Source organism: Comamonas sp. 4034 (genome assembly GCF_050434545.1).
Taxonomy (GTDB): Bacteria; Pseudomonadota; Gammaproteobacteria; order Burkholderiales; family Burkholderiaceae_C; genus Comamonas; species Comamonas odontotermitis.
Genome location: NZ_JBNDIT010000008.1, coordinates 113,638 through 168,394, shown reverse-complemented (window position 1 = coordinate 168,394; position 54,757 = coordinate 113,638). Strand labels below are relative to the sequence as shown.

Sequence of the window (54,757 nt, the reverse complement as noted above, 5' to 3'; positions counted from 1 at the left end):
ACATCAAGCCAAAACAGATCTTCTGTGTACGGGTTGGCGGCACCGTTCAGTGGCACGACGTTGGACGGAGGGCTATGCGATGAGCCTAAGACGAAAGATAGCCCTGTGGCTGTGCCCTGAGTTGGGTGAGGCAGAGGCTCGGTTGCTTGCATGCAGGGCCGGATGGTCAAAACAGCATCAGGCTGCCACAGAGCATGAGGGCATCGCCTTCGTGAACTTCGAGCAGGACTATCAAGGTCTCCAGCGTAGTGAAGCTCGTGAAATGCTCATGCTGACTGGCGAAGATCGGTACTACAACCTGGATTGATTACCGCAGGGCAGGCTTTCCGCACACGCGACCTACACACTTGGAGCCTATCCCCTGCGACCCGATAAAAGAAAACGGGCTTATAGCCCGTTCTATCCATCAAGCTGTTCAGCTTTTACATGGTCATCGTGGACTCAACATCTGCCACTTTGCGGCGGGCCAGCGCAAGGTTTGCACGCTTGTTATCCAGCACGTAATACAGGAAAAGTCCTTGGATCTTTTCGGATGGGCGAATGATGTGGTACTGCTTGCCCAGAGTGATCAGGATGTCATCGATGTTCTCGTTCAGGCCCAGGGCCTTCATGGTCTTCATCTTGGCCCGCACCACTTCGGTGTTGCCAGCGGCGGCCAGTTCCATGTCCACACCAGAGCCAGCGCTCGCAAGTGTCATGCCGCTGTTGTAGTCCACAACTGCAGCGCATTGCGCGCCATCGAGGGACATTAGGTCGTTCAAGGTATCAGTGAAATTTGCCATGTCAGTAACTATTAATTGATGATTTAGTAATAAATGACGTTACTTCGTCAGAACTGATCATACTGATCAGAATCAATCATATGTGATGATTGACACTTTTTGACAATTGTGGATGCGCTAACTAATGGCGCTCCAGATGTATGGAGAGCCTATGGCAAAGCCAAAGAAGGCCGAGCCGATGGCTATTGGGCGGCCAAGCAAGTACAAGCCAGAGTATGCAGGCCAAGCGAAGAAGCTCTGCATGCTCGGTATGACAGACAAGGAAATGGCCTCGTTTTTTGGCGTGGCTGAGAGCACCTTCAACCTATGGAAGACCGCCCATCCCGAGTTTTCGGAGTCCCTAAAGGGGGGCAAGGATCTGGTCGATGCTGAGGTGGCAGCGAAGCTGTTTCACCGGGCAATCGGGTATGAGCACCCTGAGGATGACATTCGGGCGGTAAACGGCGAGATTGTCATCACTCCAATGGTCAAGCACTACCCACCAGACACGACGGCTGCGATCTTCTGGTTAAAGAACCGACAGCCTCAGAAATGGCGCGACAAGCCGGACGAGGGCGGAGAGGGCGAGAACGCCCAACCCGTTCCAGTAAAGATCGATGTGATAGTAAAGGACGCAAGAAAGCATGCCGAGCCTGAACATTCCGCAGGCTCGGTTCCTGGAGCTGCCTCATAAATACCGCGCATACGTCGCTGGGTTCGGCTCGGGCAAGACCTGGGCCGGATGCGCTTCAACGTGCCGCAATGCCTGGGAGTGGCCCAAGGTCAATCAGGGCTACTTTGCGCCGACCTATCCGCAGATCCGGGACATCTTCTTTCCGACGATTGACGAAGTCGCGTTTGACTGGGGCCTGAAGGCTGACATCAAGGAGGCGAACAAGGAAGTTCACCTGTTCAGCGGCTCGCAGTACCGGACGACGATCATCTGCCGGTCAATGGAGAAGCCGTCCAACATTGTGGGCTTCAAGATCGGCCATGCGCTGGTCGATGAGCTGGATGTGATGCAGGCGGTCAAGGCTGAGCAGGCCTGGAATAAGATCATTGCCCGGATGCGCTACAAGGTGGACGGGCTGAAAAACGGGATCGATGTGACGACGACGCCTGAGGGCTTCAAGTTCGTCTATCAGCGGTTCCACAAGCAGCCGCAAGAGCGCGCAGCACTAGGCAAGCTCTATGGAATGGTCCAGGCCAGCACGTTCGACAACGCGGCCAACTTGCCAGACGACTACATCCAGTCGCTCTATGAGAGCTACCCCAAGCAGCTGATTGATGCCTATCTGCGCGGTCAGTTCACGAACCTGACGGCGGGCAGTGTCTACCCAGACTTTGACCGCCGCCTGAACCACTCCGATGCATCGCTGCAAGCCGGTGAGCCTCTCCTGATCGGGATGGACTTCAACCGCCTGGCGATGGCCGCAGTGGTCTATGTGCTGCGCGATGGCTGGCCGGTGGCGGTGGATGAGATTACGGACGGGCGCGATACGCCCTACATGGCGAAGCTGTTCAACGAGCGGTACAAGGCCAAGGGCCACGCTGTTCAGGTGTTTCCTGATGCCTCCGGACAAAACGCGAGCAGCAAGAACGCGACCGAGTCGGACTTGAGCATTCTGAAGGCGCATGACCTTACGGTGCGGGTGAACTCAACCAACCCCGCAGTGGTGGACCGAGTGAACGCGGTGAATGCCCTGATCCTGAATGGAGAGGGCGAACGGCGCTACCTGGTCAACACCGCCCGATGTCCCAAGCTGACCGATGCGTTGGAGCAGCAGGCCTACGACAAGAACGGCGTGCCGGACAAATCGAGCGGCGTGGATCACGTTATCGACGCTGCGGGATATGTGATTGCCAACAAGTGGCCGATTGTGAAACGAGCCGCCAAGGTAGAAGCATTCCGCTGGTAACTCAGCATCAACTAAAACGAACCCGCCCGGGAAACCTTGGCGGCTTTTTTATGGCTATTCAAGTCAACCAATTGGACGCGCCGATTGCTCGAATGGTCGAGGATTGGGCTGTCATTGACGCTCTGCTGGGGGGAACTCCGGCAATGCGCAAGGCAAAGAAGTATCTCCCGCAACAACCCAGAGAGGATGATGCGGATTACCAGTACCGACTGAGTACATCGACCCTGTTCCCAGCATTTGAGCGCACTCTGGCAGTAATGGCTGGCAAGCCGTTTTCCAAGGAAATCACAGTCGGCAAGAATGTTCCGGTCCAAGTTCAGGACTATCTGCCCAACATCGATGACAACGGCGCTTCGCTGCACTCTTTTGCATCGAAGGTGTTTCGAGAGCTCGTGAGCCATGGCTTTGGAGGTGTCTTGGTTGACTTCACCAAGACCGACGGAGAGAACCGAACTCAGGCTGACGAAAAGGCCATGGGCGCTCGCCCGTACTGGGTGCAATACAAGCACAACCAGATCCTGGGTGTTCGTTACAAGAAGGGGCAAAACGGCCTAGAACTGGTGATGGTTCGCTTGCTGGAAATCTCGGATGAAGAAGACGGAGATTACGGCAGCCAGCAGGTCAAGCGAGTCCGGGTACTTCGCCCTGGCTCTTGGGAGGTGCATAAGGAGACTTCCAGTGGCTGGGAGATCGAGAGTACTGGCACAACGACCCTGAGCTACATCCCATTCGCCTTGCTTGTGGCTGGACAGATCGGCCCAACCGAGGGCAGGCCACCGCTCAAGGATTTGGCTTACCTGAACGTCAAGCACTGGCAGCAGCAATCGGATCAGGATGATTCAGTGCGCTTCGCCCGCAAACGTCTGCTGGTGTTCACCGGCGTAGACGAGGGCGAACTGCAAACCCCATCAGCTGGAGCAGCGTATGCGCTGAGATTCGGGGATAAGGATGCCAAGGCCGAGGTGATACAAGGTTCTGCAGAGTCTGTGACTGTAGGCCGCACCGAGTTGGAGGCGCTGGAGGATCAGATGATCCAGACCGGTGCTGAGTTGTTGGTGGCCAAGCCTGGACAGCGCACGGCAACGGAGGCCAGTAACGATGCAGAGGCCAACAAGTCCAGTCTGCAGAGCCTCACTGAGGACTTTGAGGATGTGCTGGATCGCTGCTTGCAGTTCACTGCAGATTGGATTGGCGCTGGTGAAGGTGGTTCCGTATCCCTTTTCAAGGACTTTGGGGCCGCGACGCTCAGCGACGCATCAGCACAGCTGATTGTTGCAATGGTCCAGGCCGGGCTGATCTCGAAGGAAACAGGGCTCAAAGAGCTGCAGCGCCGAGGTGTGCTTGCACCTGATCTTGATGTGAAACTGGAATTGTCTAGTGTCGAGGCGGAGGGGCCTGCGCTGGGCGCAATAGGTGACGCCTAATGTCCAGCGTGAACGACTTTCTTCAGGATGAGGCCATAAGGCATGCCACCGAGTTGCAGAAGTACGGCAACAGAGTCTTGGCCAAGATCATGGCAGTGCTGAATAGGTCAGATGCAAGGCTTGCTGCAGAGCTGGCTGCTCTCCTTTCGGAAATGTCCCCTTCAGGATTCAGCATGGATCGTCTGGAGGCGCTGCTTTCGAGCATCCGGGCGATGAACACTCAGGCTTACAACATAGCCGAGCGTGATTTGACCGAGGAGCTGAAGCAGTTCGTGGCCTACGAGGTCGCATATCAGCAGCAGATGCTGACCAGCTTCCTGCCGGTCGGCGTGAGTGTCGCGTCGGTCAATGTCGCACAGGTCTATGCAGCGGCGATGGCGCGCCCTTTCCAGGGATCGCTATTGCGGCAGGTGTGGAGTGATTTAGATGCGGCCAAGATGAAGCGGGTCCGTCAGGTGATTGCCCAAGGATTTGTAGAGGGCAAGACGACTGATCAGATCATCCGTGAGATGAGAGGGACGAAGGCCAAGGGCTACGCTGATGGATTCATCCAAAAGGATCGCCGCGATGTGGCTGCAGTAGTGCGAACAGCACTCAGCCACACTGCAGGATCGGTGCATGATGCGGTGTATGAGAGGAATTCGGACGTAATCAAGGCGCTCAAATGGTCGGCGACCCTCGATTTGCGAACCTCGGAAATGTGTCGAATTCGCGATTCCAAGCTCTACACGCCCGACACGCACAAGCCAATCAACCACAAGATTCCTTGGGGTGGCGGGCCTGGGCGGCTGCATTGGTGCTGTCGGAGTGCTTCGGTTCCAGTGCTGAAGTCCAACAAGGAATTGGGCATTGATTTGCCTGATTTGGAGCTGTCTAACAGGACGCGCGCCTCAATGGATGGGCAAGTCCCGGCTGACACGCCGTTCTCTGAGTGGATCAAGCGGCAGTCTGCTGCGCGCCAGGATGAGGTGCTCGGACCGACGAGAGGCAAGCTGTTGCGCGATGGAGGACTCAGTCTTGATGACATGTACACCGACAAAGGCACATATCTGACCTTGGAGCAGTTACGGCAAAGAGACGCAAAGGCTTTTGAGAGAGCGGGCGTGTAATATTCGCCTGTGACCCAAAAGCCTACGCTATCCCTTGTCCCTCCGACTCCACCAGATGCCAAAACGGCATTGGTTGAGCGTGTCAAAGCTATGGAACGGCCAGAAGGTTTGCTCCAGTGCTCAAGGTGTGGAGGTCGGCAGACGATGACCATCCGCAGCGGTGATGCGATCAAGGCTGGACGAATAGTCCCAGGAACTGTTATCGAGAAATGCATCTGCCCGCACTGCTGGAAGCAAGGCATCACGATAGACATGATTCCGCCTGTTCCGCGAATCGCAAAAGAACCCAAGCCCAGGCGAACAAAGCCGAAGCCTGTCAAGTAAACCAAGCCAGCCTAACGAGCTGGCTTTAATTTTTCTAGCCGTCTAGGAGCAATCCTCGGCGGCTTTTTCATGCCCAAAACCGGATGGAGGCGGGCGCACATGGGTCGGATGACCCTCAACCAATAAGGCCGGATGGCCTAGTCACCCTATGAAACTGAAAACTGATGACCAAGGCCATGTAGTCGTGCAGGACGGTAAGCCCGTCTACGTAAAAGACGATGGCTCGGAGCTGGCCTTTGATGTGGTCGGCACTACGCAAACGATCACTCGCTTGAATGCTGAGGCCAAATCACACCGCGAACGGGCCGAGACTGCTGAGAAGTCTTTGAAGGGCTTTGAAGGCATCTCTGACCCAGCCGAAGCGCTCAAGGCCCTGCAACTTGTCGCCAATCTCGATGCAAAAAAGCTGGTGGATGCCGGTGAAATCGAGAAGGTGAAGACCGAGATCGGCAAGGCGTTCCAGACCCAACTGGACGAGGCCAAAGGCCAATCATCGAAGCTGGAGCAGCAGCTCTACGCCGAGATGATCGGCGGCAGCTTTGCACGTTCTAAGTTCGCCCTGGACAAGCTGGCGATTCCTCCTGACCTGGTGCAGGCCTACTTCGGAAAGGCATTCGGCATTGAGGAGGGGAAGGTGGTTGCCAAGGACGCCAACGGCAACAAGCTATACAGCGCAGCGAATCCGGGCGAGCTAGCCGGTTTTGATGAAGCGCTGGAAATGCTGGTCAATCAGTACCCGGGCAAGGATCACATCCTCAAGGGGTCTGGGGCTTCTGGCTCCGGCGCTCAAGGTTCGCAGGGTGGCGGTGGACAACAAAAAGGCAACTTCGGTGGCTCCAAGGCCGACCGTGTTGCCGCAATCAAGCAATTGACATCTGGCGCATAACGCGCAGAAAGGTATCCCATGGCACTGTCCGATATGAAGGTCTTCAACGAGTACCTGAAGGCCGCAACCATTGAAACCCTGGCCCAAGACGTTGCCAAATTCAACGCCGCATCCGCTGGCTCCATCCAGCTGACCACCCAGGGCATTGACGGCGACTTCCTGCAGGAATCGTTCTGGGCTGGCATCCACAGCGCACAGCGTCGCGTGGATCGCTACGCTGCCAACGGCGCGCAGTCGGCTACGCCGCTGTCTCAGAAGCAGTACGACACGGTGAAGATCGCAGGCGGCTTTGGCCCCATCCTGTGGGAGCCGGGCCAGCTGTCCTGGGTGCAAAAGTCGCCCGAGGAAGCCCTGGAGGTGATCTCGCGCAACCTGTCCGAGGCCATCATGGCCGACCAGCTGAATACGGCCATCGCAGCACTGGTAGCTGCCATCGCCAATCAGGCCGGTGCAACCAATGATGTGTCGGCGACTGCAGGCGTAACCTATAGCGCGATCAACACAGCACATGCGAAGTTCGGCGATGCGTCGGCTCGAATCATTGCCCAGGTCATGACCGGTGCGATGTATCACAGGCTGATCGGCCAAAACCTGGCCAACGCCGAGAAGCTGTTCACCTTCAGTGGTGTGACCATCGTGGACATCCTGGGCAAGGCGGTCATCGTGACCGATGCGCCTGCGCTGTTCACGGCTGGCACGCCAGACAAGGTGAAAGTGCTGTCGCTGGTGAGTGGTGCTGGGGTTGTATCGGATGGCTCCGATCTGATCACCAACATCCAGACCAACAACGGCAAGAACCGCATCGAGACCACGATGCAGGCTGACTACACGTTCGGCCTGAGCTTGAAGGGCTACACCTGGGATACGGCCAACGGCGGCAAGTCGCCAACCGATGTTGAGTTGGCTACTGGATCCAACTGGGATTTGGTTGCGAACAGCATCAAGGCTTCTGCTGGCGTCATCACCATCGGCGACGCAGCCAAGTAAATGAATGGGGCTACGGCCCCTTTCTCTTTGGAGAAACCATGACTGAGAAGATTGCATACGAGCCGCATCCCGTGTCGCCTGAACGCAAAGCAGAGCTGCGCGCCCAGGGCTTCAAGATCATTGATGAGCGATTCAAGCCCGCCGACGAAGGCAAATTGCCGGAAGCTGAGCAGCACGCGGCCCTGATCGCAGAGCTGCAAGAACGCGGCATCGAGTTTGATGAAGCCTGGCCGACTGACGAGCTTCGTGCTCTGTCCATCACGCCTGCGCAGCCACAGGAGCCAGCTGGCAAGCGCGGTCGCAAGCCTGCGCAGCCACAGGAGTAAACCATGTTGGTAGTCGCTCCAGAAGAAGGCTATGACTCGCTGGTGACGCTCGCAGAGGCTCAGGGCTACATGGAGCGCATGGGCTACGACTGGCCTGCTGAGGTGGCGAAACAAGAAATCGCTTTGCGCCGTGGCACTCAATATGTCGTGACGATGTACAGCATCCGGCCCGAGTTCCTCGATCCTGTCGCTGATGCGGTGAAGCATGCTACCTGCGAGGCGGCGCTTCGTGCTTCAGATGGCTCACTGTTCTCCGATGTGGACGCCCAGGCAGTCACCGAAGAATCAGTGGGGCCGATCACCACCAAGTACGCACAACCAGCAAACGGCGGACAGAAACGCTTCGGCGTGATTGATGCCTTGATGCGTGGAATGACGACTAGCGGGGCGGGGCAGGTCAAGTTGGTGAGGGCGTGATGAGAAGCAATGTTCTGTCACTTGTCCAGCCTACGCAAGATAAGGCTGATGCACTCGCGGTTCTGGATGGACTTCGTGCTGCAGTTGAATCTGGCGAGATCAAGGCATTTGCCTGCGTTGGTATTGAGCCGGATCACTGCACGCGAATGTGGTCGTCATCTGTTCAGACCACAACTCGCTTGGAGCTGATTGGTGCTATGTATCACATGCTTCACTGTTACGAATCGGAGTAGGACATGACCAAGTTCGACTACTCCCGTCCAGCGGCCACTGCCAAGCGGCTTCTGGATCGTTTTGGGCAAGACGGGGCGCTTTCACGCTATACGCCTGGTGGCTATGACCCAGAAACGGGCCCGACTGATCCTACAGAGCTACAGTCACCATGCACTGTCGCCCTGCTGGAGTTCGACAACCGCCAGATTTACGGGGAGCTGATCCGGATCGGCGACCGCCGCGCCTTGATCGCTCCTGATGTCAGCTTCGAGCCGCAGGCCGGTGACTCATTGACTGTTGGCGGCGATGTTCTGCAGGTAGTGAAAAACCGGCCCGTGTCTCCTGCTGGTGTTGTGGTGCTCCATGACTGCATAGTGAGGGATTCATGAGCTTTGCTGATGATCTAGCCAAGTACTGCAAGGCGGCTGGCGACAAGGTGGAGCAATTGGTTCGCGATACTGCAATCGGGCTACAGGCTGAGATGATGGACAAATCGCCGGTTGACACTGGGCGCTTTCGATTCAACTGGCAATGCGGCATCGGCTCGATTAATCCAGATACCAGTGCTGCGCCCAATAGTGATGCTTTAGGACGAGCCAGAGTTGTCTTGGAGACTTGGCGCCCGGGGCAGACGATCTTCCTGAGCAATTCGCTCCCTTACGCGAAGCGCTTGGAAAACGGTTGGTCCCAACAAGCGCCCAGCGGCATGGTCCGTTTGACCGTTCAAGACTTCGCTCAGGCCGTCAAGCGCGCTGTGGAGGCTGCGAAATGAAGCTAACTGAGATCAAGGCACTGCTGGAGCAAAAGCTACTTGCTATGCCTGGTGTGCTGCCAACAGCTTTCGAGAATGTGCCATTCAAGCCGCCTGACGGACCTTATCAGGCCTGCTATCACTTGATCAACTCGCCTGTTGACCTGGGAATTGAAGGGACGTTGGTTGAAAAGCGTGGAATCTTGCAGGTGACAGTCCGATACCCAGAGGGTAAAGGGCGACAACAGGCAGACGCCATGTGCGAACAGCTGGCCGACCACTTCAAGCCGCCACAGATCATCCCGGGCGCAGGCTTCCGCATTGAGCTGAACAAGACTGCTTCTATCGGCTCCGGTGCACCAGATGAGGGGCGCTGGGCTATTCCTGTCTCCATCTACTGGCGGGCCTTCCCCGTCTGAACCAGCCTCATTGAAACGCTAGCCACCTCCGGGTGGCTTTTCTGCTTGGAGCACTCATGAATCAGTACATGTATGTAACGGGACTTGGAGGGCGGCGTCTTGGCGTTCTTGTCGGTTTGCCGTATCCGTGTCGGCATGAATCGGTGGAGATGGTGGTGACCTTCGAGGATCATTTCTACCGTTGTCCTGATTGCGGTACGTTACTGACAGAAGTTGAAGCGAAAGCAATTAAGGAGTGCTTGCTCAAATGAACGCCGCAACACAAGAACTCCATCGAACCTTGATCCGCCTTGCTAAGGGCGCTATCTCGGCGTGGGAGAAATGGCTAGAAGCCGCCTCCCACTAACTATTTCTCTAACCCTGCCTCGCGGCATTGCCTCTCCCAACGGACTCGCAAGCCAGGTGCCTCGCAGAAATCAGCCCCGAAAGGGGATTTTTCTTTTCTGAAAGGCTCAAAATGGCCCGTACTCCCACTGGCACCATTCATTCGGTCGCCACTGTTCTCTCCGTCGCCAAGACGATCACAGGCATCTCCAATGCTGCCGAGGCTGTTGTCAGCTCTGTTGCCCACGGTTTTGCCAATGGCGACATCGTTCTCCTTCTCTCTTCGTGGGGGCGACTGAACTATCGCGCCTATCGCGTGAAGTCTGTTGCTGCAGACACCTTCGTCCTGGAGGGTGCAAACACAACCAACACCGACTGGTATACGCCTGGTCAAGGTGGCGGTACGGTGCGCAAGGCAACTACATGGGTTGACCTGGACCGCACCATGAACCACAACACCAGCGGCGGCGATGCCAAGACGGTGAACGTCAAGTTCATTGAGTCGGATGTGGAATTCGTTCTGAACGACGGCTTCAATGCCGTTCAGCGCACGTTCGAAATGGACGCCGACATGATCGGCTCTCCTGCTTACGACGCGCTCAAGCTGCTGTCTGAGACGAATGCTGACACCATCGTCCGCCGCCGCGCAAAGACTGGCGCACTGTCGCTGATCCCTGCAAAGGTCGCCTTCAACGAAGAAGAAACCCTCACTGAAGGCCAGGCCGTAGTTGTGAAGGGCACCTTCAACGCACAGAACCTGTCTACGCGCTACGCCGCCTAACTCCATTTGGGCATAAGCCCACAAATAGCACCGACGCATCCCGGTTCGTTCCTTTCGCGGGGACGGCTGGGGTGCGCACGGGCATTACATTTCCGCGAAAGAAAATACTATGGCAAAGCAAAAATCTGTACCCGTTACCAGCCTGAAGATGATGGCTGGCAAATCGCCCACTTTCCCTCTGTCTGTGACTGTCAAGAACCTGGATGGCGACGAGTTTGACATCAACCTGACCGCCAAGGCTCAGCGCAAGAGCGAATGGGCCGCAATCCGAGACGCTCAGCGCAAGACTTCCGAGGATGCAGACAAGCCAGCACAGAAGGCCGACTTCTCCTTTGAAGATATGGTCAAAGACGGCATGCGCCAGGCTGCGGAGATCGTAGCGGGTGCAATCACCGGCTGGAACCTGGAGGATGATTTCAACGTGGACAGCCTGATTGTTCTGGAAGACCAGTGCGGCGGCTCGCTGGCCAAGATCCTGAGCAAATACGACGCAGCACTCTTCACAGGCCAACTGGGAAACTAAAGGCTATCGCTCGTTCCCTCTTTGAGCCTCCTGTCACAGCGGCAGAGGCCCAAGCTGAGGGATGGGCGCTGGAAGATTACGAAACCGAAATCATCGAGGTATGGCCGGACAACGAGTCCGCGCTAGAGCTCGCTAGGTTGATCGGCACCAGGTGGGTCTATCCGTCGATGGGTGGGGCGCCGCTCGGGCTCCGCTGGGAGGCGATGTATCCGCTGATGGACAAGCTGGAGCTTGATTCAGCGGCCTGGAACGAGCTCCACGAAGCGATGATGGTCGTTGAGGCTGAGGCGCTGGCCACCATTAGGGAGTTCGCGCCGAAAGTGACCAAGTAACAGGCTGCAACTCTTGCAGCCTGAATCAAGCAGTTTCTGCAAAAGGTTCAATAGACGCAAGCTCATCGCCTAGAGCGATTCTGGTCGTGTCTGCGTCATATTGGCTTTGAAGATTTAGCCAAAACTCAACGCTTGTCCCAAATACGCGGGATAGGCGAAGGGCGGTATCTGCAGTTATCGCTCGGCCATGCTTGATGATGGCCCCAATACGAGTTTGCGGCACATGGATGGCTAGGGCTAGGCGATATTGCGTAAGTCCCATGGGCTCCAGAAACTCCGTGGCAAGGATTTCGCCAGGGGTTGGGAGGGTAAGCTGCTTGGTCATAATCCACACTCCTGTGCTTCTTCAAAAGACGCCTGGGCGTCAGTGGTAATCGACGATTTCAACGTCTGCAGGGCCTTCTGGCGTCCAAATGAAGCAGATGCGCCACTGGTCGTTGATGCGGATGCTGTGTTGTCCTACACGATCCCCTTGCAAAGTTTCTAGTCGATTGCCTGGTGGGACTCGCATGTCCATCAACACCGCAGCAGCGTGCAGCATACGCAGCTTGCGTAGGGCAACACTCTCCAGGTTGGCCCAGCGGCTCACACGCTGAAGGCTAAACAAGTCTTGGGTGTCGGCGCACTTAAATGATTGAATAGCCATGAAAGAATAATAACGCAATGCGTTACTAACGTCAAGCGGAATTATTGTAAGCAAAGCAAACCCCTATTTGGGGCATGGGCTCACGCGATGCGTGGGCCTTTTGCATTTCTGGAGCCCATATGGCAGACATTGAACCGATTGGCCTAGCCCTACAAACCGATGGGATCGACAAGGGCATCAAGAAGCTTGACGAGCTGTCCAAGCAAGGCCCCAAGGTTGAGCAATCGATGGCAGGCATTGCCACTGAGAGCAAGCGTGTAGCGAAGTCCCTTGCTGACCTTGGTATTGGCGCTGGCGACGGCCTAAAGAAGACCGGCGAGGCTGCGCAGAAGGCGGCTACTGGTCTGAAAGCATCTGGCACAGCCGCGCGTGAAGCTGTGACTGATACGGCCAGCCTGGCTCGCGCTATCTCTGGCCTCACAGTCGAGGAAGAGAAGCACATCCGCAAGCTGATCGAGGAGGCCAACTCCCTGCGTATGACGCGCGGAGAGATGGAGGCTTACCGCGCAGCACAGAGAGGGATGAGCACTGGCGCGCAGGAGATCGCCAAGGCGATGGGGGACCGGATCTCCGGTCTTAAGGCAGAGCAAGATGCCCTTGCTAAATCTGCCTCTGCCACTGCAAACCTTGCATCAGTAACTGGTGTGCTTGCCCGTGGCTTGGCGATCATTGGTGTTTCCGCCACTGTTGGCGAGTTCATCAAGATGGCAGATGCCAGCACGAACGTTGCATCCAAGCTGAAGCTGGTCACCAACTCTAGCGCTGAACTGCAAACCGTGCAGGCTGAGCTTTTCAAGTCGGCCCAAAGCTCGCGGGTCAACTACGTGGAACTGGTCGGCACTTACGCCCAGATGGCCCGAGCCACAAAGGAGCTGAATGTCTCTCAGAAGGACATGCTGGCCATCACTCAGACCATCAGTCAGGCGGTGACGGTTAGCGGTGGTTCCGCTCAGGCCGCCCAGGCAGCACTGGTTCAACTCTCCCAAGGCTTTGCTTCTGGCACTCTGCGTGGCGAAGAGTTGAACTCCGTAATGGAGCAGACGCCTCGCCTGGCTATGGCAATCGCTCAGGGTATGGGCGTTTCGGTTGGTGAGCTTCGCAAACTGGGCTCGGAAGGCAAGCTGTCTGCTGAGGCAGTGGTAGAGGCACTGAAGAAGTCGGCCTCTTCGGTTGAGCGTGACTTCAGCCAAATGACCGTGACGGTTGAGCAGGCCTCTACAAACGTCGCAAACAGCCTCACCCGCCTGGTTGGATCGTTTGACCAAGCGACTGGGGCGACTGGCGCGCTTGCTTCAGGCATGCAGTACCTGTCGCGCACCATGGATGAGGCTTCCGGCGAGATGGACCGGTTGGCGAAGGCCAAAAACCTGTCTGACTTCTTTCTGTTGGTGTCAGATACGACAACCACCATGAATGGGAAGCTTGGTGATGCCAAGGCAGAGCTGGCCCGCTTGGAAGCGCAGCTTGCCAAGAACCCCAACAACCTCTTCTTGCAGGCGGCAATTGGTCGCACCCAGGATCTGATCACCAAACTTACTGAGGCTAAGGCGCATATGGTTGCGTTGGAGACTGGGAAGGATGTTGACCCGACCGGGCGAACTGGTACGCGCACCCGAGGTGATAGCTTTGCTGCCTACGCCGATGCGCAGCGCAAGTCTGAGCAAGCGCTGATGGACGTAAGGGCGAAGGCAGCTGGAGTAAATAAGGACTACTTCACCACTCTGAAGACGTTGCAAGAGGCGAAAGCGCTGGGAACTATCAGTGAAAAGTCATACCTTGAGCAGGTCACAGCGCTTGCCAAGGCTACGTGGGACTCTTCGACTGCAGGCAAGGAAGAAGCCAAATCCAAGCGCGAGGCTGCTTCTGCAAGCAAGTCGGCAGAGACAGCCTTGGAGAAGGAAATCCATGCCTACAACAACTTGGTTGCCGGGATTCAAGGAAAGATCGACGCCAACAATGAAGAGCTGCGCTACGCGGGCCGATTGAATGAAGCCCAAAAGGCTGAGGTCAAACTAAACGCCGAATTGGCGTCTGGAAAGCTCAAGATCACAGCCTCCCATGAAGCCGATCTACGAGCGCGCATTGCAATTTGGAAAGCGCAAGAGCAAGCCAAAGAGCAGACCAAACGTGACGTTGAGCTCTACAAGGAACAGGTAGCCGCTCAGGATGAAGTCAGTAAGGCTTATGCAAGGCAGTATGACGAAGTAACGCGGCTCAGGCTTGCGATCTATGAACTTCGTACAACCACTGAGAATGACACAAAGCGCCTCCGATTGGAGGCGTCTCTCATTGGTGCATCCAATGCTCAACGGCAGATCGCAATTCAGCTGTACGACCTGCAGATTGAAAAGGCCAAAGAGCTAGAGCGGGTTGGCAATGCTACCTACATGGGAACTCCAGCCGAGGCCCGCAAAGCACGCGCAGAAGCGGAGGCTGAAGTAGAAAGAATCTACGCCCAGAAGGCTGCAAACGTCGCTGGCAAGGCCTACATTGACGAGTGGAAAAGCACCATCGACCAGGTTGAAAACATCTTTGTTTCCGGCTTCGCCGACATGATGAACAACGGCAAGTCTGGGTGGGAATCGTTCTGCAAGTCGCTCAAGACCTCGTTCTACACGCTGGTTGCGAAGGAAATCTATGCGATGTTCGCCAAGCCCTTTGTGGTGCAGTTGGTTGGGTCCTTCTTGGGTCTAACTGGTGGCGGTGCCGGAAGTGCCGCAATGCAGGTTGCCGGTGGTGGAAACGGGGTAATGAGCATGCTCTCCATGGGCAAGGACATCTTCTCTGCCATTACTGGCGGCTTCAACGCCTTATCTGGTCAGGTCGCGGGCTACGTGCAAAGCGGCATGAACTGGATTAGTGGCTCGGGGGGGATGATCTCTCAGGGGCCTATTCAAGTGGGCGGCTTTGCATCGGGAGTCGGAGCAGCAGCAGCGTATGGCGCAGGGGCTTTGGGTGGCATATATGGCGGTCGATTGATTGGTGGTGGCTACTCCCTAAATGGCGGCTCTGGAAATGGAACCATCAATGCGGGAACCGCCATCGGTGCAATTTTGGGTGGCCCGGTTGGAGCGCTATTGGGTGGCTTGGCTGGCGGCGCGATCAATCGTCTGTTCGGTCGCAAGCTCAAGGAATCCGGCGTGGAAGGCGAGTTCGGTGGAGACACTGGCTTCGAGGGGCGCCTCTTCAAGTACTACAAGGGAGGTCTTTTCAGGTCTAGCAAGACGACATACGAAGATTTGCCCGAAGAAATGCGCAAGGGTCTGGGCGATCAGTTTCTGGCGATGAATGAGTCCATTCGCACGATGGCTGATGCAGTTGGCCTGGGTGGGTCGGCTTTGGATGGATTTACCGCCAAGATCAAAGTCAACCTCAAGGGCCTGAGCGAAGAAGAGGCCACCAAGAAACTGCAGGAGGAGTTCCAGAAGATCGCCGAGCAGATGGGCGGATTGGTGTTGACCACCGAAGAGTACACACATGCGGGGGAAACCCAGCTTGAAGCGCTTGCCCGACTGTCTACATCGATCACCTTAACAAACGAGTGGTTCAAGGCAGTGGGTGACACGCTGTACACCGTGGGTCTTGAGGGTGCGGACATGGCGTCCAACCTGATAGATGTTTTTGGAGGCGCGGACAAGTTCCTAGCCGCCACAAGCAACTACTACGACAAGTTCTTCACGGATCAAGAGAAGGTGGCGAATCAAACGCGCCTGCTCGATGAGCAGTTGAAGAAGCTTGGCGTGGAGACTATGCCAGCGAGCCGCGAGGCGTTCCGGGATTACATCAACTCCATTGATGTAACCACGGAGGCGGGCCAGAAGCTCTATGCGTCCCTGCTGCAGATGGCCGATGTGTTCGATCTGATCTACAGCTCTGCCGAGAACATTGCTGGCCTCAAGGAAGACCTGAACGTGCAACTCATGCGCGCAAAGGGCGACGAAGAGGGTGCTACCCGCCTTGAACGAGACAAGCAGCTTCGTGAACTGGAGAAGTACAAGGACCCTGAACTTGTGCGTCTGCAGGTCGAAGTGTGGGCGGCTGAGGACAAGTCCAAGAAGGATGCAGAGGCGAAGCAAGCTGCTGACGATATGGCCGAGAAACTGGCTGCTGCTCAAAAGGCGGCGCAAGACTTGGCCTTGAAGAACCTGGAAGCAGCCATCTCCCGTGAAAAGGAGTACTGGAACCAGTTCTCTGCAGACGCCAAGGATGCTCAGTCCAAGGCATCCAGCTATTGGACGCTTGTCACGGATGCCGCCAAGAACCTGCGTGGCTCTACGGACGACATTTCGTCATGGAATGCCGCCCAGGGCATGGTGTTCATCGAGCAAGCTGTTGCCAATGCCCGCAAGGGTCTGGGACTGTCTGACTACGACGCGACCAAGTCTGCCATTGAAGCTGCTACCGGTGGCCTCGTTATGGACAACTACGCCACTCAGGCGGGGCTTGACTATGACAAGAAGGTGTTGGCGGGGCAGTTGTCCGAACTCGGTGATTTCGCTGGTCTTGCCAAGTCGGACGCCCAAAAGCAGATCGACCTGGCGACCGACCAGATCAAGCGCCTCGATGACACGCTCAAGTTCTGGCAGGACTACGGCAAAGAGCAGGTGAATGCAACGCTTTCGGTAACGGAAGCGGTGAATGCCCTGTACAAGCTGCTAGACCCTAAGGAGCAAGAGCGCATCCGCAAGGAAGAGGCTGAAAAGGCAGGTCTGACCGGAGGCTCGAAGCCGCCTACTTACACAGGTGGTGGAACGCTGGGAGGAACGGTCACTGGTTCTTCCTCGGGCACAAGCATCTACGGCTACGACAAGGATGGTCGTGCACTCTACTCGGATGGCTCCATTGGGGCCCGTCCTGGTGAGTACGACAAGAGCGGGGTGAGCAAGAACGCCTCCTTGTCTGAAGAGCAGTGGGAGCGCCTGAAATCTGGTCAGTCTGTCTATGACGGCTATTGGCTGGGTGGCAAGCAGTATGGTCTGGAGTCTTACTACTGGGATGAGCAAAAGCAGGCCTGGCTGAAGAAGGGCTCGTTTGCCGTGGGTACGAACTACGTGCCTTACGACATGACAGCCAACATTCACCAGGGTGAGCGGATCATCCCAGCAGCCGACAACCGGGCGCTGATGGCTGCATTGAATACCCAGGGGGGCGGCAATGCGGAGCTGGTGCAGGAGGTCAGGGCCTTGCGCGCCGAGCTTCAAGCCATCAACGCCAACACGGCAGCTGGCGCGGAGTATGGCCGTCGCACCAGTAGTGACATCAGCCAGGTGACGGAAGGCGGCAACGCCATGCGCGTAGCCACCATGAACTAAAGGGTTCCCTATGTACGTGTTAGTCCCCAAGCAGATTGGGGACAGCTCGATGCTGGCCGGGTCTATCCCCGCTGTCGATACGGCAGCTGGGGAGGTGGCCTGGACGGCAGGCGCAGCTGTCGCCGTCGGCAATGAAAGGGTGTACGGCCAACGCGTCTTTCGATGCGCGGTCATGCCGCCCAATCTCAACATCCCGCCAGACCAAGACCCAAACAGTTGGCAGGATGTCCGGCCCTCAAACCGGTGGGCGCCATTTGACTCCTATGTCCAGACGACCCAGGTCAACCGCAAGGGATCACTGACCTATGTCCTGAAGGTTCCGTTTATCACTGGTTTGGCCCTCCACGGGATCACCGGAAAACGCTTGCAGATCAGCGTAACCGAGGGGGAGGGTGGGCCAAACCTCATCACTCCTGTGGACACCGGATTGAACTTGCCGCGTGTCGGCTGGTGGAACTACTTCTTTGGAGAGCGGACGGCGATCAAGTCCTTTCGCATCGAGAGTATCCCCAGCAAGTCGTCAACGGTCATCACGGTGACGGTGACGGCGGACCCAACCCAACCGGTGGGGATCGGCTGGATGTCGATAGGAACTTGGACGGCTTTCGGCATGACAAGTGTCGGAATGCCATCAGGCACCCAGTATGGGGCCAATGCCGAGATCCAGAACTACAGCTACCGCAAGGACTTCGAGGACGGCACTTTCCGTGTTGTGCCCCGGGGCTCAGCGGTGAACCTGTCCCTGCCCGTGATCATCGACGCAGAGGACGCCAATCGGCTGTTCTCGCTCATTGAGCGGCTCAAGGACACGCCTGTCTCGGTCTATGCCAGCTCCATTGGTAAGTACCGCTATCTCGCAACGGTGGGCTTCATCAGCATCGGCTGGCAGCCGCACACCACGTTGAGCACATCAATAACAGTGAATGTAAAGGGGGTTGTCTAATGCCAATCGTTCCAGTACCAGCCATCCGGGACCTTGGCACCGTCCCGAACAACAACATGGACGAGGCCACGTACAACGTGACTGCCGAGAACTTCACGGGAAACATGCCTCCGTGGGGTGCAGATGTAAAGGCCGTGGCCGATTCCGCTAAGACCAATGCCGAGTATTCCAACCAGCGTGCGTCCGACTCGAACACCGCCGCCGAGACAGCAGCTGCTCGTCTTGTCGATGTCCAAACAGCAGCGAATGGTGCTTTTGCAGCCGCGAACTACAAAGGAGAGTGGTCTACGCTCTCTGGAGCTTTGAACGTGCCTGCCACGGTCACCCACCTGGGCCGTCTGTGGTATCTCAAGCTGAACCTGGCCAACGTCGCAAGCCAGACGCCGACTCTGGGTTCTGCCTACTGGGGCGAGGTGAGCCGCAACGATTTCACGGTCTTGCCATGCCCTGCGGGCAGTACGAATGCGGCGGACCGTGGCTTGTATCGGATGACTTCCAGCACCTCAGTGCTGCTGCTTCCTGCTGCTCCATGGCACGGTATGGTTGTGGCGGCAGCTAATGTCTCTGGCACGTTGACGCCTGTGATCCAGCGCAACGGCAAGACAATCTGCGGAGATGCTGAAAACTTCATTATGAATGTTGTTGGCTTCCAGATCGTTTTGCAGTACGACTCCGTATCTGGTGACTGGATGCGAGTTTCTGGTCTGACAGCATTCACTGCTGCACAGCCCGCTATCGGAACCGCCAATATCTGGACTGCTTCTCAGAGCTTCAATGCCGGAGCATCTTTTGGAGATGGCAGGGTCATAAAGCGTAAGACTTTTAGCCTAACGTCACCCGCCGGAGCAAATGGCCGTGTCTCAACTGCCCATGGATTGGATGCTACAAAAATCATCTCCATTTCTGGAGTTGTAAGGAGCGCAGGCATCTACCAGGTTGTTGTCCCGGTCAATAGTTCTGTGGCCGCAAATCAGACAATCCTGGCTCTTGTTGATCCGTCCAATTTACATATTGACACCACGAGCAATAGCTCCGATGTTTACAGCAAGAGTGTGTTTATTAGCATTGAATACGAGGGATAAATATGGCAAATGCAGCACAACTAACTCAATCCCCACTCGCTATCTTAACTCCAGGGGGGGTGTGCGATTTATCTAAGAGTTCGTATTTTGCCGATACTGTTTATGGTGCACTTACCTTTTCATTTGTAAATCGTCCAGCTGATTGCATGCTATTCGAATTAGAGGTTTATTTGTCATCCGGATCGATTGCTTGGCCTGCAAATGTGAAATGGGTTGGAGGAATGGCGCCACAGAGTCTTCAAATCGGCAAGATTCATCTATTTCAGTTTCGAATTGCTCAATCCGGCGGCGCGCCAGGCTTCTGGCTGGGCTCCTACCTGCCGAACTACTGATATGGCGTACAGACCACCACTCATAAAAGGCCCGGTGTACATCACCATCGCGGCCAGCGTCAGGAGCCCGGACATTCGGGCTCTTGCTATTTCTGCGGGTTGGATTGGATACGAGCAGCTCTACTGCACCGTGAATGCGGGTGTGGATGTAGCAACTCTGACTGTGGCGAACATCCCAGACTACCTGCTCACCATCATCAATCGCGGTCGGATTGGAGGCGTCATCAATAGTGGAACAGGTATCTACACCCGTACACGTATTGCCATTGACAACAGCGCTGGGACCATCTTCGGCGGAGGTGGTAAAGGAGGGGATGGTGGCGATGGTTCTGTGTGGCTGACATACGACCCCAATACCTACTACGCCAATGGGACAGGCGGGATCGGGGGGCCTGGTCAGGGGTTCTCCACATCAGGCCCCGTCACTGTAGTTAGTAACAACGCGAAATACCCTGGCACGACCGGAAGTACAGAACGATCCGGATCAGGAACGGGCGTCGCATACGGTGGCGCCAGCGGGCTCCCCGGGCTCTTTGGCCAAGCGGGCGCCAATGGCGACCCTGGATCATTCACAGGCACGGGTGGCTATAACGGCAGCTGGACACCTGGGAAGGCTGGCGGAGTAGCGGGCGCCTATGTAGACGGCAGCAGCTATGTGACATGGATCGCCAACGGCACGCGTCTAGGCAGCGCCATCAACTAAGGATCAACATGTACTACAACACAGAAACGGGCGACTTCGGTCTGCATGAGGGCGACGTACGTTCGTACTTTTTGCAAGCTGGCACTCAGGTGACCTGGGCAGAGCCATTTGCACCACGCGAGCCATTCGTTGCCGTTATTCCAGCAGAGAAGCCAGCGCACAACCCTGCTACCCACAAAGCCGTCGAAACAGCGCCCAAGGACACGCCGGACGGCTGGCTCCAACAATGGAAGGTGGTCAAGCTGACTCAGGCCGAGTTGGATCAGATCGAGGCCGACCGCTTGGCTGCAGAGCAGGCAGCAAAGGATGCTGCCCGGATCACAGTCACCAAGCGGCAGGCCCTATTAGCGTTGTTTGACTTAAAGGGCATCAAAGGCGATCAGATCGACGCAATGATCGGTGCCATTCCTGACGAGGACGCGCGCTACCGGGCCAAGGTGGACTGGGACGGATCAGCAGCCATTGAATCGGATAGCCCAACCATGCTGATGTTGGCTGCTGGTCTGGGGCTGAGCGAGGCTGATCTAGAGCTGCTCTTTGGTTACGCCCAGGCGCTTTGACCTGCAACACACAAGACAGACCCGCTTCGGCGGGTTTTTTCATTTCTGAGAGGGGCGCGCATGAGCAATGGTGCAGAAAACGGCGCGATTGTCGCGGGCAAGGCCGCAGCCTATGGCGGGGCAACAGGGGCATTTGTGAGCGGGCTCACGGTGTCCGAGTGGGGTGTGATCGGCGGCTTGCTGATCGGTGTTCTGGGTTGGGCCTGTAGCCAGTATTGGTCCTGGCGCAAAGACCGGCGAGAGGCGCGCGAGATGGAAGCGCGCATGCAGCACAAGTTTGGTACGGGATGGGATGAACTATGACAGATGCATTGATTCCAAAAGAGCCGAGCATTCCGGCTTCGCTGGCGCGCAAGGGGGCGATCCCTGCAGCTCTGCTGGCCGCGCTGACCAGCCCCCTGGCGTACACCACCTTGGAGCGCTGGGAGGGCAACATCAAACAGGTGTACGCGGACAACCTGGCGCATGGCATCCCTACCTACTGCGCTGGCCGTACTGACTGGAACGCCAAGGTAGGCGACAAGCTCACTGATGACCAGTGCCGGGCAGTGAACAAGGCAACGCTGCTGGAGTATGGCTTTGCCGTGCTGGGGTGTGCCAACTGGGACTACCTGACGGCCAAGCGCCTGATCGGGCTGACCATGTTCGCCATCAACGTGGGCAAGGAGGGCGCTTGCGGCTCCCAGGCCGTCCAAAACATCAATTCTGGCCGGGTAGAGCAGGGCTGCAACCTGATCGCCCACACACCTTCTGGTGCGCCCAACTGGTCAAACGCTGGTGGAAAGTATGTGCAGGGCCTGCAGAACCGCCGCCAAGCTGAGCGCGCCTTGTGTCTGGAGGGGCTATGAAACCAGTAGTCAAGCAAAACGAGGAGCTATTGCGCTTCCACTGTCCTGGCTGTAATGCCTCTCATGCGGTGCAGCATGGCAGCGACTTCGGCCCAAATTGGGGCTGGAATGGCTCCCTTGAGAAGCCGACGTTCACCCCATCGGTGCTAGTCACGTATCCAGGGGCAGACGCGGGCAAGGATGGTGCTCCTCCCGCAGTGTGTCATTCGTTTGTGACGGATGGCCGTATCCAGTTCCTGGGCGACTGTACGCACGCTTTGGCGGGGCAGACCGTCGATTTACCGGAGTGGCCAGCATGACCGCACAAATCAAAGCCCTCATTGTCCTGGTCATCTTCGCGTTGGGGCTGGTTGCTGGCTGGATGGTCAACGGCTGGCGTGGCGCATCCAAAGTGGCCGAGTGCAAAACCGAGCAGGCCCAGGGCGTAGCCAGCCGCGCCGAAGCCGCCAGAGCCGATGAATCCAACACTGCCCAACTGGAGAGTAAGCATGCAAAAGACACGATCTACAACGCTGACAAGCTGGCCAGCCTCAAGACGGGCATTGCTGTTGATGTGCGCTCTGAGCTTGAGCGCGCTCACAGGCTGCAGCTCAGCGCCGACAGCAGAGCCGCCACTTATCGCGCGCAAGCCGAAGCCGACGCCACTGCCCGCCGCAATCTTGCAGATAAAGCCTCAGCCCTCGACCGCCAGCTTGTGGAAGGCGTCGGAGTGGTCGCGGAACTCGGAGGCGCTCTTAAACAGCGAGACGCCGAAGTAGCCGCGCTGTGCGACCAGGTGAACACCGAGCGCCGCCTGAATGGTGATGCGGGTGATCAGGCCTGTAGGGTTGAGGGAGAACAATGATTTACAGCATTCATGTACCAGTCTTTTAGACTGCACCTCTTAACAAAAGAGGTCCCCCATGAAAAAAATTCTGTCCCTTGCTGCGGTCGCGTTGATGCTTAGCGGCTGCGCGGTTTACGGTGATGGCTACTACGACAACGGCCCTGGAAAAAAACCTCACCCCCATGGCTGCCCTCCAGGCCAAGCTAAAAAGGGTAACTGCTGATACTGCGCATAGATAGTCTCCCCAAAAGTCAATAAACGCAAATTCAACATTGGGCCGCTCTAAAGGCCTATCTATTTATATTTGCTGATGATGTATGCTGCAAAACTTGGCAATTTGTTCTGGCTCATGTTGAATAGAGAGTTACTATGGAATATTTAAAATCCGTAAATAAACCTTGTGCGATCCGTGCTTCCGGGTGGATTTTGGCGCTTACAGCACTTTTTTCTGCCAGCCATTCGAGCGCGGCGGAAGTTACAGTTGGGGCTGATTCCAACTATTTCTCAGGCTGGAGTTTTAGCGCCTTTCCTCCACCTCCTTCAGGTACAACGTATTGGTATTACATGAACGGGACAGGTGCTCCCGGTCCTGACGTTTTGCCGGGAGGCGGAGGACAGACCATCGGTGACTTTAATGGCAATCCGTTGACCTGGACAGTTGACCCTCCCTCACGTTTGATCACCGCAGGAGTCTGGGCAGGGACCAATGCTTTTGGCAATAGTAGCTATCTACCATTAAATATCGGAGTGCCAGCAATCCGGCCAGGCCAAGGGTTTCTCAGTCGTGGAACCGCATCCTTTTCGTCCGCTTCTCCATTTAGGCAGGGGGCGGTTCTGTTCTTTCAGGATGTCGACGGCAACGAAGACTTCAAATTCCACTTCCAAGATTGCACTGGGAATATCGTAGATGGGGGTGATTTTGATTTCTTGAAAATCTCGACATCTGGCACGCCTAGTTATTTCATCGAAGGTACGGCTCCAGCACAGTATTGGCGCGTCACTTCTGCAATAGGCAACGATCCCAATACCGTCAACGGTATCGTCATAAAATCACCAGATGTCTGTCAAATTGTCGTCGATGGCGACAAGCCTTCCATTGGTGGCAGCGTCAATATGTTCTTGGGTTCTCCACCTAACGAGGTGCCTACGGCAGTTCCTACTGTCAGTGGAACATCACCAGCTGTTGGCAGTGCTGTCACTGGCACCTATACCTATGCTGACGTGGACAACAATGCGCAAGACGTTTCGGCAACTGGCTCAATCTACAAATTCGTGACCAGCCCAAGCAGTACATTGACGGACTCCACTACAGGCAAAGTAGTGGACAGTGGACCTACAGGTGGGAACGGTGCAACTTACACTCCCGTAGCTGATGATGCAGGCCAATATCTGTATTTCTGCGTAACCCCCATCGCGGCTGCTGGTGCTAACCCGGGGCTAGAAACATGCACCCCAGTAGGACAAGTTGCCAAAGGCTCGACGGTAGGCGAGCAGCCTGGGGTCCAACCTGTACCAGCTCTCTCTGTGATCTCTATGATTGGCTTGGCAGGCATGCTCGGGTTCCTCGGGTGGCGTAGGGGGCGTACTGGCGTCTGATGGACTAAAGCCGGGAGCAGCAGCACCTACCGCTTGAAGCTCGCGCGTGGGTAGCTTTCTGGGTAGGCTCGAGTTGACGGATAGCTTACGTGACACGCCGAGTACTGATATCCCAGACCTACAATTCAGGTCTAAAAAATCAACATCGGCGGCTGCTGCCGGCCAGCGCCGGCCGATCCCGCCGAGCCCATCGTTGTCCGACAGCCACATGCCAACTTATCCGTTCAAAGGGGGACCGCTGCACGGATCGCGCCGTCGGCAGGGTCATCCCGGCAAAGGGTGGGGGTCTGTGCAGGATTTGAGCGGCAGGCAACTCCCGCTCCAGAGCCGCTCCGGAGCGGGAGTTGCCTAGCGCTAGCGCCGCGCCAGAGCGTCGGAGGCATGGCTTAGACGCAAGAAGGGCGCGTCAAAACGGCACATCAGGCCCTAGATCGCGGCAGACCTCCCGCATTTCCGCAGGCGTTGGAGCGCAGCGCCAGACCATAGAGCCCAGGACTGGCATAGCCTCAGGATGCGAAGGCTTGATGCTGTCCGCGCGCTCACGCTCCGGCGTCTTGATCCATTGATCTTGTGGCTTGATGTGCCATTGCCAGTATCTTGATCCAATCATGGCGATCTCCAAAACACTGTATATTTATACAGTAATATGGAGTTGCCATGGAATCATTTGCACACTTTGAAGTTGGGGATTTGCCCGGCAGGTTTGATCCGGGCAGGGCTTCTCCTGGAACTGACGGGTACATTGCAGCCAAGAAAAAGGCAGGCTATCCATCCTGTGTTCTGAGGCTGCAGCATGCTGGCGTGTTTCTTCCTGTCTATCTGTTGCAATTCAGACCAAGACTGCATGGAAATTTGGTCACGGCTCAAGCCCATGACGGATCTGACTGCACTTGCTTGGTGGATCGCGAAGACCCCAACAGGATGCTTTGCCAGGCTTTGGAAAAGGCAGAGGTGTGGAAGGAACGTGACAATGTGCTCTTGCTTCGTGGCATCGAGTGGGATGAAGCAGAGTTACAGCAATGGCCTCAAATTTGGCTCTGCGGACCCTCGCCCGCTGAGATTGGGAGCAGCCTAAAAACCCTGAACCCTTGGCTTGAGAAGCAATACATGAAGGTCAAGCGGCCACCTTATCCAGAATTTCCACGGAGGAAATAGCCTAGGTCTACGCGTTTTGCGCCCAGGGCGGGGGCGCTTTTTTGTTTCAGATTCGCGCTGCTATGTCCTCCGCAGACTCTCGGTAGTAGGTTTCCATGAGTATTTTCAGGTTCTTGTGCCTACTTATGCGCGCCAATGTCATCACATCTACTCGCCGAGATAGCCAGGTTAGGGCGCTGGCTCTGCTGTCATGAAAGGTCAGATCATCGATAAGGAGTTCGCGTGTCAGCCTTGAAAACATCGCGCTTGCGTGATCTGGGGTGATGGTGAATGGCTGATACTTTGCAAAGAGTTCAGCCCCTTTGCGGGCAAGAGGCACTTTGACTGGAGGAGATGCTTTGCCACTGTTCTTGTCCCGCTCAAGAATTGCAACACGACCAACTACTCTCGCAGCGAGTATCTCGTTTAGGCGCATTCCTGTATGCAAGGCGATATGGAAGGCGTGCACTACTTCCAGCATCCTGCCTTCACGCGGGGAGCGCAATATACGCTTGATCAGCCTCCATTCCCATAGCTGGTGACGGGCTGGATTGTGCTCAGGCATCCGAACCCCAACACAAGGGTTGGATGAAATCACCTTCCACTCAATTGTTGCTGTTCTGAACAGGCTTCGGAGGACGCTGAACTGTCGAATTACTGTAGAGCCGCTGACAGACTTTTGCCGCTCATCGCGCCATTCGCCGAGTCTGTTCGAGGTGATTTGGACTAGAGGGGTGCGGGGTCCGAAGAATTCCAGCATTTCGGCTATGCGCCTCTGCTCCCAGTCCAAGGAGCCCTCAGCCTTTTCTGGTGCCACGGTGGCAAGATACTTTTCGGCAGCCTGCCCAAAGGTCATCCCTGCTGCGCCACTGGCCGCATCAAGCTGAGCCTCTGTTTCCAGAGCCCATTTCTGGGCATCGCGTTTGGTTTCGAATACCTTGCTTGTCCGCTCACCATGCTTTTGGACTTCGGCTCGCCAGCCATTGCGAAATTTTCTGATGTATGCCATGTGCGGGACTTTGTGCGGGATTGATGCGGGGAGCTATATATTTTTAGATTGTCGCTCATTGTGTCTACCGTATAGAAAACGACACTATTTCCGGCAGATTCCTTAGCTTTAGGCCACACCATGGCAGCAATACCTCGTCGAGCCCGTCGCTGCTGGCCGCCGTGGGTGCCAGCCGGGCCGTGGCGCAAACGGGCTATCGCAATCGGTTTCGCCATCCAGCAGCCCCCGTGGTGCAGCGGTATGCAGAGCAGCGCATCCGGTTTCACTCCACAGTCGAATGCGGCGCTGCATTGTGGCATTCCACCTTGCCAGCAGCATTGCAATGCCAGCGCCAGATTCGGCTGCGGTATTGGCAGCATGGATTGCACCAGTTTGGTGCAAATTCAGCGCATATCGACAGCGAGTCCCTGTCGGAGCGCGATGCTGCTCCTGCAAAATCCATAGGGGATGGCAATGGGGCCTTGATACCCGATGAAGGTTAGTACCTAGCTGGCGGTGGCGCGAAACTTGCTAAGCTGATTCTGTGAGAAAGGACATGTTGATGCAGAAATTTGATGAGATGTACCAAGGGCTGCCATACGCCACGGGGGCCGAGCGGGTGCATTACCAGACCTACGCCAAATGGCTCAAGGAGCAGCCTTTCGACAAGATGCAGGCATTGCGTGAAGAGGCCGAACTGGTGTTCCGCCGTGTGGGTATCACTTTTGCGGTCTATGGCGAAAAGGACGAAGATGGCTCGGGCACCGAGCGGCTGATTCCGTTCGACCTGATCCCGCGCATCATTCCCTCGCACGAATGGCGGCAGATGCAAAAGGGCCTGGTGCAACGGGTAACAGCCCTCAACCGGTTCATTCATGATGTCTACCACGACCAGGAAATCCTGAAAGCCGGCATCGTGCCGCGCGATCTGGTGCTGGACAACAGCCAGTACCGGCCCGAAATGCAGGGCGTGAATGTGCCGCTCGACATCTACGCGCACATGGCAGGCATCGACATCGTGCGCGCGGCCGAAGCCGATGGAAGCGGCACCTACTATGTGCTGGAAGACAATCTGCGCGTGCCGTCCGGGGTGTCGTACATGCTGGAAAACCGCCGCATGATGATGCGGCTTTTTCCCGGGCTTTTCAGCAGCCATGCCGTAGCGCCTGTGGCCCATTACCCCGATTTGCTGCTCGATACCCTGCGTGCCAGTGCTCCCGCCCACGCCGTCAACAATCCGACGGTGGTGGTATTGACGCCAGGCATGTACAACAGTGCTTATTTCGAACATGCCTTCCTCGCGCAGCAAATGGGGGTGGAACTGGTGGAAGGGCAGGATCTGGTCGTGCGCGACGACATGCTCTACATGCGCACCACACAGGGGCTGCAGCGCGTCGATGTGATCTACCGCCGTGTGGACGACGACTTTCTGGACCCGCAGGTCTTCCGCCCCAATTCCACGCTGGGCTGCGCGGGCCTGATGCAGGTGTACCGCAAGGGCAATGTCGCCATCTGCAATGCGGTGGGAACCGGTGTGGCCGACGACAAATCGGTCTACCCCTATGTGCCCGACATGATCCGTTTCTACCTGGGGGAAGAGGCCATCCTGAAAAACGTGCCGACCTGGATGTGCCGCAAGCCGGATGACCTGGCCTACGTACTGGACCATCTGGATGAGCTTGTGGTGAAAGAGGTGCACGGCGCTGGCGGTTACGGCATGCTGATCGGACCGGCAGCCACGCGCGCAGAGATCGAGGAGTTTCGCGCGGTGCTCAAGGCCAAGCCCAGTGGCTATATCGCGCAACCCACGCTCAGCCTCTCGAGCAGCCCCACCTATGTGGAAAGCGGAATTGCGCCGCGCCATATCGATCTGCGCCCGTTCGTCCTCAGCGGCAAACAGGTGCAGATGGTGCCGGGTGGCCTGACGCGCGTTGCCCTCAAGGAGGGCTCGCTGGTCGTCAACTCGTCGCAAGGCGGAGGCACCAAAGACACCTGGGTGCTGCGCGGCCCGGAGGATGACTACAGCGAGTGGGAGGGCGGCCAGCAGTGAGGCTTGCACGCACCACCTGACCTTCGACCAAGATCATGCATAGCGAAAGATTTTATTGATGCTGAGCCGTACCGCCGATCACCTCTACTGGATGTCCCGTTACACCGAACGGGCGGAGAACACCGCCCGCATGCTGAATGTCAGCTACGAAACCTCCATGCTTCCGCAGTCTGCGTCCGCTGCCACCAAGGCCTGGCAGAGCGTGCTGTCGATCAGCGAGCTGCTGCCCGCTTACTACCAGCGCCACGATGAAGTCACCCTGGAAGGCGTCTTGCACTTCATGGTGAGGGACGAGACCAATTCCTCATCAATCTACAGCTGCCTGCAGGCGGCGCGCGAGAATGCCCGCGCCGTGCGCGGGGCGTTGACGACAGAAGCCTGGGAGACGCAGAACCTGACCTGGCTGGACATGAACCGGCTGTTCAAGGCCAAGAAGTTCGAGACCGACCCGGCCAAGTTCTTCGAATGGGTCAAATACCGCTCGCACCTGTCGCGTGGCGTGGCGCTGGGCACCATGCTGCAGGACGACGCGTTTCGCTTCCTGCGGCTGGGTACCTTCATCGAGCGGGCAGACAACACCGCACGCTTGCTGGATGTACGCTTTCACGCCATCAAGAACGACTACCATGGCACGGTGCCAGGCAAGGGCCAGGCGCAGTTCGACTTCTACCATTGGAGTGCCATTCTGCGCAGCGTCTCGGCGTTCGAGGTGTACCGCAAGGTCTACCGCAATGTGATCACGCCTGAGCGTGTGGCCGAGATGCTGATCCTGCGCCGAGACATGCCACGCTCCCTGCATGCCAGCATGTACGAGGTCGTGCAGATTCTGGAAGCCGTGGCCAATGACCACTCGGCTGAAACCCAGCGCCAGGCAGGCTTGCTGCTGGCCGAGCTGCAGTATGGGCGCATTGACGAATTGCTGGCCACCGGCCTGCATGCCTACCTGGTGCACTTTCTGGAACGCGTGCATGCGCTGGGTGGTCGCATCGGCAACGATTTTCTCGCTACCGCAGACCTGTAAGTAGACAGCCTGTAGCGGAAAAGAAAAAAGCAAAGGGAAAGGGCGCATGGCGCCCTTTCCCTTTTCTTTGGATGGTGTGAGCTTGACGCTCGGCGGGCTTACTCCAGCTCGCCCATCACTGATTGCAGGTAGTTCTGCGTGCCGACCTTGTCGATCAACTCCAGCTGGGTTTCCAGGAAGTCGATGTGCTCTTCGGTGTCGTCCAGAATCTTCTGCAGCAGATCGCGCGAGACATAGTCGCGCACGCTTTCGCAATGGGCAATGCCGTCCTTGATGGTGGCTTGCGCGCCTTGTTCCAGGCGCAGATCGCAGGCGAGCGCTTCAGGTACGTCTTCGCCGATCTGCAGCTTGCCCAGATCCTGCAGGTTGGGCAGTCCGTCGAGCATGAAGATGCGGTCCATCAGCCAGTCGGCGTGTTTCATCTCGCCGATGGATTCCTCATATTCCTTCTTGGCCAGCTTGTCGAGGCCCCAGTGCTTGTACATGCGGTAGTGCAGAAAGTACTGGTTGATGGCGGTGAGTTCGTTTTTCAGCTGGGCTTGCAAAAAGCCAATGGCCTTGGGGTCGCCTTTCATGGTGGGCTCCTTCTCGGTGTGTCAGTGGTCGATGGGTGTATTGTCGGGGCGAATCGGCGATGCGCCAAACCGGTGGGTTGCTAATCCCCGCTGCGGCGTTCTGGCTGCGTTTAAGGTTGAGTTGTGTTCGCATTTGACAGTGCCTGCCTGCGCCTGCATGATTCGGCCTTGTCGGAACGCAAGGCCGTTGTCACATGGCTGTGCTAACTTGCAGAGGTGGTGCGCAATCTGCTGTGCGGCCTTGCAAATTCGGCAATCGTCCCTATTGAAGAAGTACGACAGGTCGGGATCTTGAAAATAGCTTTTGCAAATTAAAACGATCAATTTAATTGACTGGATTAATGACTCAAGTTTTCCTACACTAACTCCTGTCAAGCAATTTTTACCACTAGAAGGAAACAGCAATGTCCCTGATCAATACGCAAGTCCAACCCTTCAAGACCACTGCTTTCGTGCAGCGCGCTGGCGCCGCCAAGGGTGAGTTCATCGACGTGACCGAAGCCGATTTGAAGGGCAAGTGGTCTGTCGTGATCTTCATGCCAGCCGCTTTCACCTTCAACTGCCCCACCGAAATCGAAGACGCAGCCAACAACTACGCCGAGTTCCAGAAGGCTGGCGCAGAGGTCTACATCGTCACCACCGACACGCATTTCTCGCACAAGGTGTGGCATGAAACCTCCGACGCCGTGGGCAAGGCACAGTTCCCACTGGTTGGCGATCCAACCCACCAACTGACCAATGCCTTTGGCGTGCACATCCCTGAAGAAGGCCTGGCGCTGCGCGGCACTTTCGTGATCAACCCTGATGGCGTGATCAAGACCATGGAAATCCATTCCAACGAAATCGCCCGTGACGTGTCGGAAACCCTGCGCAAGCTCAAGGCTGCCCAGTACACCGCTGCTCACCCAGGTGAAGTGTGCCCCGCCAAGTGGAAAGAAGGCGAGAAGACCCTGGCTCCTTCGCTGGACCTGGTCGGCAAGATCTGATCGATCTCACACTGCTACAAAATAGGTAGCTTCAGACGCCCGGGTGCCTGGCGCCCGGGCATTATTTTTTTCAAAAACTAGAAAATTCAGTCGTTACAAAGTCAAAAGGAAGATCCATGCTCGACAACACCATGAAAGCACAATTGAAAGCGTACTTGGAGCGTCTGACCAAGCCCGTCGAGCTGGTGGCGGCCTTGGGCGATGACGAAAAGTCGCAGGAAGTGCGCGAACTGCTCGCGGACATCAAGGAGCTCAATGACAAGATCACCGTGGTCGAGAAGAAGGACGGCGACGAACGCAGGCCTTCGTTTCTGATCACCAACCCAGGTGTGGATACCGGCGTGCGTTTTGCCGGCGTGCCACTGGGCCATGAATTCACCTCGCTGGTGCTGGCATTGCTGCAAGTGGGTGGCCACCCATCGAAGGAAGCTGCCGATCTGCTGGAGCAGGTCAGGAACATCGATACGCCACTGCACTTCGAGACCTACTACTCGCTGTCATGTCACAACTGCCCGGATGTGGTGCAGGCGCTGAATCTGATGGCGGTGCTCAACCCCAAGATCACGCACACTGCGATTGACGGCGGCATCTTCCAGAAGGAAGTGGAAGCGCGCGAAGTGATGGCGGTGCCCACTGTTTTTGTCAACGGCGAGCGCTTTGGCCAGGGCCGCATGGAGCTGGCCGAGATCGTGGCCAAGGTCGACACGGGCGCTGCGGCACGGGAAGCTGCCAAGATTTCTGCCAAGGAAGCCTTTGATGTGCTGGTGGTGGGCGGAGGCCCTGCTGGCGCGGCTGCGGCCATCTATGCCGCCCGCAAGGGCATCCGCACCGGCATCGCGGCTGACCGTATTGGTGGCCAGATGCTCGATACCGTGGATATCGAGAACTTCATCTCGGTCAGCAAGACCGAAGGCCCCAAACTGTCTGCGGCGATGGAAAACCATATCCGCGACTACGAGGTGGACATCATGGCCTTGCAGACTGCCAAGCGCCTCACCCCTGCTGCGCAGGAAGGCGGCTTGATCGAGATTGAGACGGAATCGGGTGCCAAGCTCAAGGCCAAGACCGTGATTCTCTCGACCGGCGCCCGCTGGCGCAACATGAACGTGCCTGGTGAAGACAAGTACCGCACCAAGGGTGTGACGTACTGCCCGCACTGCGATGGTCCGCTGTTCAGGGGCAAGGATGTGGCCGTGATCGGCGGCGGCAATTCGGGCATTGAAGCAGCCATCGATCTGGCAGGTGTCGTCAAGAGCGTCACGGTGCTGGAATTTGCTGCGGAGCTGAAGGCAGATGCCGTGCTGCAGAAGAAGCTGGCGACCTTGCCGAACGTCAAGGTGATCTTGAATGCGCAGACCACGGAAGTGAATGGCGACGGCAAGAAGGTGACTGGCCTCACGTACAAGGACCGCACCAACGACGAGATCAAACAGGTTGCGCTCGAAGGCATCTTTGTGCAGATCGGTCTGCTGCCCAATACCGATTGGCTCAAGGGCACGGTGAACCTGACGCGCTTTGGCGAGATCGAGATCAATGCCAAGGGTGAAACCAATCTGCCCGGCGTGTTTGCTGCCGGTGATTGCACGAACGTGCCGTTCAAGCAGATTATCATTGCCGCAGGTGCCGGTGCCACGGCGGCGTTGTCGGCCTTCGATCACCTGATCCGGCATTGAAATGGCTGCTGGCGCTTGACTGGTAAGCGCCAATTGCTATCAAGGCAATACTGAAATCTCCCGTAAATGCAAAGAGGACTGCCTGGCAGTCCTCTTTTTTTGTTTGCCTCTGTTGCCGAACTTGATCGGCATCAAAAAACGGCCCGAAGGCCGTCTGTGGGAATGGCGGGGTGCCGATCAGCCCTGCTTGCCGATGAGCAGGTATTCCATCAGAGCCTTTTGCACATGCATGCGGTTTTCGGCCTCATCCCAGACGACGGATTGCGGGCCGTCGATCACATCGGCCTGCACTTCCTCGCCGCGGTGCGCGGGCAGGCAATGCATGAAGAGGGCATCCTTCCTGGCAATCGCCATCATCTCCTGGTCCACGCACCAGTCGGCAAAGGCCTTCATGCGCTTCTCGTTCTCTTCCTCGTAGCCCATGCTGGTCCACACATCGGTGGTGACAAGGTCTGCATCCTTGCAGGCATCCATCGGGTTGCTGAAGATTTTGTAGCAATCCTTGCTGTAGGGGCGGCCGCTGAAGGCCAGTTCTTCATCAATCTCGTAGCCGCTTGGCGTGCTGACGTGCACCTTGAAGCCCAGCAGGTTGGCCGCTTGCAGCCAGGTATTGGCCATGTTGTTGCCGTCACCCACCCAGGCCACCGTCTTGCCCTGGATGGAGCCGCGATGCTCGATGAAAGTGAAGATGTCGGCCAGGATCTGGCAGGGGTGGAACTCGTTGGTCAGGCCGTTGATCACCGGCACGCGCGAGTGGGACGCAAAGCGCTCGATCTTTTCCTGGCCGAAGGTACGGATCATCACCAGATCGGTCATGCGGCTGATGACGCGTGCGCTGTCCTCGATGGGCTCGGCGCGGCCCAGCTGGCTGTCGCCGGTGGTGAGGTGCACCACGGAGCCACCCAACTGGTACATGCCCGCCTCAAAGCTCACGCGCGTGCGCGTGCTGGCCTTTTCAAAGATCATCGCCAGCGTGCGGTCGGCCAAAGTGTGGTGGGTGACGTAGCCCTTGAACTTCTGCTTGATCAGCGCAGCACGCTTGAACAGGTATTCATACTCATCGGCCGTGAAGTCTTGGAATTGCAGGTAATGTTTCATAACGCTCGGGTCTTGTCTGTAGAGCTTATGCAAACAGGGAGGTGCAGCGGGCCTTTCCATTGGCAGGCTGCGGGCCTGATCCTGATTTGCATAAGCCGTGGTTTACTTGCCAGCCAGGAATGCCTTGACCAGCGGAGCCAGCTTGGCGACGATCTCGTCGGCTTCCGCTTCCGTCAGGATGAGGGACGGCACAAGGCGGATCACGGTGTCGGCGGTCACGCTGAACAGCAGGCCTGCCTCTTGCGCTCCACGGGTGATCAACTCGCCGCAGGGCTTGTTCAGCTCCACGCCGATCATCAGGCCCTGGCCGCGCACTTCGACGAAGCCTTCCGTACCCGCCAGCGCCTTGTTCAGTGCGGCCTTCAGATAGTCGCCGACCTTGGTGGCGTTGTCCAGCAGCTTCTCTTCTTCCATGATGCGGATGGTTTCGACGCCAGCGCGCATGGCCAGGGGGTTGCCGCCGAACGTGGTGCCATGGTTGCCAGGCTGGAACACCTTGGCTGCCTTGGGGCCCGCCACCACTGCACCGATCGGCATACCAGAGCCCAGGCCCTTGGCCAGCGACATCACATCGGGCACGATGCCGGCCCACTGGTGAGCAAACCATTTGCCGGTGCGGCCCATGCCGGCCTGGATTTCATCCACCACAAACAGCCAGTCCTGGGCATCGCACAGCTCGCGCACCTGCTTCATGAAGTCGGCGCGCATGGGGTGCAGGCCGCCTTCGCCCTGGATAGGCTCCATCATCACGGCAACGATATTGGGGTTGCCTTCGGTTGCCTCTTTCAATGCCACGAAATCGTTGGCAGGCACGCGCAGGAAGCCATCGAGCAGCGGGCCAAAGCCATTGCGCACCTTGGGGTTGGCCGTGGCGCTCATCGTGGCAATGGAGCGGCCGTGGAAAGCGTGGTCAAAAACCACGATGACCGGCTTTTCGATGCCCTTGTCCACGCCATACTTGCGGGCGATCTTGATCGCCGCTTCGTTGGCTTCCAGGCCGGTGGAGCAGAAGAAGGCGTTGGTCATCTTCGAGCGCTCGACCAGCAGGGCGGCCAGCTTTTCCTGACCAGGCACGTAGTAGTAGTTGCTGGTGTGGATCAGCTTGGTCATCTGGTCATGCAGTGCCGCCACCAGCTTGGCATGGTTGTGTCCCAGCGTGTTGACGGCGATGCCGCCCAGTGCATCGAGGTATTCCTTGCCGTTGACATCCCACACGCGCACGCCCTGGCCTCGCTCCAGTGCGACTGGCACGCGGCCGTAGGTAGTCATCACATGGGGCTCTGCAGGCTTGACGATGTCGGTCATGGGAAATCTCCACAAAAAAGTAAATAAAAACTCCACAGATACCCGCTAAAGTGGCTGGGCATCGGGTGGAAAGGCCATTCTAGGGGCTGGGCGGTACACCACTAGTGAAGAATGTGCATCACTGCATTGCGCAAGCGATCTCTTTGTGAAATATACGCTTTGCGTTGAAGAGCTGTACATGAAATGGACCAGCTGTGTAGTGTTTTCGGGATTTCGTGCCCGGTATCCTGTTGGTCTGCCTGAATTGCGTGAATTTGCGGCAAAACTATGTTGCCTGCGCATTTCATGATGTCTTGAAGTTATAGGCCCTGCGTGCTTATCTCTTATATAAGAGTTAAAATGCTGGTTTGGCCTCGGGCAGTGATCCTCCTGGAAGGCCGTTATCAGAGGTTTCCGTCACATGGTTTCTCCGTCGTCTCAAGAGGTTTTCATTTTGGGCATCACCCAGGGTGGAAGGACATTTCGCCCCAGCGACTGGGCGGAGCGCCTGGCTGGGGTGATGAGTCAGTTTCGTCCGGGCGGCGCGCGTCCCGGCAGCCATCTGGGCTACTCGCCCTGGTGCATTCCCACCACGATGAATGGCGCCAAGTGCGTGGTGGTCAAGCGCGAGTTGCAGGCCCATGAGCCGATGGCCTGGGACTTCGTGATGAATTTCGCCCGCGACAATGATCTGCAGACCACCGATGCCTGTCTGATCCCGGATGCTTCGGCATCGGCTCCCGCTACCAAGGCCTGATTCTCAGGCCTTCTTTTTTGGGTGCGGGCAGCGGGCGGGAGAGAGTCCGGTGACCGGGTGAAGAAGCTCGGGATGCTATTGTTTTTGATAATGCAGGCGGCTTCTGGCGTGAGCTGGCCTATATTGGGGGTGCGCACGAACGTAAAAAAGCCGTCTTGCGACGGCTTTTTTACTACTGACAGCGCACCCGTTTACAAACGGCGGGCAGAGGGTCTGCCCGTGCGATTGCCTAAATGGATTAGGCGGCCAATGCCAGGGCTTTCACCTTGGCAGCAATGCGGCTCTTATCGCGAGCGGCCTTGTTCTTGTGGAAGATGCCCTTGTCGGCGATCGTATCCAGCACGGACTGGGCCTTTGCAAACAGTTCGGTGGCCTTGGTCTTGTCGCCAGCGGCAACAGCCTTTTCCACGTTCTTGATAGCGGTGCGGTACTTCGAACGCAGCGAGGTGTTGGCGGCGTTCAGCTTGACGTTCTGGCGGGCGCGCTTGCGGCCGGATGCCAAACGGGGGTTCTTCTTGACTGGCTTGGATGCCATGATGATTTTCCTTAAAAGTCTGCGGATGTTGTCAGTGAACCAGCGATTATAGCGGCAATTTACACAGAAATCCAGGCGCTAGTTCAATCCCCTGGCTGGGCACGGCTACACTTTGCGGGTGTCTCTGTTCAAAGCCGCCTCCACCGTCTCCCTGTTCACACTGCTCTCGCGTGTGACAGGCCTTGCCCGCGATCTGCTGATGGCCACCATGTTCGGTGCCAGCGCGCTGACGGATGCCTTCAATGTGGCCTTTCGCATTCCCAATCTGTTCAGGCGATTGTTTGCGGAAGGGGCCTTCAGCCAGGCCTTTGTGCCGGTGCTGGCCACCACCCTGGCCAAGGAAGGCGAGGAGCGCACGCGCACCCTGGTGCAAAGTGTGGCAACGGTGCTGTTCTGGATACTGGCGGTGACCTGCGTGGTTGGTGTCGTGGCCGCACCGGCGCTGGTGTGGCTGCTGGCCAGCGGCCTGCGCCAGAACGCACACAGCTATGACGCTGCCGTGCTGATGACGCGCTGGATGTTTCCGTACATCGGTTTCATGTCGCTGGTGGCATTGGCCGCAGGCGTGCTCAATACCTGGAAGCGCTTTGTGGTGCCGGCATTCACGCCGGTGCTGCTCAATGTCAGCATGATCGTGGCAGCCTTGCTGCTGGCGCCCTGGCTGGGTGCGCGTGGCGTGGAGCCTATCTACGCCATGGCGGCAGGGGTGATGTTGGGGGGCGTGCTGCAGCTGGCCATCCAGTTTCCGGCACTGCGGCGCATCGCCATGGTGCCGCGCATTGCCTTCCGGCCATCGGCCATCAAGGCTGCCTGGGCGGATGCTGGCGTGCGTCGCATTCTGACGCTGATGGCACCGGCCTTGCTGGGTGTCGGGGTGGCGCAGATTTCTCTGATGATCAATACGCAGATTGCGTCGTACATGGCAACGGGCAGCGTGACATGGCTGTTCTATGCCGACCGGCTGATGGAGTTTCCCACCGCATTGCTGGGCGTGGCGCTGGGCGTGGTACTGACACCCCAGTTGGCTTCGGCCAAGGCGGCGGGCGATGATGCACGCTATGGCGCTATGCTGGACTGGGGGTTGCGGATGGTGGTGTTGCTGGCAGTGCCATGTGCCGCAGCCTTGCTGGCCTTTGCCAAGCCACTGGTGGCAGTGCTGTTCCACTACGGCGCGCTCAAGGGATCGGATGTCGGGCAGATTGCCCTGGCGTTGCAAGGCTATGGTGTGGGCCTGCTGGCGATGGTGGCCATCAAGGTGCTGGCACCGGGTTTCTATGCCAGCCAGGACATTCGCACGCCGGTCAAGATCGCCATCTGCGTGCTGGTCATCACCCAGCTGTTGAATCTGGTGCTGGTACCCAGCTTTGCACATGCGGGTCTGGCACTGTCGATTGGCCTGGGCGCGATCGTGAATGCGCTGTGGCTGCTGGTGGGGCTGATGCGCCGAGGCAGTTTCAAGCCGCAGCCGGGCTGGCTGATCTTCTTTGCCCGTGTCGGGTTGGCGGCTGGCCTGCTGACCATCTTTTTGCTGTGGGGATCGCATACGTTCGACTGGGTGGCACTGGGCAGCGAACGGCTCAAGCGTGTGGGCTGGCTGGTTCTGTGGCTGGCGGGCTCGGTGGTGCTGTATTTTGGCGTGCTGGCCCTGTCGGGCATGAAGCTGCGCAGCCTGCTGCGCCGCTGATACTGAATGGGCAACTGATAGGCACATTCACAACAGTTGGTGACAGTTGTCGCCCAGATGTGCCTGCACGATGCTATACATTGAAGCTATGGCGCAAGCAGCGCTGCAGAAGCGCCAGAACGCGGTGATTGCACCAGGGTTGTTGCCGGAGCGCTGCAGCAGGGATGCATATGGACTTCAGCTTTTCGATCCCCACCCCGTTGGAGCATTTCGCGTCGCTGGTACAAAGCGATGACAACTTTCCGCTGCTGGAAGCTGCAGCGGCCATTGCCTGCATCGAATACCCGCAGCTTGACATCCAGCAGGTGGTCAACGAGGTGGACCAATTGCTCAGCCAGTTGCGAGAGAGCCGTGATGCCCACAGTCGCAGCGCCCTCACGCGCCTCAAGGTGCTCAACCACCGCTTCTATGCCGACTGGGGATTCCAGGGCAATCCCAATGATTTCTATGCCCCCGACAACAGCTGCCTCAATGCGGTGCTGCATCGCAGGCGTGGCATTCCGGTGTCTTTGGCGGTGATCTGGCTGGAGCTGGCCTCCGAACTGCAACTGCCGGCGCACGGCATCTGTTTTCCGGGCCACTTCCTGCTCAAGGTCAGTGTTGCAGAGGGACAGATCGTGCTCGATCCGCTCTCGGGGCAATCGTTCTCCAGTTCCATGCTGGCCGAAATGCTGGAGCCCATGCAAAAGGCGTATCACCGGGTAGACGAGGATGATGTTCCTCTGGGGCTTTACCTGCAGGCGGCAACTTCGCGCGACATCATCGTGCGCATGCTGGCCAACCTCAAGGAGATCTACCGCAGCGACAAGGCCTGGGCCAAGCTGATCGAGGTGCAGAACCGTCTGGTATTGCTGCAGCCCACCGAATGGACGGAGCTGCGCGACCGGGGGCTGGCATACGCAGAACTGGGGGTGCACGACCGGGCCCGCGAAGACCTGCAGCAGTACCTCAACCAGACTGGCGTACCGGAGGATGCCGCCCAGATCCGTGCGGCGCTGCTGGATTTACAACGCATGTAACAAACATCAGTTGTTTGACATGTATTTGTCACTATTTCGTCATACATCGGCGGCAATATAGTGCTCTGAGGCGTTAGCACTACCGAATCAATCCCGGGTGAATGAGGTGCGCCAGACCATACGGCCATGGTGGCAGGCCGTGTATTGGTATGGCCGTTTTTGCCGGGCTTGTCTGCAGACGATGATTCAGCGGTGGTGTTAGCGGCACTTTTTGAGGAAGAGTTGCTATGAAAGACCGTTTTGGAATTTCGCCCGAAGATGTCATGCACAAGATTGCACGCGATGTCATGGACGATTACGACGAATCCTTGGAGCTGGAGATGGAGGATGGCCTGCTGGGGGCGCCTTTTGCTGCAAGCCTGAGCGAGAACGAATACAAATATTTCCGCGAGCTGCTGCGGCTGCAGGGCGAACTCGTCAAGCTGCAGGACTGGGTGCAGCACACGGGTCAGAAGGTGGTGGTGCTGTTCGAGGGGCGTGATGCTGCAGGCAAGGGCGGCGTCATCAAGCGCATCACCCAGCGCCTGAACCCGCGCGTGGTGCGGGTGGCGGCTCTGCCTGCACCGAATGACCGCGAGCGCACGCAGTGGTATTTTCAGCGTTACGTGGCGCACCTGCCTGCTGCAGGCGAGGTGGTGCTGTTCGACCGCAGCTGGTACAACCGGGCTGGCGTCGAGAAGGTCATGGGCTTTTGCACCAGCGAGCAGTACGAGGAGTTCTTCCGCTCGGTGCCCGAATTTGAAAAGATGCTGGTGCGTTCGGGTATACGCCTTGTCAAATACTGGTTTTCGATCAGCGACGAGGAGCAGCACCTGCGCTTTCTCGGGCGCATCCATGATCCGCTCAAGCAGTGGAAGCTCTCTCCGATGGATCTGCAAAGCCGCGTGCGCTGGGAGGAGTACACCAAGGCCAAGGAAGTGATGCTGGAGCGCACACACACACCCGAGGCTCCATGGTGGCTCGTGCATGCCGATGACAAGAAGACGGCGCGCCTCAACTGTATCGCGCACTTTTTAAGCCAAATTCCGTATTCCGATGTGGATCACGAAAATGTGGTGCTGCCTGATCGCGTGCGCCACCCGGACTACAGCCGCCAGCCGGTGCCCGCTTCCATGTATGTGCCGGAAATCTACTGAGGCCGGAGTCCGTGCCAACGCTGCACAGGCCACCTGCTGACCGGCGGCTGGCTTCCACGCATTCCAGCATTCAAGCAAAACGCCTCGGTTCCCCGAGGCGTTTTTTTGTGAACGGTATGCTATCTATTCAGTAGCTGTTGGCCTATATCAGACGCGCGGCAAACAGCTCTTTCTTCAGATAGGCGTAGAACAGCGGGGCGGCCACAAGACCGGCGGGGCCGAAGATGGCTTCGGCCACGAACATCACGGACAGGAGTTCCCAGACGCCCATATGCGTTTTTGCGCCCACCACTTTGGCATTGATCAGGTATTCGGCCTTGTGGATCAGCACCAGAAAGGCAAGGCATGCCACCGCTGTCAGTGGCGATACCGACAGGCCGACAGTGGTGATGACGGCGTTGCACACCAGGTTGCCGACGATGGGGATCAGGCCGCCAAAGAAGGTCAGCATGATGAGTGCGCCGCTGTAGGGCAGGCGCATGTCGAGCAGAGGCAGGATTCCGAGCAGGAAAATGGCGGTCAGCACAGTGTTGAACAGCGCAATCCAGAACTGCGCGGCCACGATCTGGCGGAAGGCATCGCCAAATCGTTGCACCCGCAATTGCAACTGGTGGGCCAGCGGCGCGTGGGGGAGGCGGCCATGACGCACTGCGGCCAGCGAACCGATCAACAAGCCGACAAAGACATATAAAAGCCCGGCGAGCCAGGAGCGACCCATGTTTGCAATGGTGCCGGCCTTGGTGCCCAGGTACTCGGCTGCACGCTGTTGCAGCTCCTGTGCGCCATCGGGCAACACGTTGGCCAGCTCGGGCGGCAGCTTGCTGCGCAGGTCGAGCAAGGTCTTGGCCATGGATTCCAGAATATCGCGGTACTGTTGCGGAGCGTTGAGCAGATAGCCCTGAGAATGGATCAGGCCCAGGGTGACCAGAACAATCGGCACCACGAGCACGATGGTCACGGCCACATATTCGATCCAGCGGGCCGGCGGCACCTGCAGCGACAGAGGCTGGCGGCTTGCATCAGCAATCTTGCGGACCAGAAACTGGGTGAAGGTATAGCCCACGCAGGCGGCCAGAAGCCCCACCAGCAGCCCATTGAGCATGATGATGAGCAGCGCAAAGCCCATCAGCAGGTAGGAAGCCAGACGCACGCCCCAGTGCACGGGCGGTGGCCGCCAGGGTTGCGGCGCATCGGCAACACCGCCGGCGGATGGATTGCCCGCCGAAGGGGAGGATGGTGGTGTTGCAGAGTCTTGGCGCATGGCGGCAATCGGTCAAAAAGCAGGCTGGCCTGCAGGACCAGCGCTGCCTGGCATGGCAACCCGGTGGGTTGCCCGCAGGTGGAATGAGCTTAGCGCACCGTGACAGCTGCTTCGCTGCCGCGTGGGCCAATGCTGCCAATCGTCCACACTTGTTCACCAAGTGCGGCAAAGGCGCTCTTGACGGCTTCGGCGCTCTCGGCGGGCACCACCACCACCATGCCGATGCCATTGTTGAAGGTGCGGTTCATTTCGATATCGTCGATACCCGCAGTCTTCTGCAGCCAGGCAAACAGTTCGGTCTGGGGCCAGCTGCCCTTGACCAGTTGCGCGCCCAGCCCTTCGGGCAGCACGCGAGGAATGTTTTCCAGCAAGCCGCCGCCGGTGATATGGGCCAGCGCCTTGATGGGCTGCTCGGCCAGCACGCTCAGCACGTTCTTCACGTACAGGCGCGTGGGCTCCATGATGGCCTGCTTGAAGGGCTTGCCATCCAGCGTGGCGGGCACGTTGCCCTGGCTTTCGGCGCGCTCGATGCACTTGCGCACCAGCGAGAAGCCATTGGAGTGCACGCCGTGCGAGGCCAGGCCCAGCACCACATCGCCTGCCTGCACGTTCTGGCCGGTCAGAATCTTGCTTTTCTCGACGGCGCCCACGGCAAAGCCTGCCAGGTCGTATTCGCCGTCGGGGTACATGCCGGGCATCTCGGCGGTTTCGCCGCCAATCAGCGCGCAGCCCGACAACTCGCAACCCTTGGCGATGCCGCCCACCACGGCGGCGGCGGTGTCGACATGGAGCTTGCCGCAGGCAAAGTAATCCAGGAAGAACAACGGCTCGGCGCCTTGCACCAGTACATCGTTCACGCTCATGGCCACCAGGTCGATGCCCACAGTGTCGTGCATGTTCCATTCGAAGGCGAGCTTGAGCTTGGTGCCCACACCATCGGTGCCGGAGACGAGCACGGGCTCCTTGTAGCGCTTGGGAACCTCGAACAGGGCGCCAAAGCCACCGATGCCAGCCATCACGCCTTCGCGCATGGTCTTTTTGGCCAGGGGCTTGATGCGCTCCACCAGCGCATCGCCTGCGTCGATATCAACGCCGGCATCTTTGTACGAGAGAGGGGTAGAGGTAGTAGAAGAGCTCATGGAGGCAATACAAGGGCAAAAAAGCGGAGCACAACCGCCGCGGGCTGGCCACAAGCTGCGATTCTATGACGCCCTGTATACCCGAGGGGGGAGAATGCCTGTGGCGCAGGGCGTAAACACCTTCCTGAGGGCAGATTGCAGTGCCTGGCCGGGATGAATACGGTATTTGTGCCGCCAGAGCTCTGTGTCCGTCTAAAATCAACGGGTTTGCATGCATTGCATATGTGCAGATTGCGGGCCTTGCTGTCAATGGCCGGTCCGGTCTGGCTGCCTTGCATGTGAGTGGTCGCTCATTTACCAACCCCTACTGTCCATCCGTACGCAGCCCATGCGTGTCCCATCCGTCTTGCTCCATGTTCTGCGCGCCCGCATTGTTGCGTCGTGCGGCGTGGTCACCTGTGCGGGAGGCTCGGTATGAAGCAGATGGCGCTGGATCTGGGACTGGCCCCCGGGCCCAACCTGCAGCGGTTCTTTCCGGGCTCCAACCAGGCGGCGCTGGAGCATCTGCGCCTGCAGGTGGGTGACGGGTGGGGAACTCCCCGTTCGCCAGTGCCCACTTACCTGTGGGGTGAGATGGGGGTGGGCAAGACCTATCTGCTGCGAGCCGTGGCCGAAACCCTGCGAGAGCAGGGAGCCACAGTGGGCTGGCTGGATGCGAATACCCGCTTTCCCAGCGCGTTCAATGAGCGCTGGTCGGCGGTGATTCTGGATGAGGTGCATTTTTACAACTCCGTCCAGCAGGCGGCGGCATTCAACTGGTTTGTGAATGCCACCAGCCCGGCAACGGGTGCACGGCGCTGGGTGCTGGCGGCAGGCGATGCGCCGCCTTCAGACCTGAAGCTACGTGATGATTTGCGCACCCGGCTGGGCTGGGGCGAGATTTACCAGCTGCACCTGCTGACCGAGGAGCAGCGCCGTGGCGTGCTCAAGGATGAGGCGCAGCAGCGCGGGCTGACGTTGCCGGACGATGTGATGGACTATATGCTCAAGCGTTTTTCGCGCGACCTGGGCAGCCTGATGCAGCTGCTGGACCATCTGGACAATTTTGCGTTGCGCAACAAGCGGGCTTTGACGATCCCGCTGCTCAAAGACATGCTGGAGACGGAGTGATACCGGCTCCAGGCCCAACCGAGAAGAATCGAGAAGATTTGATGAATACCACTGCCGCTGCCAAGCCACGGCTCGCGCTTTTTGACCTGGATCACACCCTGCTGCCACTCGATTCCGACTACGAGTGGGGCGAGTTCACCTTGCGCAAAGGCTGGTGCGACAAGGAGGAGTTCGGCAGCCGTAACGCCGCATTCTTTGCCGACTACCAGAAAGGCACGCTCGACATTCACGAATACGTGCGCTTTGCAACCGAGGCCATCCGCAGGCTGGGCCGCGATGCTGCCGATGCCGCGCACGCCGTGTTCATGCGTGAGGTGATCGAGCCCCACATCCAGCCAGCGGCGCGCGCGTTGCTGCAGCAGCACCGCGATGCAGGCGACACCATCGTGATCGTTACTGCCACCAACGAATTCGTAACCCGCCCGATTGCCAAGGCATTGGGCGTGGAGCATTTGCTGGCCGTCAATCTGGAGCGCGATGCCTCGGGCTGGATCACCGGCGAAATCGCTGGCGTGCCCACCATGCGTGCAGGCAAGGTCACCCGCATGGATGACTGGCTGGCAGAGCGAGGACTCACCTGGGACACGGTGGACAGCACGTTCTACAGCGATTCGATGAACGACGTGCCGCTGCTGGAAAAGGTCAACACCCCCATCGCGACCAACCCCGATGAACGCCTGCGCAAGCTGGCTGCCGAGCGCGGCTGGCGCATCCTGGATTTGCTGGAGCCCCACGCATGATCAAGAACATCATTGACAAACTGCTGGGCAAGAGCGCTGCCGTCGGCAAGGCCAAGAACCCATTCGGCAAGCGCGAGGAAGTGCCTGTCGAGGTGCACCATATCGATCCCAAGCTGGTGGACCGGCGCGCCGTTGATGTCTGCAGCACCTTGAAGGAAGCTGGGTTTGAGGCTTATATCGTCGGCGGCGCCGTGCGCGATCTGCTGCTGGGCCTGCGCCCCAAGGATTTCGACGTGGCCACCAACGCCACGCCCGAGCAGGTCAAGAACCTGTTTCGCCGCGCCTTCATCATTGGGCGGCGCTTTCGCATCGTGCACGTGGTTTACGGTCGCGGCCGCGAGAATGAAGTCATCGAAGTCACCACCTTCCGCGCCTTCCTCGACAGCTCCAAGGCCGAGCAGGTGCAGGGCAACGAAAAAACCAGCAAGGCCGCCCTTGCCGGCATGAAGCTGGCGGTGGACGAAAGTGGCCGCGTGCTGCGCGACAACGTCTGGGGTCCGCAGAACGAAGACGCGGCGCGCCGCGACTTCACTGTCAACGCCATGTACTACGATCCGCAGACGCAGATCGTGGTGGATTACCACAAGGGCATCCGCGATGCGCAAAAGCTCGTGCTGCGCATGATCGGCGACCCGGCCACGCGCTACCGCGAAGACCCGGTGCGCATCATCCGTGCCGTGCGCTTTGCCGCCAAGCTCAGCAAGAAAGGCTTCACCATCGACCCCAAGACGGCCAAGCCGCTGGTCGAGTGCGCGCAGCTGCTGCAGGAAGTACCCCAGAGCCGCATGTTCGATGAGATGCTCAAGCTGCTGCAGACCGGCCATGCGCTCGCGTCGGTCGAGCAGTTGCGCAAACTGGGCCTGGCCAAGGGCATCTATCCTCTGCTGGACGTGGTGGTAGATCGGGCCGACCTGCCCTTTGTGCAGGCTGCGTTGATGGACACCGACCGCCGCGTGGCCGAAGGCAAGAGCGTGGCGCCGAGCTTCTTGCTCGCCTGCGTGCTGTGGCAGGACGTGAAGGCAGGCTGGGATGCGCGGCTGGATCGGGGCGAGCACCCGTTCCCGGCCCTGCAGGATGCGATTGACGAGGTGTTCAACCTGCGCATTGGCGATGTGTCGGGGCGCGGCAAGCTGGCCGCCGACATGCGCGAGATCTGGGTGATGCAGCCGCGCTTTGAAAAGCGCACGGGCAGCACGCCGTTCGGCATGATCGCCCAGGTGCGTTTCCGTGCGGGCTTTGACTTCCTGCGCCTGCGTGCCGATGTGGACGAGGTGGACGAGATGCTGGCCAACTGGTGGCAGGAGTTCCAGCAGGCCGACGAGGCACGCCGGGAAGACCTGATCGCCCAGGTGCGCGAAGAGCAGCGTGCCAAACAAAAGGGCGCCACAGGTGCCAAGCGGGGCGCCAAAAAGCCGGCCAGCAAGGCCCCGGTGGAGGGCTCGGACGCCAGCGCGCTGCAGGCCGTAGCCCAGCAGGCAATGAATGACGGGGAGGCATTGGATGCACCCGCCAAGAAGCGCCGTCGTCGTCGTCGCAAGCCCGGAGGCGCAGGCCAGGGTAACAGCGGTGCGGGTGAGTGATTGCTCTTTTATTGATAGCTTGTGGCGCCTTCCGTATATGCGCTGCAGCCTGTTTTTATGAGTAATTTTGCATTGCCGCTGGCAGCGCAGGCGCAGCAGCAACCTGACGGTGACTGGGCACCTGCTGTAGGGCACGCCGTGCGCGCGTGGATTGGGCTGGGTGCCAACCTGGGAGATCGCGGGGAGGCGATGCAGCAGGCATTGGCGCAGCTGGCGACCACGCCCGGGGTGGCGGTGGAGCGGGTGTCGTCACTGTACGCCAGCAAGCCGGTGGATTCAGACGGGCCGGATTACCTCAATGCCGTGGCCCAGTTGGTGACCCGGCTGCCTGCCCATGCATTGCTCCTGGTACTGCAGCAACTGGAGCAGGCGGCAGGCCGTGAGCGCCCTTATCGCAATGCGCCGCGCACCCTTGATCTGGATTTGCTGCTGTACGCCAGCCGCGAGACGGTGGTGAGCCTGCCCGATCTGCAGGTGCCGCACCCGCGCATGTGGCAGCGCGCCTTTGTGCTGTCGCCACTGCAGGAGTTGCAGCCTGCATGGGTCAGCGATGCGCTACTGCAGCCGCTCCTGGCGCAAGGTGTGGCGCGCGCGGAAGGCCCGGCCTGGGCCCTGCCTGTGTAGGTCGCACCAGGACAAAAAAGGCGCCGGAGGTGTCGCAAGAGCGTGGCATTTTCGATGCCTACCCCTCTGTGCACCCGCAGCGCCTGTCCTGGATGGACGGGGGCAGATAACCGCACTCCCACCATCCTCTCCATCACCGGCTGCCCAAGCGGTCAGTCCACCTTGGCGCCGGACATCTTCACCACCGATTCGTACTTGTTGCGCTCGGCAGCCATGAACTTGTCGAACTGTGCAGGCGTGGTGGGCACGGGTTCGGCCATCAGGCCAGCGAATTTGGTCTTGGTGGCCGGGTCTTTCAGCGCATCGGTAAAGGCCTTGTTCAGGCGGTTGATGACCTCGGCAGGCGTGCCGGCCGGAGCCACCAGACCCCACCAGGTATCGATCTCAAAGCCCTTGAGCGTGTTTGCCAGTGGCTGCACGCCCGGCAGCATGGGGCTCTCGTGCAGGCTGGTGACAGCCAGCGCCTTGAGCTTGCCGCTGTGGATGTTGGCCGATGCTGCGGCCAGGTTATCGATGTTGAAATCCACTTCGCCCGACAACAGAGCCAGTTGCGCGGGGTTGGCGCCGCGGTAGGGAACGTGCACGGCGAAAATGCCAGCCTGGCGCTTCATCATCTCGCCTGCCAGGTGGCCCGCACTGCCGTTGCCGCCGCTGCCGTAGTTCAGCTTGCCGGGGTTCTTCTTGGCGTAGGCGATCAGGTCGGCCACATTGTTGATGCCCAGGCTCTGCGCGCGCTGGGCGTTCATCACCAGCACATTGGGTACACGCACCATCTGCGTGATCGCGGCAAAGTCCTTGCCGGCGTCAAAAGGCATCTTGCTGTAGAGCCAGGGATTGACGGCATGGGTAGCCGTGGCTGCCAGGCCGATGGTCAGCCCGTCGGGCGCTGCCTTGGCAACGATGTCGGCCCCGATATTGCCGCCTGCACCGGCCTTGTTGTCCACCACCACGGTGCCCAACTGGTCCCGTACCCTCTCGGCCAGGACGCGCGAGGTCACATCCAGCGGGCCGCCGGGTGCGTAAGGCACCACCAGGCGGATCACGGGTTCTGCAAATGCGCCTGGCGCTGCCAGGGTGGATGCGGCCAGCACGGCCGACAACAAAAGGTTTCTGCGTTGCATAGGAGTGGTTTGCGGTTTAAAAAAGAGAGCTACTTGCGGTTGTTGGTATTGGTTTTCGAAGGATTTTATGTTCGAAACTCAATAGAAATAAGCATAAGCAGCTATAGTTTTTTTATCAGACCTTGTTCTGCTTGTCTGCTTCGGTGACAAAGGAGTCGGCATGGAACGCATCATCGGGCAGGCTGCGCTGTGCGGTAAAGCTTGCGCGGGCCGAGTCCACCACGATGGGCGCGCCGCAGGCATACACCTCGTGGCCTGACAGATCGGCAAAATCGTCCAGTACGGCCTGGTGCACAAAGCCGGTACGGCCGCTCCAGCCGTCTTCGGGCAGGGCGTTGGATACCACGGGTACGTAACGCAGGCTGGGCATTTCGGCGCAGCGGGCATTCACCCAGTCGCTCATGTACAGATCCTGCGGCCGGCGGCCACCCCAGTACAGCACGGCGGGACGGCTAATGCCCTTGTGCTGCAAATGCTCGATCAACGCCTTGATGGGCGCAAAGCCGGTGCCCGACGCGAGCAGCACCATGGGCTTGTCGCTGTCCTCATTGAGGTAGAAGCTGCCAAACGGACCTTCGATGCGCAATATCTCGCGCTCTTTCATTGCGCCAAACACATGGTCGGTGAACAGGCCGCCAGGGGTGTGGCGAATGTGCAGCTCCAGCCCGGGGCCGGTGTCCTGCTGGTGTGGAGCCACGGCCATCGAGTACGCGCGGCGCGCGCCGCCCGCCAGCAGGAATTCGATGTACTGGCCCGCGTGGTAGCGGAAGGTGTCTGCCGCAGGCAACTGCAGGCGCAGCTTGATCACATCGGGCGAAAGGCGTTCGAGCGTCTGCACCCGCACCGGCATCTTCTTGACCGGGAAGGCGCTCTCGTCGGTGACATGGCGCGATTCGATCACCACATCGCTCGTCGGCACGGCGCAGCACGGCAGGATCAGGCCCGCCGCCTCTTCCTCGGCGCTCAGCGCGCGATCGCTGTGCGGGCCGTGTACGACGGTGCCACTGAGCTTCTTGCACTTGCAGGAGCTGCAGGCGCCGTCCTTGCAGCCATAGGGCAGACCCACGCCGCTGCGGATGGCGGCGGTCAGGATGGCTTCAGAGGCTTGGGTGGCAAATGCGCGTCCGCTGGGGAGAACCGAGATTTGAAACGCGCTGGGAGAAGAGCTCATCGCACCAAAATTCCTTCGACACAAAACAAGGGCGCCCACGAGCGCCCGAACCTGAAACCGTGGGGGTGTTGTACCGGCACACCGCATGGGCCGATGCGTGGCATGCGCCACGCGGTAGACTGCGGGCCGGACGCGGCCATTGGAGGTGATGGGCCGCACCAGACAGACTGTAAGAGTGTGTTTCAACTCCCCCGAAAAGCTTATTGTGCCTTCAATTCAAAAACCGCAGCGCGTGCGGCGTGTACCACGCGCGCTGCCTTCGCGCTTCAGGCGGCAGCGTGTGTTGATCGTTGGCTGCGGCGACGTGGGCCAGCGCGTGGCCCGTCTGTGGCAGCCTGTGGAGCGCCGCATTTCGATGCAACTGGCCGCTGGCGCTCATCTGGTAAGTGCTGAATCATCAAATTTGATAGCAAAAGAGGGTGCTCACCCCAATCACCGGCAGCCTCTGGTGCGGGCGCTCACCTCATCGCCAGACAAATGTGCCGCACTGCGCGCGCAGGGCATTCTGCCGCTGCTGGGCAACCTTGACGATGTGACCAGCCTGCGCCGGCTGGCAGGGCTGGCGCAGCGCGTGGTGCATCTGGCGCCGCCTGCTGCCATCGCATCCGCCGAAGGCGAGGCTGCAGCCAGCGTGCAGGACCGGCGCACCCGCCATCTTTTGCGGGCGCTGGTGCACCGAGCCCATAGCGCGCCCGCTCTGGTGTATGGATCGACCAGCGGCGTGTATGGCGACTGGCAAGGCGCCTGGGTGGATGAGGCCATGCCCCTCAGAGCCACCACGGCGCGAGCGCTGCGGCGGGTGGATGCCGAAAGCCAGTTGCGGAGCTGGGCGCTGCGCTTTCAGCACAGCGGCGTGCGGGTGCATGTGCTGCGTATCCCCGGCATTTACGCAGGCGACCGTGAGGGCGGCACGCCGGTCGCGCGCCTGCTGCGGGGCACGCCCGCATTGCGGGCCGAGGACGATGTTTTCACCAGCCATATCCATGCGGACGACCTGGCGCGCGCCGTGGCGCTGGCGCTGTGGCGCGGCAGACCACAGCGCACCACCAACGTGGCAGATGATTCCGCCCTGCGCATGGGCGATTATTTCGACCTGGCCGCCGACCTGTGGCAATTGCCGCGCCCGCCGCGTATCAGCCGGGCGGATGCGGCGCAGCAACTCAGCCCTGTGCTGCTGAGCTTCATGAGCGAATCGCGCCGTGTGTCCAACCGGCGCATGAAGACGGAGCTGGGCCTGAGGCTGCGCTACCCGACGGTGCAGCAAGGCCTGGCGGCGGCATATCAGTTGTCAATGGATTTTCCAAAAAAATAGCTTCTGGCGCTTTGCAGATAAGCGCAAGAAGCTATCAATAGAGGAGCGATTGCCTTGTCAGCAAGCGGCGCTGCCGCCTTGGCTGCGGCAGTTTCGTGGGTTGACGCTAGGCTGTACGGGGCGGGGAGCCGTTTCGCCAATCTGGCCTCGGGGGTGGGAATAGCCTTGCGAATCCACGCACTTGAACACATCGCAGCGGGTGATGGAAGGGGCAGGTTGCACCGGCTGGGGTTGGGGCCGGGGCGGATGGGGGCGCCCATGGGGATAGCGGTCCCAATAGTCATCGTTGACCACGGTCGTTGAAGGCGCGGGGCGGCTGGCTTCGAGGCGGCCATAGGCGTCAGGGCCCATGCAGTCGAGTTCCATCTGGCGCTTTGCAGCATCCAGTTGTGCCTGGCTGCCCATGCTGCGGTCTGCCGCCGCGGCAGAGGCTGCGGTGTAGCGTTCGCGTGACTGGTGACAGGCGGCCGAGTTGGCGTAATCGGGGCGTTGGCGGCCCTGACTGCGGGTGGCTGCATTCTGGGCCGTGCGCTCATCGGCTTCGAGCTTTCGCTGTTCCAGCTCCTGCTCGCGCCTCTCTGCCTTGGCGCGGAGTGCTTCGCGCTCGCGTGCGCGGTCCTGGGCCAGCTCCTCATCGCTCTTGCGGCGCTCGATCTCGGTGGCGCTGGTACCGCGTGCGCATTCACCATCGGTATAGGTGACCTTGCCCGTAGCCGGGTCTGTGCAGCGGGTCACCTGCGCCTGTGCGCCATGGGGCCCCGCCAGCCACAGGCTGGTACCAGCGACGACGGCCAGCCCCCAGCTTCTGATTTGCAAGGCGGTATGCATGGTGCGAGGCGATGCAGAAGGTTTGCGCATGGTCAGGATTGTTCTTGCCAGGTGATGGGAGGGCTGGGCGCGTCAGCGCTGCCATTGCTGGGGACGAGTCTCCCGGTAGCCCGGCGTGAAGCGGCTGCCCCCGCCACTGGGGCGCGAAGGGCGGGCGCCGCCGCCATCAATGGGGCGTCCAATGTTCGCGCCCGTGCCTGGGGAGACATAGCTGGGGCGGTTGCCATGGTAGGACGGGCGGTCATACCCTCCGTGACCTGGGCGGTAGTAGCCGCCGCCGGGGCGGTAGTAGGGACGCCCGCCGCCATACACATAGGTGGGCGAGCTTTCGATCACCAGCGACGATCCGCCGTAGTAGGGATAGCCACTGTAGCCGTAACCATAGCCACTGGAATAGGTGGAATAGGCATCACCGGTGTAGTAGGCGCCATCGACGGGTGCGACGACGCAGCCTGTCAGCAATGCGGCACCGGCGATGGTGGCCATCAGGGTGCCCAGTCGTGCGATAGTCATGTTTCGTTTCTCCTGGTGGTTCGAGGCTGGCAGAACCACAAAATCTACTGGTGCGGCGACACTGGTGCTCCGCTGCACCGATTCGCCTGTCAGCAAGGATGGGATGGCACGTTGATGGTGTCGCTGCCGGAGCGGACCTGGTCGCGGTAGCGGGCGCAATCGGCCTGTTGCTGCGAGCTGCCAAAACGGCTGCGGTTGTTGTCGCGCTCGCGCTGCTGGCGATCACGGTCACGCTCGCGGGCCTGGCGATCGAGTTCACGGCGGCGGTCTTCATCGCGGGCGCGCTGGTCACGGTCGCGGTCACGCGCCTGGCGGTCACGGTCACGTTCCCGCTCACGGGCCTCGCGTTCACGTTCGCGTTCGGCGCGCTGGCGATCACGGTCACGTTCGCGGTAGTAGCGGTCGTCGTAATAGCCGTCGCGCACATAGACGGTATCGCCAGGGCGGTTGTAGCCATAGCCATAGCCGCCATCCCCATAGTAGCCATCGCTGCCCGTGGCAACGCAGCCAGTGGCGGCGAACAGCGTACCGGCAATGGCAGCCACGCTCAGCAAATGACGACGATTCATAGTTTTGAGACCTTTCATGCGGACGAGGGCAGAGGCATTCCCTGGTGGGAGACGGCCCTTCAACCCTGCTAAATACCTCCATGCTAACTGCTGGGTGCGAGGTGTGGCGAACATTCGCCCATGTATGTAAATACGCTTGAATGCCTCAGGGAGTTGACCGCTGCCCTCGTGAGGTGGATGGTTTTGCCTATCTTTACAGAAAACAGCGCGTAGCGGATTGCCTACAGATAAGACGGGTTCGTGCTGGTTCCAGCATCGTTCGTACCCAAAAGCGGCTGGATGGCGCAAAGCGCGGCAAACGGCAATGTTGCAGAGCAGCATTTCGCTCCGTGACGTGAGGCACGCGCGGCTTATATGCGATTTCGTCCAGGCTGTGTCGCTTTTTTTACAGGAATTCTCCTAATATCGGTGCAGGGCTTTGCGGGACAAGAATCTGGTTCACGCGATCAAAGTCTGCGCAGGCGGTGGCATGGTGTCATCGGTGTGGCGCAGCGGGGGATGGCGATCTACTACAGATGCACTTGATGGAGTACTACGCAATGGACAAAGGTATCAAAGCAGCAGTGGCAATGGTGGTGGCCGGCATGGCAGTTGCTGCTGGCGCGCAGGAGGTGGTGAAGATCGGTACGATGAGTCCGCTGTCCGGCCCACAGGCCCACTACGGCAAGGACAATGTCACCGGCGTGCGTTTCGCCGTGGAGGACCTCAATGCCAAGGGTGTGACGATTGGCGGCAAGAAGATCAAGTTTGAAGTGGTGGCCGAAGACGATGCCGCCGATCCCAAGCAAGGCACTGCTGCCGCACAAAAACTGTGCGACGAGAAGGTGGCGGCCGTGGCTGGTATCCTGAACTCGGGCGTGGCCATTCCATCGTCCAAGATCTTCAACGACTGCGGCGTGCCGTTCATCACTGGTGCGGCCACCAACCCTGAACTGACCCGTCCCGCCTACCCAGGCGTGTTCCGTATCATCGCCAACGACAACGCACTGGGCGCTGCGCTGGCAGGCTACGCAGCCAATACGCTCAAGCTCAAGAACGTCGCCGTGATCGACGACCGTACCGCCTACGGCCAGGGGCTGGCCAACGTGTTCAAGAAGGACGCGGAATCCAAGGGTGTCAAGATCGTTGCTTCCGAATTCACCAATGACAAGGCCACCGACTTCATGGCAATCTTGACATCGATCAAGGCCAAGAAGCCCGATGCGATCTTCTACGGCGGCATGGATGCGCAAGCCGGCCCCATGCTGCGTCAGATGGTGCAGTTGGGCATGACCAACGTGAAGTTCTTCGGTGGCGACGGCATCTGCACGGCTGAACTGGCCAAGCTGGCCACCGGCACCAAGACGCTGGAAAACGTGGTGTGCGCTGACGGCGGTGCTTCGCTGGCCAAGATGCCAGGCGGTGTCGAATGGAAGAAGCGCTACGACGCGAAGAACCCCGGTGTGTTCCAGGTCTACAGCCCGTACTTCTACGACGCGACCATGCTGATCGTCGACGCGATGCAACGCGCCGATTCCACCGATCCCAAGAAGTACCTGCCTGAACTGCGCAAATCGGAGTACAACGGCGTGACCGCCAAGATCGCCTTCCAGGACAACGGCGAGCTGAAGGTGCCTCTGTACACGCTGAGCCACTACATTGCCGGCAAGAAGACGCCTATCGGCGAATAAATCCTTCCAGCACCTTGGAACCACACACAACCCGCTTCGGCGGGTTTTTTGTTTCTACCGGGGAATGGCTGCTTCGGCATGCATAAAACCCGGGTGACAGTGGCTGCATGCAGCGCGCCCTACAATGCCGGTGTCATTCTTCGGAATGAACAACATTCTCAGGGCGGGGTGCAATTCCCCACCGGCGGTATCTGTGGCCAGCAATCTGCTGGACTGCAGCAGCCCGCGAGCGCTTGGTGGCCTGCATGGTCACCAGGGTCAGCAGATCTGGTGAGATGCCAGAGCCGACGGTTACAGTCCGGATGAAAGAGAATCGCGTGCGCTCCATGGCTCCTGCATTGCCGTTGTGCGGCTGTGCAGGTGCGTGTTGCGTTCGCGTGCCCTGATTCAGGTCAATTTATTGGATACACACCATGAATCAGATGTCCTCCATTTCCTATTCCATCAGCAAGGCTCAGCGACTGGCCATTGTCAGCGCGCAGTGGCATGCCGACATCGTGCGCCAGGCGCGCGATGCGGCTGTCGCCCAACTGGCCGAGCTTGGCTGGCAAAAAGACCAGATCGATCTCATCGATGTACCTGGTGCCTTCGAGATTCCGCTCGTGCTCAAGCGCCTTGCACAGACGGGCCAATACGCGGGCCTGATGGCCTGTGGCCTGGTGGTCAACGGTGGCATCTATCGTCACGAATTTGTGACGACAGCGGTCATCGATGGCCTGATGCGTGTGCAGATGGATACGGGTGTGCCCGTTTTCTCGGCCGTGCTGACACCGCGCGATTTCCACGACTCGCAAGAGCACCACGACTTCTTCCACCAGCATTTCATCAAGAAGGG

59 protein-coding genes and 1 riboswitch (2 of these 60 running past the window's edge) are annotated in these 54,757 nt (G+C 58.7%); of the genes, 44 read left to right on the top strand and 15 right to left on the bottom strand.

What is annotated here, in order from left to right:
- Nucleotides 1-83, top strand: partial view of a hypothetical protein gene (locus tag ABIE32_RS10955; RefSeq protein WP_429016025.1) — the end only. Its footprint begins 154 nt before the window's first position; 83 of the gene's 237 nt are visible here — the last part of the coding sequence; its start codon lies beyond the left edge, outside the window; it ends in the stop codon at nucleotides 81-83.
- A 339-nt stretch (nucleotides 84-422) separates the two neighbouring features.
- Here the strand turns inward: ABIE32_RS10955 and ABIE32_RS10950 are convergent, their stop codons facing one another.
- Nucleotides 423-782: a hypothetical protein gene (locus ABIE32_RS10950; RefSeq protein WP_429016022.1), complete on the bottom strand. Its 360-nt coding sequence runs from the start codon at nucleotides 780-782 to the stop codon at nucleotides 423-425.
- Nucleotides 783-933: 151 nt separating this feature from the next.
- Between ABIE32_RS10950 and ABIE32_RS10945 the strand changes: the two genes are divergently transcribed.
- The 15 genes from ABIE32_RS10945 to ABIE32_RS10875 all read left to right on the top strand — a co-directional run bounded on the left by ABIE32_RS10945 (nucleotide 934) and on the right by ABIE32_RS10875 (nucleotide 11,496).
- On the top strand, nucleotides 934-1,455 hold the full coding sequence (locus ABIE32_RS10945; RefSeq protein WP_429016021.1) for a hypothetical protein: 522 nt from the start codon (nucleotides 934-936) through the stop codon (nucleotides 1,453-1,455).
- Nucleotides 1,406-2,680, top strand: coding sequence for a terminase large subunit domain-containing protein (locus ABIE32_RS10940; RefSeq protein ID WP_429016018.1), 1,275 nt, complete (start codon nucleotides 1,406-1,408; stop codon nucleotides 2,678-2,680). Before ABIE32_RS10945 ends, ABIE32_RS10940 begins: the two co-directional genes overlap by 50 nt.
- Nucleotides 2,681-2,730: 50 nt before the next feature.
- Entirely contained in the window at nucleotides 2,731-4,104 is a 1,374-nt protein-coding gene (locus ABIE32_RS10935; RefSeq protein WP_429016015.1) for a DUF4055 domain-containing protein, read from the top strand.
- Nucleotides 4,104-5,213, top strand: a complete 1,110-nt coding sequence (locus ABIE32_RS10930) for a hypothetical protein (RefSeq protein WP_429016013.1) — start codon at nucleotides 4,104-4,106, stop codon at nucleotides 5,211-5,213. Before ABIE32_RS10935 ends, ABIE32_RS10930 begins: the two co-directional genes overlap by 1 nt.
- Nucleotides 5,214-5,685: 472 nt before the next feature.
- The gene (locus ABIE32_RS10925; protein ID WP_429016010.1) at nucleotides 5,686-6,423 is read left to right on the top strand and encodes a DUF6651 domain-containing protein; all 738 of its coding nucleotides are present in this window, start codon (nucleotides 5,686-5,688) and stop codon (nucleotides 6,421-6,423) included.
- A gap of 18 nt (nucleotides 6,424-6,441) precedes the next feature.
- On the top strand, nucleotides 6,442-7,410 hold the full coding sequence (locus ABIE32_RS10920; protein ID WP_429016008.1) for a major capsid protein: 969 nt from the start codon (nucleotides 6,442-6,444) through the stop codon (nucleotides 7,408-7,410).
- Nucleotides 7,411-7,448: 38 nt separating this feature from the next.
- A complete protein-coding gene (locus ABIE32_RS10915; RefSeq protein WP_429016006.1) occupies nucleotides 7,449-7,736 on the top strand; it encodes a HeH/LEM domain-containing protein in 288 nt (95 codons plus the stop codon).
- 3 nt (nucleotides 7,737-7,739) lie between these two features.
- Entirely contained in the window at nucleotides 7,740-8,153 is a 414-nt protein-coding gene (locus ABIE32_RS10910; protein ID WP_429016003.1) for a DnaT-like ssDNA-binding protein, read from the top strand.
- Nucleotides 8,154-8,389: 236 nt separating this feature from the next.
- Entirely contained in the window at nucleotides 8,390-8,755 is a 366-nt protein-coding gene (locus tag ABIE32_RS10905) for a hypothetical protein (RefSeq protein ID WP_429016001.1), read from the top strand.
- Nucleotides 8,752-9,138, top strand: a complete 387-nt coding sequence (locus tag ABIE32_RS10900) for an HK97 gp10 family phage protein (protein ID WP_429015999.1) — start codon at nucleotides 8,752-8,754, stop codon at nucleotides 9,136-9,138. The genes ABIE32_RS10905 and ABIE32_RS10900 overlap by 4 nt, the downstream gene beginning before the upstream one ends.
- A complete protein-coding gene (locus tag ABIE32_RS10895) occupies nucleotides 9,135-9,536 on the top strand; it encodes a phage tail terminator-like protein (RefSeq protein ID WP_429015997.1) in 402 nt (133 codons plus the stop codon). Before ABIE32_RS10900 ends, ABIE32_RS10895 begins: the two co-directional genes overlap by 4 nt.
- Before the next feature lie 56 nt (nucleotides 9,537-9,592).
- Nucleotides 9,593-9,787 (top strand): hypothetical protein, encoded by a 195-nt coding sequence (locus ABIE32_RS10890; protein WP_429015994.1) that lies wholly within the window; start codon nucleotides 9,593-9,595, stop codon nucleotides 9,785-9,787.
- A gap of 206 nt (nucleotides 9,788-9,993) precedes the next feature.
- Nucleotides 9,994-10,641 (top strand): phage tail tube protein, encoded by a 648-nt coding sequence (locus ABIE32_RS10885; protein WP_429015991.1) that lies wholly within the window; start codon nucleotides 9,994-9,996, stop codon nucleotides 10,639-10,641.
- Between the two features lie 109 nt (nucleotides 10,642-10,750).
- Nucleotides 10,751-11,164 carry a phage tail assembly chaperone gene (locus ABIE32_RS10880; RefSeq protein ID WP_429015989.1) on the top strand — a complete coding sequence of 138 codons (414 nt, stop codon included), beginning with the start codon at nucleotides 10,751-10,753 and terminating at the stop codon, nucleotides 11,162-11,164.
- Nucleotides 11,092-11,496: a DUF1799 domain-containing protein gene (locus ABIE32_RS10875; RefSeq protein WP_429015987.1), complete on the top strand. Its 405-nt coding sequence runs from the start codon at nucleotides 11,092-11,094 to the stop codon at nucleotides 11,494-11,496. Before ABIE32_RS10880 ends, ABIE32_RS10875 begins: the two co-directional genes overlap by 73 nt.
- A gap of 25 nt (nucleotides 11,497-11,521) precedes the next feature.
- On the opposite strand, the gene ABIE32_RS10870 is transcribed toward ABIE32_RS10875, so the two are convergent.
- Both ABIE32_RS10870 and ABIE32_RS10865 read right to left on the bottom strand, forming a co-directional pair.
- On the bottom strand, nucleotides 11,522-11,821 hold the full coding sequence (locus ABIE32_RS10870) for a HigA family addiction module antitoxin (protein WP_429015985.1): 300 nt from the start codon (nucleotides 11,819-11,821) through the stop codon (nucleotides 11,522-11,524).
- 39 nt (nucleotides 11,822-11,860) lie between these two features.
- On the bottom strand, nucleotides 11,861-12,142 hold the full coding sequence (locus tag ABIE32_RS10865) for a type II toxin-antitoxin system RelE/ParE family toxin (protein ID WP_429015982.1): 282 nt from the start codon (nucleotides 12,140-12,142) through the stop codon (nucleotides 11,861-11,863).
- 119 nt (nucleotides 12,143-12,261) lie between these two features.
- Between ABIE32_RS10865 and ABIE32_RS10860 the strand changes: the two genes are divergently transcribed.
- The 13 genes from ABIE32_RS10860 (at nucleotide 12,262) to ABIE32_RS10800 (ending at nucleotide 25,499) form a co-directional block, all read left to right on the top strand.
- On the top strand, nucleotides 12,262-17,454 hold the full coding sequence (locus ABIE32_RS10860; RefSeq protein ID WP_429015981.1) for a tape measure protein: 5,193 nt from the start codon (nucleotides 12,262-12,264) through the stop codon (nucleotides 17,452-17,454).
- 10 nt (nucleotides 17,455-17,464) lie between these two features.
- On the top strand, nucleotides 17,465-18,397 hold the full coding sequence (locus ABIE32_RS10855; protein WP_429015979.1) for a hypothetical protein: 933 nt from the start codon (nucleotides 17,465-17,467) through the stop codon (nucleotides 18,395-18,397).
- A complete protein-coding gene (locus ABIE32_RS10850; RefSeq protein ID WP_429015977.1) occupies nucleotides 18,397-19,479 on the top strand; it encodes a hypothetical protein in 1,083 nt (360 codons plus the stop codon). Before ABIE32_RS10855 ends, ABIE32_RS10850 begins: the two co-directional genes overlap by 1 nt.
- 2 nt (nucleotides 19,480-19,481) lie before the next feature.
- The gene (locus ABIE32_RS10845; protein WP_429015975.1) at nucleotides 19,482-19,811 is read left to right on the top strand and encodes a hypothetical protein; all 330 of its coding nucleotides are present in this window, start codon (nucleotides 19,482-19,484) and stop codon (nucleotides 19,809-19,811) included.
- Between the two features lie 34 nt (nucleotides 19,812-19,845).
- Nucleotides 19,846-20,514, top strand: a complete 669-nt coding sequence (locus tag ABIE32_RS10840) for a hypothetical protein (RefSeq protein WP_429015974.1) — start codon at nucleotides 19,846-19,848, stop codon at nucleotides 20,512-20,514.
- 8 nt (nucleotides 20,515-20,522) lie between these two features.
- The gene (locus ABIE32_RS10835) at nucleotides 20,523-21,074 is read left to right on the top strand and encodes a hypothetical protein (RefSeq protein ID WP_429015972.1); all 552 of its coding nucleotides are present in this window, start codon (nucleotides 20,523-20,525) and stop codon (nucleotides 21,072-21,074) included.
- 60 nt (nucleotides 21,075-21,134) lie between these two features.
- On the top strand, nucleotides 21,135-21,377 hold the full coding sequence (locus ABIE32_RS10830) for a holin (RefSeq protein WP_184708059.1): 243 nt from the start codon (nucleotides 21,135-21,137) through the stop codon (nucleotides 21,375-21,377).
- Entirely contained in the window at nucleotides 21,374-21,922 is a 549-nt protein-coding gene (locus tag ABIE32_RS10825) for a glycoside hydrolase family protein (protein WP_429015970.1), read from the top strand. Before ABIE32_RS10830 ends, ABIE32_RS10825 begins: the two co-directional genes overlap by 4 nt.
- Complete coding sequence (locus tag ABIE32_RS10820) at nucleotides 21,919-22,221, top strand: DUF6527 family protein (protein ID WP_429015968.1); 303 nt, start codon at nucleotides 21,919-21,921, stop codon at nucleotides 22,219-22,221. The genes ABIE32_RS10825 and ABIE32_RS10820 overlap by 4 nt, the downstream gene beginning before the upstream one ends.
- Nucleotides 22,218-22,766 (top strand): hypothetical protein, encoded by a 549-nt coding sequence (locus ABIE32_RS10815; protein ID WP_429015965.1) that lies wholly within the window; start codon nucleotides 22,218-22,220, stop codon nucleotides 22,764-22,766. The genes ABIE32_RS10820 and ABIE32_RS10815 overlap by 4 nt, the downstream gene beginning before the upstream one ends.
- A 58-nt stretch (nucleotides 22,767-22,824) precedes the next feature.
- Nucleotides 22,825-22,971 carry a hypothetical protein gene (locus tag ABIE32_RS10810; protein ID WP_429015963.1) on the top strand — a complete coding sequence of 49 codons (147 nt, stop codon included), beginning with the start codon at nucleotides 22,825-22,827 and terminating at the stop codon, nucleotides 22,969-22,971.
- A gap of 146 nt (nucleotides 22,972-23,117) precedes the next feature.
- On the top strand, nucleotides 23,118-24,344 hold the full coding sequence (locus ABIE32_RS10805) for a hypothetical protein (RefSeq protein ID WP_429015961.1): 1,227 nt from the start codon (nucleotides 23,118-23,120) through the stop codon (nucleotides 24,342-24,344).
- 657 nt (nucleotides 24,345-25,001) lie between these two features.
- Nucleotides 25,002-25,499, top strand: coding sequence for a hypothetical protein (locus ABIE32_RS10800; RefSeq protein WP_429015958.1), 498 nt, complete (start codon nucleotides 25,002-25,004; stop codon nucleotides 25,497-25,499).
- A gap of 46 nt (nucleotides 25,500-25,545) precedes the next feature.
- Here the strand turns inward: ABIE32_RS10800 and ABIE32_RS10795 are convergent, their stop codons facing one another.
- Entirely contained in the window at nucleotides 25,546-26,487 is a 942-nt protein-coding gene (locus tag ABIE32_RS10795) for a tyrosine-type recombinase/integrase (protein WP_429015956.1), read from the bottom strand.
- Nucleotides 26,488-27,028: 541 nt separating this feature from the next.
- Here ABIE32_RS10795 and ABIE32_RS10790 point away from each other — a divergent pair.
- A complete protein-coding gene (locus ABIE32_RS10790; protein WP_224151741.1) occupies nucleotides 27,029-28,516 on the top strand; it encodes a circularly permuted type 2 ATP-grasp protein in 1,488 nt (495 codons plus the stop codon).
- 58 nt (nucleotides 28,517-28,574) lie between these two features.
- Entirely contained in the window at nucleotides 28,575-29,537 is a 963-nt protein-coding gene (locus ABIE32_RS10785; RefSeq protein ID WP_224151742.1) for an alpha-E domain-containing protein, read from the top strand.
- Nucleotides 29,538-29,635: 98 nt separating this feature from the next.
- Here the strand turns inward: ABIE32_RS10785 and bfr are convergent, their stop codons facing one another.
- Nucleotides 29,636-30,112, bottom strand: a complete 477-nt coding sequence (gene bfr / locus ABIE32_RS10780) for a bacterioferritin (RefSeq protein WP_224151743.1) — start codon at nucleotides 30,110-30,112, stop codon at nucleotides 29,636-29,638.
- 404 nt (nucleotides 30,113-30,516) lie between these two features.
- On the opposite strand from bfr, the gene ahpC reads away from it, so the two are divergent.
- Together ahpC and ahpF are read left to right on the top strand one after the other, a co-directional pair.
- Nucleotides 30,517-31,098, top strand: coding sequence for an alkyl hydroperoxide reductase subunit C (ahpC, locus tag ABIE32_RS10775; protein WP_184705959.1), 582 nt, complete (start codon nucleotides 30,517-30,519; stop codon nucleotides 31,096-31,098).
- 116 nt (nucleotides 31,099-31,214) lie between these two features.
- Nucleotides 31,215-32,771, top strand: a complete 1,557-nt coding sequence (gene ahpF, locus ABIE32_RS10770) for an alkyl hydroperoxide reductase subunit F (protein ID WP_429015951.1) — start codon at nucleotides 31,215-31,217, stop codon at nucleotides 32,769-32,771.
- Between the two features lie 177 nt (nucleotides 32,772-32,948).
- On the opposite strand, the gene argF is transcribed toward ahpF, so the two are convergent.
- Both argF and ABIE32_RS10760 read right to left on the bottom strand, forming a co-directional pair.
- Nucleotides 32,949-33,869, bottom strand: a complete 921-nt coding sequence (gene argF / locus ABIE32_RS10765; RefSeq protein WP_429015948.1) for an ornithine carbamoyltransferase — start codon at nucleotides 33,867-33,869, stop codon at nucleotides 32,949-32,951.
- A gap of 102 nt (nucleotides 33,870-33,971) precedes the next feature.
- The gene (locus ABIE32_RS10760) at nucleotides 33,972-35,174 is read right to left on the bottom strand and encodes an aspartate aminotransferase family protein (protein WP_429015945.1); all 1,203 of its coding nucleotides are present in this window, start codon (nucleotides 35,172-35,174) and stop codon (nucleotides 33,972-33,974) included.
- A 400-nt stretch (nucleotides 35,175-35,574) separates the two neighbouring features.
- Between ABIE32_RS10760 and ABIE32_RS10755 the strand changes: the two genes are divergently transcribed.
- Nucleotides 35,575-35,910, top strand: a complete 336-nt coding sequence (locus ABIE32_RS10755; protein ID WP_224151748.1) for a DUF3579 domain-containing protein — start codon at nucleotides 35,575-35,577, stop codon at nucleotides 35,908-35,910.
- Between the two features lie 238 nt (nucleotides 35,911-36,148).
- Here ABIE32_RS10755 and rpsT read toward each other — a convergent pair whose 3' ends face one another.
- Entirely contained in the window at nucleotides 36,149-36,445 is a 297-nt protein-coding gene (rpsT, locus tag ABIE32_RS10750; RefSeq protein ID WP_221451995.1) for a 30S ribosomal protein S20, read from the bottom strand.
- A 118-nt stretch (nucleotides 36,446-36,563) separates the two neighbouring features.
- Between rpsT and murJ the strand changes: the two genes are divergently transcribed.
- From murJ to ppk2, 3 genes are all read left to right on the top strand, one after another.
- Nucleotides 36,564-38,129, top strand: coding sequence for a murein biosynthesis integral membrane protein MurJ (gene murJ / locus ABIE32_RS10745; RefSeq protein ID WP_429015941.1), 1,566 nt, complete (start codon nucleotides 36,564-36,566; stop codon nucleotides 38,127-38,129).
- A 170-nt stretch (nucleotides 38,130-38,299) separates the two neighbouring features.
- A complete protein-coding gene (locus tag ABIE32_RS10740) occupies nucleotides 38,300-39,148 on the top strand; it encodes a SirB1 family protein (RefSeq protein ID WP_395024271.1) in 849 nt (282 codons plus the stop codon).
- A gap of 227 nt (nucleotides 39,149-39,375) precedes the next feature.
- Entirely contained in the window at nucleotides 39,376-40,284 is a 909-nt protein-coding gene (gene ppk2, locus ABIE32_RS10735) for a polyphosphate kinase 2 (RefSeq protein WP_429015937.1), read from the top strand.
- Nucleotides 40,285-40,426: 142 nt separating this feature from the next.
- Here the strand turns inward: ppk2 and ABIE32_RS10730 are convergent, their stop codons facing one another.
- On the bottom strand, nucleotides 40,427-41,545 hold the full coding sequence (locus ABIE32_RS10730; protein WP_429015930.1) for an AI-2E family transporter: 1,119 nt from the start codon (nucleotides 41,543-41,545) through the stop codon (nucleotides 40,427-40,429).
- Between the two features lie 89 nt (nucleotides 41,546-41,634).
- A complete protein-coding gene (gene purM / locus ABIE32_RS10725; protein ID WP_224151754.1) occupies nucleotides 41,635-42,684 on the bottom strand; it encodes a phosphoribosylformylglycinamidine cyclo-ligase in 1,050 nt (349 codons plus the stop codon).
- Nucleotides 42,685-43,098: 414 nt separating this feature from the next.
- On the opposite strand from purM, the gene hda reads away from it, so the two are divergent.
- From hda to folK, 4 genes are read left to right on the top strand one after another with little or no spacing between them, the layout of a single operon-like run.
- On the top strand, nucleotides 43,099-43,794 hold the full coding sequence (gene hda, locus ABIE32_RS10720; protein WP_224151755.1) for a DnaA regulatory inactivator Hda: 696 nt from the start codon (nucleotides 43,099-43,101) through the stop codon (nucleotides 43,792-43,794).
- 41 nt (nucleotides 43,795-43,835) lie between these two features.
- A complete protein-coding gene (locus ABIE32_RS10715) occupies nucleotides 43,836-44,534 on the top strand; it encodes an HAD family hydrolase (RefSeq protein ID WP_429015927.1) in 699 nt (232 codons plus the stop codon).
- On the top strand, nucleotides 44,531-46,114 hold the full coding sequence (gene pcnB / locus ABIE32_RS10710; protein WP_429015924.1) for a polynucleotide adenylyltransferase PcnB: 1,584 nt from the start codon (nucleotides 44,531-44,533) through the stop codon (nucleotides 46,112-46,114). Before ABIE32_RS10715 ends, pcnB begins: the two co-directional genes overlap by 4 nt.
- Nucleotides 46,115-46,171: 57 nt before the next feature.
- Nucleotides 46,172-46,738, top strand: coding sequence for a 2-amino-4-hydroxy-6-hydroxymethyldihydropteridine diphosphokinase (gene folK, locus ABIE32_RS10705; RefSeq protein WP_429015921.1), 567 nt, complete (start codon nucleotides 46,172-46,174; stop codon nucleotides 46,736-46,738).
- A 152-nt stretch (nucleotides 46,739-46,890) separates the two neighbouring features.
- On the opposite strand, the gene ABIE32_RS10700 is transcribed toward folK, so the two are convergent.
- Nucleotides 46,891-47,859: a Bug family tripartite tricarboxylate transporter substrate binding protein gene (locus ABIE32_RS10700; RefSeq protein ID WP_224151762.1), complete on the bottom strand. Its 969-nt coding sequence runs from the start codon at nucleotides 47,857-47,859 to the stop codon at nucleotides 46,891-46,893.
- A gap of 115 nt (nucleotides 47,860-47,974) precedes the next feature.
- Nucleotides 47,975-49,030, bottom strand: coding sequence for a CDP-6-deoxy-delta-3,4-glucoseen reductase (locus tag ABIE32_RS10695; RefSeq protein WP_429015919.1), 1,056 nt, complete (start codon nucleotides 49,028-49,030; stop codon nucleotides 47,975-47,977).
- Nucleotides 49,031-49,178: 148 nt separating this feature from the next.
- Between ABIE32_RS10695 and ABIE32_RS10690 the strand changes: the two genes are divergently transcribed.
- Entirely contained in the window at nucleotides 49,179-50,342 is a 1,164-nt protein-coding gene (locus ABIE32_RS10690) for an NAD-dependent epimerase/dehydratase family protein (RefSeq protein ID WP_429015917.1), read from the top strand.
- 57 nt (nucleotides 50,343-50,399) lie between these two features.
- On the opposite strand, the gene ABIE32_RS10685 is transcribed toward ABIE32_RS10690, so the two are convergent.
- The 3 genes from ABIE32_RS10685 to ABIE32_RS10675 all read right to left on the bottom strand — a co-directional run bounded on the left by ABIE32_RS10685 (nucleotide 50,400) and on the right by ABIE32_RS10675 (nucleotide 52,252).
- Nucleotides 50,400-51,200, bottom strand: coding sequence for a DUF4124 domain-containing protein (locus ABIE32_RS10685; RefSeq protein WP_429015914.1), 801 nt, complete (start codon nucleotides 51,198-51,200; stop codon nucleotides 50,400-50,402).
- A gap of 42 nt (nucleotides 51,201-51,242) precedes the next feature.
- Nucleotides 51,243-51,683: a hypothetical protein gene (locus ABIE32_RS10680; RefSeq protein WP_224151766.1), complete on the bottom strand. Its 441-nt coding sequence runs from the start codon at nucleotides 51,681-51,683 to the stop codon at nucleotides 51,243-51,245.
- Between the two features lie 89 nt (nucleotides 51,684-51,772).
- Complete coding sequence (locus tag ABIE32_RS10675; RefSeq protein ID WP_429015912.1) at nucleotides 51,773-52,252, bottom strand: hypothetical protein; 480 nt, start codon at nucleotides 52,250-52,252, stop codon at nucleotides 51,773-51,775.
- Nucleotides 52,253-52,791: 539 nt separating this feature from the next.
- Between ABIE32_RS10675 and ABIE32_RS10670 the strand changes: the two genes are divergently transcribed.
- Both ABIE32_RS10670 and ABIE32_RS10665 read left to right on the top strand, forming a co-directional pair.
- On the top strand, nucleotides 52,792-53,922 hold the full coding sequence (locus tag ABIE32_RS10670) for a branched-chain amino acid ABC transporter substrate-binding protein (protein WP_224151768.1): 1,131 nt from the start codon (nucleotides 52,792-52,794) through the stop codon (nucleotides 53,920-53,922).
- A 150-nt stretch (nucleotides 53,923-54,072) separates the two neighbouring features.
- Nucleotides 54,073-54,240: riboswitch (FMN riboswitch) on the top strand.
- Nucleotides 54,241-54,335: 95 nt separating this feature from the next.
- On the top strand, nucleotides 54,336-54,757 hold the 5' portion of the coding sequence (locus tag ABIE32_RS10665) for a 6,7-dimethyl-8-ribityllumazine synthase (protein ID WP_429015909.1). The gene runs 103 nt beyond the window's last position; the window shows 422 of its 525 coding nt (coding positions 1-422); it begins with the start codon at nucleotides 54,336-54,338; its stop codon lies off the right edge, out of view.

Bases quoted from the DNA above. Each gene is read 5' to 3' on its own strand.
- ABIE32_RS10950 (WP_429016022.1), bottom strand. From the start codon at position 782: ATGGCAAATTTCACTGATACCTTGAACGACCTAATGTCCCTCGATGGC.
- ABIE32_RS10945 (WP_429016021.1), top strand. From the start codon at position 934: ATGGCAAAGCCAAAGAAGGCCGAGCCGATGGCTATTGGGCGGCCAAGC.
- ABIE32_RS10940 (WP_429016018.1), top strand. From the start codon at position 1,406: ATGCCGAGCCTGAACATTCCGCAGGCTCGGTTCCTGGAGCTGCCTCAT.
- ABIE32_RS10935 (WP_429016015.1), top strand. From the start codon at position 2,731: ATGGCTATTCAAGTCAACCAATTGGACGCGCCGATTGCTCGAATGGTC.
- ABIE32_RS10930 (WP_429016013.1), top strand. From the start codon at position 4,104: ATGTCCAGCGTGAACGACTTTCTTCAGGATGAGGCCATAAGGCATGCC.
- ABIE32_RS10925 (WP_429016010.1), top strand. From the start codon at position 5,686: ATGAAACTGAAAACTGATGACCAAGGCCATGTAGTCGTGCAGGACGGT.
- ABIE32_RS10920 (WP_429016008.1), top strand. From the start codon at position 6,442: ATGGCACTGTCCGATATGAAGGTCTTCAACGAGTACCTGAAGGCCGCA.
- ABIE32_RS10915 (WP_429016006.1), top strand. From the start codon at position 7,449: ATGACTGAGAAGATTGCATACGAGCCGCATCCCGTGTCGCCTGAACGC.
- ABIE32_RS10910 (WP_429016003.1), top strand. From the start codon at position 7,740: ATGTTGGTAGTCGCTCCAGAAGAAGGCTATGACTCGCTGGTGACGCTC.
- ABIE32_RS10905 (WP_429016001.1), top strand. From the start codon at position 8,390: ATGACCAAGTTCGACTACTCCCGTCCAGCGGCCACTGCCAAGCGGCTT.
- ABIE32_RS10900 (WP_429015999.1), top strand. From the start codon at position 8,752: ATGAGCTTTGCTGATGATCTAGCCAAGTACTGCAAGGCGGCTGGCGAC.
- ABIE32_RS10895 (WP_429015997.1), top strand. From the start codon at position 9,135: ATGAAGCTAACTGAGATCAAGGCACTGCTGGAGCAAAAGCTACTTGCT.
- ABIE32_RS10890 (WP_429015994.1), top strand. From the start codon at position 9,593: ATGAATCAGTACATGTATGTAACGGGACTTGGAGGGCGGCGTCTTGGC.
- ABIE32_RS10885 (WP_429015991.1), top strand. From the start codon at position 9,994: ATGGCCCGTACTCCCACTGGCACCATTCATTCGGTCGCCACTGTTCTC.
- ABIE32_RS10880 (WP_429015989.1), top strand. From the start codon at position 10,751: ATGGCAAAGCAAAAATCTGTACCCGTTACCAGCCTGAAGATGATGGCT.
- ABIE32_RS10870 (WP_429015985.1), bottom strand. From the start codon at position 11,821: ATGACCAAGCAGCTTACCCTCCCAACCCCTGGCGAAATCCTTGCCACG.
- ABIE32_RS10865 (WP_429015982.1), bottom strand. From the start codon at position 12,142: ATGGCTATTCAATCATTTAAGTGCGCCGACACCCAAGACTTGTTTAGC.
- ABIE32_RS10860 (WP_429015981.1), top strand. From the start codon at position 12,262: ATGGCAGACATTGAACCGATTGGCCTAGCCCTACAAACCGATGGGATC.
- ABIE32_RS10855 (WP_429015979.1), top strand. From the start codon at position 17,465: ATGTACGTGTTAGTCCCCAAGCAGATTGGGGACAGCTCGATGCTGGCC.
- ABIE32_RS10850 (WP_429015977.1), top strand. From the start codon at position 18,397: ATGCCAATCGTTCCAGTACCAGCCATCCGGGACCTTGGCACCGTCCCG.
- ABIE32_RS10845 (WP_429015975.1), top strand. From the start codon at position 19,482: ATGGCAAATGCAGCACAACTAACTCAATCCCCACTCGCTATCTTAACT.
- ABIE32_RS10835 (WP_429015972.1), top strand. From the start codon at position 20,523: ATGTACTACAACACAGAAACGGGCGACTTCGGTCTGCATGAGGGCGAC.
- ABIE32_RS10830 (WP_184708059.1), top strand. From the start codon at position 21,135: ATGAGCAATGGTGCAGAAAACGGCGCGATTGTCGCGGGCAAGGCCGCA.
- ABIE32_RS10825 (WP_429015970.1), top strand. From the start codon at position 21,374: ATGACAGATGCATTGATTCCAAAAGAGCCGAGCATTCCGGCTTCGCTG.
- ABIE32_RS10820 (WP_429015968.1), top strand. From the start codon at position 21,919: ATGAAACCAGTAGTCAAGCAAAACGAGGAGCTATTGCGCTTCCACTGT.
- ABIE32_RS10815 (WP_429015965.1), top strand. From the start codon at position 22,218: ATGACCGCACAAATCAAAGCCCTCATTGTCCTGGTCATCTTCGCGTTG.
- ABIE32_RS10810 (WP_429015963.1), top strand. From the start codon at position 22,825: ATGAAAAAAATTCTGTCCCTTGCTGCGGTCGCGTTGATGCTTAGCGGC.
- ABIE32_RS10805 (WP_429015961.1), top strand. From the start codon at position 23,118: ATGGAATATTTAAAATCCGTAAATAAACCTTGTGCGATCCGTGCTTCC.
- ABIE32_RS10800 (WP_429015958.1), top strand. From the start codon at position 25,002: ATGGAATCATTTGCACACTTTGAAGTTGGGGATTTGCCCGGCAGGTTT.
- ABIE32_RS10795 (WP_429015956.1), bottom strand. From the start codon at position 26,487: ATGGCATACATCAGAAAATTTCGCAATGGCTGGCGAGCCGAAGTCCAA.
- ABIE32_RS10790 (WP_224151741.1), top strand. From the start codon at position 27,029: ATGCAGAAATTTGATGAGATGTACCAAGGGCTGCCATACGCCACGGGG.
- ABIE32_RS10785 (WP_224151742.1), top strand. From the start codon at position 28,575: ATGCTGAGCCGTACCGCCGATCACCTCTACTGGATGTCCCGTTACACC.
- bfr (WP_224151743.1), bottom strand. From the start codon at position 30,112: ATGAAAGGCGACCCCAAGGCCATTGGCTTTTTGCAAGCCCAGCTGAAA.
- ahpC (WP_184705959.1), top strand. From the start codon at position 30,517: ATGTCCCTGATCAATACGCAAGTCCAACCCTTCAAGACCACTGCTTTC.
- ahpF (WP_429015951.1), top strand. From the start codon at position 31,215: ATGCTCGACAACACCATGAAAGCACAATTGAAAGCGTACTTGGAGCGT.
- argF (WP_429015948.1), bottom strand. From the start codon at position 33,869: ATGAAACATTACCTGCAATTCCAAGACTTCACGGCCGATGAGTATGAA.
- ABIE32_RS10760 (WP_429015945.1), bottom strand. From the start codon at position 35,174: ATGACCGACATCGTCAAGCCTGCAGAGCCCCATGTGATGACTACCTAC.
- ABIE32_RS10755 (WP_224151748.1), top strand. From the start codon at position 35,575: ATGGTTTCTCCGTCGTCTCAAGAGGTTTTCATTTTGGGCATCACCCAG.
- rpsT (WP_221451995.1), bottom strand. From the start codon at position 36,445: ATGGCATCCAAGCCAGTCAAGAAGAACCCCCGTTTGGCATCCGGCCGC.
- ABIE32_RS10740 (WP_395024271.1), top strand. From the start codon at position 38,300: ATGGACTTCAGCTTTTCGATCCCCACCCCGTTGGAGCATTTCGCGTCG.
- ppk2 (WP_429015937.1), top strand. From the start codon at position 39,376: ATGAAAGACCGTTTTGGAATTTCGCCCGAAGATGTCATGCACAAGATT.
- ABIE32_RS10730 (WP_429015930.1), bottom strand. From the start codon at position 41,545: ATGCGCCAAGACTCTGCAACACCACCATCCTCCCCTTCGGCGGGCAAT.
- purM (WP_224151754.1), bottom strand. From the start codon at position 42,684: ATGAGCTCTTCTACTACCTCTACCCCTCTCTCGTACAAAGATGCCGGC.
- hda (WP_224151755.1), top strand. From the start codon at position 43,099: ATGAAGCAGATGGCGCTGGATCTGGGACTGGCCCCCGGGCCCAACCTG.
- ABIE32_RS10715 (WP_429015927.1), top strand. From the start codon at position 43,836: ATGAATACCACTGCCGCTGCCAAGCCACGGCTCGCGCTTTTTGACCTG.
- pcnB (WP_429015924.1), top strand. From the start codon at position 44,531: ATGATCAAGAACATCATTGACAAACTGCTGGGCAAGAGCGCTGCCGTC.
- folK (WP_429015921.1), top strand. From the start codon at position 46,172: ATGAGTAATTTTGCATTGCCGCTGGCAGCGCAGGCGCAGCAGCAACCT.
- ABIE32_RS10700 (WP_224151762.1), bottom strand. From the start codon at position 47,859: ATGCAACGCAGAAACCTTTTGTTGTCGGCCGTGCTGGCCGCATCCACC.
- ABIE32_RS10695 (WP_429015919.1), bottom strand. From the start codon at position 49,030: ATGAGCTCTTCTCCCAGCGCGTTTCAAATCTCGGTTCTCCCCAGCGGA.
- ABIE32_RS10690 (WP_429015917.1), top strand. From the start codon at position 49,179: ATGGGCCGCACCAGACAGACTGTAAGAGTGTGTTTCAACTCCCCCGAA.
- ABIE32_RS10685 (WP_429015914.1), bottom strand. From the start codon at position 51,200: ATGCGCAAACCTTCTGCATCGCCTCGCACCATGCATACCGCCTTGCAA.
- ABIE32_RS10680 (WP_224151766.1), bottom strand. From the start codon at position 51,683: ATGACTATCGCACGACTGGGCACCCTGATGGCCACCATCGCCGGTGCC.
- ABIE32_RS10675 (WP_429015912.1), bottom strand. From the start codon at position 52,252: ATGAATCGTCGTCATTTGCTGAGCGTGGCTGCCATTGCCGGTACGCTG.
- ABIE32_RS10670 (WP_224151768.1), top strand. From the start codon at position 52,792: ATGGACAAAGGTATCAAAGCAGCAGTGGCAATGGTGGTGGCCGGCATG.